This window comes from Pseudomonas sp. GM84 (assembly GCF_000282535.1).
GTDB lineage: Bacteria > Pseudomonadota > Gammaproteobacteria > Pseudomonadales > Pseudomonadaceae > Aquipseudomonas.
Window position 1 is genome coordinate 1 of record NZ_AKJC01000134.1, and the last position, 47,525, is coordinate 47,525.

At 62.8% G+C, this 47,525-nt stretch carries 48 protein-coding genes and 1 pseudogene; 23 read left to right on the top strand and 26 right to left on the bottom strand.

Annotated elements, in window-relative coordinates; genetic code table 11:
• Positions 1–34: 34 nt before the first annotated feature.
• Together PMI38_RS11805 and PMI38_RS11810 are read right to left on the bottom strand one after the other, a co-directional pair.
• A complete protein-coding gene (locus PMI38_RS11805) occupies positions 35–232 on the bottom strand; it encodes a YbdD/YjiX family protein (protein WP_008094130.1) in 198 nt (65 codons plus the stop codon).
• A gap of 13 nt (positions 233–245) precedes the next feature.
• Positions 246–2,312 (bottom strand): carbon starvation CstA family protein, encoded by a 2,067-nt coding sequence (locus PMI38_RS11810; RefSeq protein WP_008094132.1) that lies wholly within the window; start codon positions 2,310–2,312, stop codon positions 246–248.
• Positions 2,313–2,478: 166 nt separating this feature from the next.
• Here PMI38_RS11810 and PMI38_RS11815 point away from each other — a divergent pair, with 166 nt between their 5' ends.
• Entirely contained in the window at positions 2,479–2,841 is a 363-nt protein-coding gene (locus PMI38_RS11815; protein ID WP_008094133.1) for a PilZ domain-containing protein, read from the top strand.
• Between the two features lie 263 nt (positions 2,842–3,104).
• Positions 3,105–4,622 carry a nucleobase:cation symporter-2 family protein gene (locus PMI38_RS11820; RefSeq protein WP_008094135.1) on the top strand — a complete coding sequence of 506 codons (1,518 nt, stop codon included), beginning with the start codon at positions 3,105–3,107 and terminating at the stop codon, positions 4,620–4,622.
• 180 nt (positions 4,623–4,802) lie between these two features.
• Here PMI38_RS11820 and radA read toward each other — a convergent pair whose 3' ends face one another.
• A complete protein-coding gene (gene radA, locus PMI38_RS11825; protein ID WP_008094137.1) occupies positions 4,803–6,170 on the bottom strand; it encodes a DNA repair protein RadA in 1,368 nt (455 codons plus the stop codon).
• Between the two features lie 177 nt (positions 6,171–6,347).
• Between radA and mscL the strand changes: the two genes are divergently transcribed.
• Positions 6,348–6,767: a large-conductance mechanosensitive channel protein MscL gene (gene mscL, locus PMI38_RS11830; RefSeq protein ID WP_008094139.1), complete on the top strand. Its 420-nt coding sequence runs from the start codon at positions 6,348–6,350 to the stop codon at positions 6,765–6,767.
• Between the two features lie 33 nt (positions 6,768–6,800).
• On the opposite strand, the gene PMI38_RS11835 is transcribed toward mscL, so the two are convergent.
• Complete coding sequence (locus PMI38_RS11835) at positions 6,801–7,577, bottom strand: ferredoxin--NADP reductase (protein ID WP_008094142.1); 777 nt, start codon at positions 7,575–7,577, stop codon at positions 6,801–6,803.
• Positions 7,578–7,784: 207 nt separating this feature from the next.
• Here PMI38_RS11835 and PMI38_RS11840 point away from each other — a divergent pair, with 207 nt between their 5' ends.
• Both PMI38_RS11840 and PMI38_RS11845 read left to right on the top strand, forming a co-directional pair.
• Positions 7,785–8,492 carry an autoinducer binding domain-containing protein gene (locus PMI38_RS11840; protein WP_008094144.1) on the top strand — a complete coding sequence of 236 codons (708 nt, stop codon included), beginning with the start codon at positions 7,785–7,787 and terminating at the stop codon, positions 8,490–8,492.
• Positions 8,493–8,589: 97 nt separating this feature from the next.
• Positions 8,590–9,714: a methyltransferase gene (locus PMI38_RS11845; protein WP_008094146.1), complete on the top strand. Its 1,125-nt coding sequence runs from the start codon at positions 8,590–8,592 to the stop codon at positions 9,712–9,714.
• A gap of 116 nt (positions 9,715–9,830) precedes the next feature.
• Here PMI38_RS11845 and PMI38_RS11850 read toward each other — a convergent pair whose 3' ends face one another.
• The 3 genes from PMI38_RS11850 to PMI38_RS11860 are packed head-to-tail and all read right to left on the bottom strand — an operon-like array spanning position 9,831 to position 12,444.
• A complete protein-coding gene (locus PMI38_RS11850) occupies positions 9,831–9,986 on the bottom strand; it encodes a DUF2474 domain-containing protein (protein ID WP_008094148.1) in 156 nt (51 codons plus the stop codon).
• A gap of 10 nt (positions 9,987–9,996) precedes the next feature.
• Positions 9,997–11,004 (bottom strand): cytochrome d ubiquinol oxidase subunit II, encoded by a 1,008-nt coding sequence (cydB, locus tag PMI38_RS11855; protein ID WP_008094149.1) that lies wholly within the window; start codon positions 11,002–11,004, stop codon positions 9,997–9,999.
• A gap of 3 nt (positions 11,005–11,007) precedes the next feature.
• On the bottom strand, positions 11,008–12,444 hold the full coding sequence (locus tag PMI38_RS11860) for a cytochrome ubiquinol oxidase subunit I (protein ID WP_008094151.1): 1,437 nt from the start codon (positions 12,442–12,444) through the stop codon (positions 11,008–11,010).
• Between the two features lie 343 nt (positions 12,445–12,787).
• Here PMI38_RS11860 and PMI38_RS11865 point away from each other — a divergent pair, with 343 nt between their 5' ends.
• The 5 genes from PMI38_RS11865 (at position 12,788) to PMI38_RS11885 (ending at position 18,152) form a co-directional block, all read left to right on the top strand.
• The gene (locus tag PMI38_RS11865) at positions 12,788–14,008 is read left to right on the top strand and encodes an MFS transporter (RefSeq protein ID WP_008094154.1); all 1,221 of its coding nucleotides are present in this window, start codon (positions 12,788–12,790) and stop codon (positions 14,006–14,008) included.
• Positions 14,009–14,292: 284 nt separating this feature from the next.
• Positions 14,293–15,588, top strand: coding sequence for an NCS2 family permease (locus PMI38_RS11870; protein WP_008094156.1), 1,296 nt, complete (start codon positions 14,293–14,295; stop codon positions 15,586–15,588).
• Entirely contained in the window at positions 15,585–16,670 is a 1,086-nt protein-coding gene (trmA, locus tag PMI38_RS11875; protein WP_008094158.1) for a tRNA (uridine(54)-C5)-methyltransferase TrmA, read from the top strand. Before PMI38_RS11870 ends, trmA begins: the two co-directional genes overlap by 4 nt.
• 53 nt (positions 16,671–16,723) lie before the next feature.
• Positions 16,724–17,623: a LysR family transcriptional regulator gene (locus PMI38_RS11880; protein ID WP_008094160.1), complete on the top strand. Its 900-nt coding sequence runs from the start codon at positions 16,724–16,726 to the stop codon at positions 17,621–17,623.
• A 103-nt stretch (positions 17,624–17,726) separates the two neighbouring features.
• A complete protein-coding gene (locus PMI38_RS11885) occupies positions 17,727–18,152 on the top strand; it encodes a cupin domain-containing protein (protein ID WP_008094161.1) in 426 nt (141 codons plus the stop codon).
• A gap of 137 nt (positions 18,153–18,289) precedes the next feature.
• Here the strand turns inward: PMI38_RS11885 and pcaG are convergent, their stop codons facing one another.
• Both pcaG and pcaH read right to left on the bottom strand, forming a co-directional pair.
• Positions 18,290–18,895, bottom strand: a complete 606-nt coding sequence (gene pcaG, locus PMI38_RS11890) for a protocatechuate 3,4-dioxygenase subunit alpha (RefSeq protein WP_008094162.1) — start codon at positions 18,893–18,895, stop codon at positions 18,290–18,292.
• Positions 18,896–18,905: 10 nt separating this feature from the next.
• Positions 18,906–19,625: a protocatechuate 3,4-dioxygenase subunit beta gene (pcaH, locus tag PMI38_RS11895; RefSeq protein WP_008094164.1), complete on the bottom strand. Its 720-nt coding sequence runs from the start codon at positions 19,623–19,625 to the stop codon at positions 18,906–18,908.
• Between the two features lie 187 nt (positions 19,626–19,812).
• On the opposite strand from pcaH, the gene ypfJ reads away from it, so the two are divergent.
• The 3 genes and pseudogenes from ypfJ (at position 19,813) to PMI38_RS27900 (ending at position 22,878) form a co-directional block, all read left to right on the top strand.
• Complete coding sequence (ypfJ, locus tag PMI38_RS11900; protein WP_008094166.1) at positions 19,813–20,703, top strand: KPN_02809 family neutral zinc metallopeptidase; 891 nt, start codon at positions 19,813–19,815, stop codon at positions 20,701–20,703.
• A gap of 390 nt (positions 20,704–21,093) precedes the next feature.
• Positions 21,094–22,023 (top strand): annotated as a pseudogene (locus PMI38_RS27895) (methyl-accepting chemotaxis protein); the annotation flags it as partial.
• Complete coding sequence (locus tag PMI38_RS27900) at positions 22,015–22,878, top strand: methyl-accepting chemotaxis protein (RefSeq protein WP_443216390.1); 864 nt, start codon at positions 22,015–22,017, stop codon at positions 22,876–22,878. The pseudogene PMI38_RS27895 and the gene PMI38_RS27900, both read left to right, overlap by 9 nt.
• 121 nt (positions 22,879–22,999) lie before the next feature.
• Here PMI38_RS27900 and ggt read toward each other — a convergent pair whose 3' ends face one another.
• The 3 genes from ggt to PMI38_RS11920 form a co-directional block, all read right to left on the bottom strand.
• Positions 23,000–24,667, bottom strand: a complete 1,668-nt coding sequence (ggt, locus tag PMI38_RS11910; protein ID WP_008094170.1) for a gamma-glutamyltransferase — start codon at positions 24,665–24,667, stop codon at positions 23,000–23,002.
• A 117-nt stretch (positions 24,668–24,784) separates the two neighbouring features.
• Positions 24,785–25,681 (bottom strand): LysR family transcriptional regulator, encoded by an 897-nt coding sequence (locus tag PMI38_RS11915; RefSeq protein WP_008094172.1) that lies wholly within the window; start codon positions 25,679–25,681, stop codon positions 24,785–24,787.
• A gap of 60 nt (positions 25,682–25,741) precedes the next feature.
• A complete protein-coding gene (locus PMI38_RS11920) occupies positions 25,742–26,332 on the bottom strand; it encodes an NAD(P)H-dependent oxidoreductase (RefSeq protein WP_008094175.1) in 591 nt (196 codons plus the stop codon).
• 159 nt (positions 26,333–26,491) lie between these two features.
• Here PMI38_RS11920 and PMI38_RS11925 point away from each other — a divergent pair, with 159 nt between their 5' ends.
• On the top strand, positions 26,492–26,806 hold the full coding sequence (locus tag PMI38_RS11925; protein WP_008094177.1) for a putative quinol monooxygenase: 315 nt from the start codon (positions 26,492–26,494) through the stop codon (positions 26,804–26,806).
• Here PMI38_RS11925 and PMI38_RS11930 read toward each other — a convergent pair.
• Positions 26,796–27,560 (bottom strand): sulfite exporter TauE/SafE family protein, encoded by a 765-nt coding sequence (locus PMI38_RS11930; protein WP_043273486.1) that lies wholly within the window; start codon positions 27,558–27,560, stop codon positions 26,796–26,798. The two genes, PMI38_RS11925 and PMI38_RS11930, sit on opposite strands and share 11 nt — an antisense overlap.
• Before the next feature lie 78 nt (positions 27,561–27,638).
• Here PMI38_RS11930 and PMI38_RS11935 point away from each other — a divergent pair, with 78 nt between their 5' ends.
• Positions 27,639–28,523, top strand: a complete 885-nt coding sequence (locus tag PMI38_RS11935; protein WP_008094181.1) for a LysR family transcriptional regulator — start codon at positions 27,639–27,641, stop codon at positions 28,521–28,523.
• A gap of 21 nt (positions 28,524–28,544) precedes the next feature.
• On the opposite strand, the gene PMI38_RS26585 is transcribed toward PMI38_RS11935, so the two are convergent.
• From PMI38_RS26585 to PMI38_RS11955, 5 genes are all read right to left on the bottom strand, one after another.
• Complete coding sequence (locus tag PMI38_RS26585; protein ID WP_081502531.1) at positions 28,545–29,000, bottom strand: SMI1/KNR4 family protein; 456 nt, start codon at positions 28,998–29,000, stop codon at positions 28,545–28,547.
• Between the two features lie 68 nt (positions 29,001–29,068).
• The gene (locus tag PMI38_RS11940) at positions 29,069–29,536 is read right to left on the bottom strand and encodes a YrhA family protein (RefSeq protein WP_050548588.1); all 468 of its coding nucleotides are present in this window, start codon (positions 29,534–29,536) and stop codon (positions 29,069–29,071) included.
• On the bottom strand, positions 29,533–30,759 hold the full coding sequence (locus PMI38_RS11945; RefSeq protein WP_008094183.1) for a PAAR domain-containing protein: 1,227 nt from the start codon (positions 30,757–30,759) through the stop codon (positions 29,533–29,535). The genes PMI38_RS11940 and PMI38_RS11945 overlap by 4 nt, the downstream gene beginning before the upstream one ends.
• Positions 30,756–31,346, bottom strand: a complete 591-nt coding sequence (locus PMI38_RS11950; protein ID WP_008094186.1) for a DcrB-related protein — start codon at positions 31,344–31,346, stop codon at positions 30,756–30,758. Before PMI38_RS11950 ends, PMI38_RS11945 begins: the two co-directional genes overlap by 4 nt.
• 19 nt (positions 31,347–31,365) lie before the next feature.
• Positions 31,366–33,204, bottom strand: coding sequence for a type VI secretion system Vgr family protein (locus tag PMI38_RS11955; RefSeq protein WP_008094188.1), 1,839 nt, complete (start codon positions 33,202–33,204; stop codon positions 31,366–31,368).
• 510 nt (positions 33,205–33,714) lie between these two features.
• Here PMI38_RS11955 and PMI38_RS11960 point away from each other — a divergent pair.
• Genes PMI38_RS11960 through PMI38_RS11985 form a run of 6 tightly spaced genes read left to right on the top strand, consistent with a single transcriptional unit; the run spans position 33,715 to position 39,459 of the window.
• Entirely contained in the window at positions 33,715–34,320 is a 606-nt protein-coding gene (locus PMI38_RS11960; RefSeq protein WP_008094191.1) for a CDP-alcohol phosphatidyltransferase family protein, read from the top strand.
• A gap of 30 nt (positions 34,321–34,350) precedes the next feature.
• Positions 34,351–36,108 carry a bifunctional alpha/beta hydrolase/class I SAM-dependent methyltransferase gene (locus PMI38_RS11965; protein WP_008094192.1) on the top strand — a complete coding sequence of 586 codons (1,758 nt, stop codon included), beginning with the start codon at positions 34,351–34,353 and terminating at the stop codon, positions 36,106–36,108.
• A complete protein-coding gene (locus PMI38_RS11970) occupies positions 36,105–37,463 on the top strand; it encodes a phosphatase PAP2/dual specificity phosphatase family protein (RefSeq protein WP_008094194.1) in 1,359 nt (452 codons plus the stop codon). Before PMI38_RS11965 ends, PMI38_RS11970 begins: the two co-directional genes overlap by 4 nt.
• Positions 37,460–37,891, top strand: a complete 432-nt coding sequence (locus tag PMI38_RS11975; protein ID WP_008094196.1) for a hypothetical protein — start codon at positions 37,460–37,462, stop codon at positions 37,889–37,891. Before PMI38_RS11970 ends, PMI38_RS11975 begins: the two co-directional genes overlap by 4 nt.
• A gap of 10 nt (positions 37,892–37,901) precedes the next feature.
• Positions 37,902–38,525, top strand: a complete 624-nt coding sequence (locus PMI38_RS11980) for a lysophospholipid acyltransferase family protein (RefSeq protein ID WP_008094198.1) — start codon at positions 37,902–37,904, stop codon at positions 38,523–38,525.
• Position 38,526: 1 nt separating this feature from the next.
• Positions 38,527–39,459 carry a phosphatidate cytidylyltransferase gene (locus PMI38_RS11985; protein WP_008094200.1) on the top strand — a complete coding sequence of 311 codons (933 nt, stop codon included), beginning with the start codon at positions 38,527–38,529 and terminating at the stop codon, positions 39,457–39,459.
• Positions 39,460–39,496: 37 nt separating this feature from the next.
• Here the strand turns inward: PMI38_RS11985 and PMI38_RS26590 are convergent, their stop codons facing one another.
• Together PMI38_RS26590 and PMI38_RS26595 are read right to left on the bottom strand one after the other, a co-directional pair.
• Positions 39,497–39,904, bottom strand: a complete 408-nt coding sequence (locus PMI38_RS26590; RefSeq protein WP_008094202.1) for a type II toxin-antitoxin system HicB family antitoxin — start codon at positions 39,902–39,904, stop codon at positions 39,497–39,499.
• Positions 39,905–39,945: 41 nt separating this feature from the next.
• Positions 39,946–40,128, bottom strand: a complete 183-nt coding sequence (locus tag PMI38_RS26595) for a type II toxin-antitoxin system HicA family toxin (RefSeq protein ID WP_008094204.1) — start codon at positions 40,126–40,128, stop codon at positions 39,946–39,948.
• Between the two features lie 356 nt (positions 40,129–40,484).
• On the opposite strand from PMI38_RS26595, the gene PMI38_RS11995 reads away from it, so the two are divergent.
• Positions 40,485–40,829, top strand: coding sequence for a cupin domain-containing protein (locus PMI38_RS11995; protein ID WP_008094206.1), 345 nt, complete (start codon positions 40,485–40,487; stop codon positions 40,827–40,829).
• 198 nt (positions 40,830–41,027) lie between these two features.
• Here the strand turns inward: PMI38_RS11995 and mmsB are convergent, their stop codons facing one another.
• Together mmsB and PMI38_RS12005 are read right to left on the bottom strand one after the other, a co-directional pair.
• Entirely contained in the window at positions 41,028–41,915 is an 888-nt protein-coding gene (gene mmsB, locus PMI38_RS12000; protein ID WP_008094207.1) for a 3-hydroxyisobutyrate dehydrogenase, read from the bottom strand.
• Between the two features lie 10 nt (positions 41,916–41,925).
• Positions 41,926–43,452: a CoA-acylating methylmalonate-semialdehyde dehydrogenase gene (locus PMI38_RS12005; protein WP_008094208.1), complete on the bottom strand. Its 1,527-nt coding sequence runs from the start codon at positions 43,450–43,452 to the stop codon at positions 41,926–41,928.
• Positions 43,453–43,584: 132 nt separating this feature from the next.
• Between PMI38_RS12005 and PMI38_RS12010 the strand changes: the two genes are divergently transcribed.
• Positions 43,585–44,535 (top strand): LysR family transcriptional regulator, encoded by a 951-nt coding sequence (locus tag PMI38_RS12010; protein ID WP_008094210.1) that lies wholly within the window; start codon positions 43,585–43,587, stop codon positions 44,533–44,535.
• A gap of 197 nt (positions 44,536–44,732) precedes the next feature.
• Here the strand turns inward: PMI38_RS12010 and PMI38_RS12015 are convergent, their stop codons facing one another.
• The 4 genes from PMI38_RS12015 to PMI38_RS12030 form a co-directional block, all read right to left on the bottom strand.
• Positions 44,733–45,224: an OmpA family protein gene (locus PMI38_RS12015; protein WP_008094212.1), complete on the bottom strand. Its 492-nt coding sequence runs from the start codon at positions 45,222–45,224 to the stop codon at positions 44,733–44,735.
• 3 nt (positions 45,225–45,227) lie between these two features.
• Positions 45,228–46,499, bottom strand: coding sequence for a diguanylate cyclase domain-containing protein (locus PMI38_RS12020; RefSeq protein ID WP_008094214.1), 1,272 nt, complete (start codon positions 46,497–46,499; stop codon positions 45,228–45,230).
• Positions 46,496–47,062 carry a YfiR family protein gene (locus PMI38_RS12025; RefSeq protein WP_008094216.1) on the bottom strand — a complete coding sequence of 189 codons (567 nt, stop codon included), beginning with the start codon at positions 47,060–47,062 and terminating at the stop codon, positions 46,496–46,498. The genes PMI38_RS12020 and PMI38_RS12025 overlap by 4 nt, the downstream gene beginning before the upstream one ends.
• A 171-nt stretch (positions 47,063–47,233) precedes the next feature.
• Positions 47,234–47,525 (bottom strand): ATP-binding domain-containing protein (locus tag PMI38_RS12030; protein WP_008094218.1); only part of this gene is annotated, 292 nt, incomplete at its 5' end.

Here is a 47,525-nt window from a genome sequence, read left to right on the forward strand (position 1 = left end):
GGCGATGAGGCCGGGACAGGCTGAAACTACAGGCTCAACAACACTTCGGCCCGGACTTGCCACCGTAACGCGCTTCCTGGCGTTCGCGGAAGAACGCCTCGTAGCTCATCACCGGCTTGTCCGGGTGCTTGGTCTGCATGTGCTCGACATAGTTGTCGTAGTCGGGCATGCCGACCATCAGGCGGGCTGCCTGCCCCAGGTACTTACCCAGTCGACCCAGGTCGTTGAACATCGCAGCAGTCCTCTCAAGCGTCAGGCAGGGCCTGGAACGGGGTTTCCTTGTCGGTACGCTCTTTGCGGCCGAGGGCGGCGTAGCCAACCTTGACGGCGAAGAACAGCACGCTGAACACCACAATCAGGAACAGCACGGTCAGGCCGGCGTTGGTGTAGGCGTTGAAGATCACATGCTGCATCTGCCCGATGTCCTTGGCCGGGGCCAATACCTGGCCGGCGTCCAGCGCGGTGCTGTACTTCTTGGCCAGGGCCAGGAAGCCAACGGCCGGGTTCGGGTCGAACAGCTTGATCAGGCCCGCAGTGGTGGTGCAGATCAGCAGCCACACAGCCGGCAGCAAGGTGACCCAGACGTAGCGCTGGCGCTTCATCTTGATCAGCACCACGGTGCCGAGCATCAGGGCGATACCCGCCAGCATCTGGTTGGAGATGCCGAACAGCGGCCACAGGGTGTTGATGCCGCCCAGCGGGTCGATCACGCCCTGGTACAGCAGGTAGCCCCACAGGGCCACGCAGCCGGCAGTGCCGATCAGGTTGGCGGTCCACGACTCGGTGCGCTTCAGGGCTGGCACGAAGCTGCCCAGCAGGTCCTGCAGCATGAAGCGGCCGGCACGGGTACCGGCGTCCACCGCGGTAAGGATGAACAGGGCTTCGAACAGGATCGCGAAGTGGTACCAGAAGGCCATGGTGTTTTCACCCGGCAGCACCTGGTGGAGGATCTGCGCGATACCCACCGCCAAGGTCGGCGCACCGCCGGCACGGGCCAGGATGGTGTGTTCGCCGATGTCGCGGGCGACCGCCTCCAGTTGCTCAGGGGTGATCAGGAAGCCCCAGCTGCTGACCGTTTGCGCCACCGAAGCGACGTCGGCCCCGACCACGGCGGCCGGGCTGTTCATGGCGAAGTACACGCCCGGCTCGATCACCGATGCGGCGACCATGGCCATGATGGCGACGAACGATTCCATCAGCATGCCGCCGTAGCCGATGTAACGGGCGTTGGTTTCGTTGTCCAGCAGCTTCGGCGTGGTCCCCGAGGAGATCAGCGCGTGGAAGCCGGACACCGCACCGCAGGCGATGGTGATGAACAGGAACGGGAACAGGGTGCCTTTCCATACCGGGCCGGTGCCGTCGGTGAACTGGGTCAGCGCCGGCATTTTCAGCTCGGGCATGGTCACCAGGATGCCGACAGCCAGGGCAATGATGGTACCGATCTTGAGGAAGGTCGACAGGTAGTCACGCGGCGCCAGCACCAGCCAGACCGGCAGTACGGCAGCAACGAAGCCGTAGCCCACCAGCATCCAGGTGATCTGCACGCCGGTGAAGGTGAAGGCCGGGCCCCAGACCGGATCCGCGGCGATCTGGCCCCCCAGCCAGATCGACGCCAGCAGCAGCACCACGCCGACCACCGAGATCTCGCCGATGCGGCCCGGGCGGATGTAGCGCATGTAGATGCCCATGAACATCGCGATCGGGATGGTCGCCATCACCGTGAACATGCCCCACGGGCTCTCTGCCAAGGCCTTGACCACGATCAGCGCCAGCACCGCGAGGATGATGATCATGATCAGGAAGCAGCCAAACAGGGCGATGGTCCCCGGGATGCGGCCCATCTCCTCGCGCACCATGTCGCCCAGCGAGCGGCCGTTGCGGCGGGTGGACAGGAACAGGACCATGAAGTCCTGTACCGCACCGGCCAGCACCACGCCGGCGATCAGCCACAGCGTGCCGGGCAGATAGCCCATTTGCGCGGCAAGTACCGGGCCGACCAGCGGGCCGGCGCCGGCGATGGCGGCGAAGTGGTGACCGAAAAGAATGTGTTTGTTGGTCGGGACGTAGTCCAGGCCGTCGTTGTTGAGCACCGCGGGGGTGGCTCGGCGTGGGTCCAGTTGCATCACCTTGGTGGCGATGAACAGGCTGTAGTAGCGATAGGCGACCAGGTAGATGGCAACCGACGCGACCACGATCCACAAGGCATTGATCGCCTCGCCGCGACGCAGGGCAACCACACCCAGCGCGCAGGCCCCTATGACTGCCAGCGCCAACCACGGAATGTGGCGTAGCAGGCTATTATTGTTGTTCATGGTTTAGTTCCAGCTGGTGGATTGGAAAAGACCGCCCATCGAGTCTAGGGCGAGTCATCGCGCATTGCCACACTTGCTTGGGTCTAGAGCCTCTGCGTCCAGATTGCGGTACCTGATGCACATAACCACTAACTATAGTCAGGATGTGTCACCCGAGGACCCGCCCATGAGCGATCACGACGAACGCAGGCGCTTCCAGCGCATCGATTTCGACGCCCCCACCGAACTGCGCCAGGGCGATCGCCGCTGGCCGGTAAAATTGCTCGACCTGTCGCTGAAAGGCCTGCTGATCGAGTGCCCCAGGCCCTGGGATGCCGACCTGACCCAGGATTTCGATGCAATCATCCACCTCGACCGCGACGTTCGCGTGCAGATGCAGGTGGAATTGCGCCATGAAGAGCCCACGCGGCTGGGCTTCGTCTGCCTCTACATCGACATCGATTCGATGTGTCATCTGCACCGTCTTGTGGAATTGAACGTGGCCGACAGCACCGAAATGATGCGGGAACTGCGCGAACTCATCGAATAATGGAATCTCTTAGCTAGCTAATAGCTTTCCCACCTTGTGTTTCTTGTCTACCCAGACAGCTTTAAGCCTGGGTAGCCGCACTTTGTACACACCCCTCTAGCACAGCATTTAAAGACTTGGTACGCGATCTGCATTGCCTCTCGGGACGCACTACCAGGTCGCCTGTACGCGCTCCGATCAAAATATTGTATACAATTCTTGTGGCAATCATTTGTAGGAAGTGTCTACAGTAGCGGCACAACAATAAACAGCGAGCCTGCTCAATGACTACGTCCCCTAGCACGTCTCCCGCCAAGCGCCCCGAGGATGAAAACCTCGGGCTTGGCGCCAACCTGGCTTATGGTCTGCAACACGTACTGACCATGTATGGCGGGATCGTCGCGGTACCCCTGATCCTCGGGCAGGCTGCAGGCCTGAACGGTGCCGAAATCGGCATGCTGATCGCCGCCTCGCTGTTTGCCGGTGGCCTGGCCACGCTGTTGCAGACGCTGGGTCTGCCGTGGTTCGGTTGCCAGTTGCCGTTGGTACAAGGTGTGTCGTTCGCAGGGGTTGCGACCATGGGTGCGATTCTCAGCAGCGAGGGCGGTGGTGGCCTGCCTGGCGTGCTGGGCGCAGTGATGGCCGCCTCGCTGATCGGCTTCTTGATCACCCCGGTGTTCTCGCGCATCACCAAGTTCTTCCCGCCGCTGGTGACCGGCATCGTCATCACCACCATCGGCCTGACCCTGATGCCCGTGGCCGCACGCTGGGTGATGGGCGGCAACAGCGCCTCGCCAGAGTTCGGCAGCATGGCCAACATCGGCCTGGCGGGGTTGACCTTCGCCATCGTGCTGCTGCTGAGCAAACTGGGCAGCGCAACCATCTCGCGGCTGTCGATTCTGCTGGCCATGGTGATCGGCACGCTGATCGCCTGGGCACTGGGCATGACCGACTTCAGCAAGGTCGCCGAAGGCCCGATGTTCGCCTTCCCCACGCCGTTCCACTTCGGCATGCCGACCTTCCACATCGCGGCGATCCTGTCGATGTGCATCGTGATCATGGTGACGTTGGTGGAAACCTCGGCCGACATTCTCGCCGTGGGTGAGATCATCGAAACCAAGGTCGACTCCAAGCGCCTGGGCAATGGCCTGCGCGCCGACATGGCGTCGAGCATCCTGGCGCCGATCTTCGGCTCCTTCACCCAGAGCGCCTTCGCCCAGAACGTCGGCCTGGTGGCCGTGACCGGGGTCAAGAGCCGCTATGTGGTGGCCACCGGTGGTGTGATCCTGGTGGTGCTCGGCCTGCTGCCGGTGATGGGCCGGGTGATTGCCGCGGTCCCCACCCCGGTACTGGGCGGCGCAGGCATCGTGCTGTTCGGCACCGTGGCGGCCAGTGGCATCCGCACCCTGTCAAAGGTCAACTACAAGAACAACGTCAACCTGATCATCGTCGCCGCCTCGCTGGGCTTCGGCATGATCCCGATTGCCGCGCCGACCTTCTACCACCACTTCCCGAACTGGTTCGAGACCATTTTCCACTCCGGCATCAGCTCGGCGGCGATCATGGCCATCCTGCTGAACCTGATCTTCAACCACTTCACCGCCGGCAACTCGGACCAGCAGTCGGTGTTCGCCGCAGGCTACGAGCGCACCATCCAGTACTCGGACATTTCGTCGCTGCGTGATGGCGACTATTTCAAGGATGGCAAGCTGTTCGATGCCGAGGGCAACGAGGTGCCAGTGATGGAGATGGACGAGCAAGGGAACGCGACGCCCAGGCGCAGTGCGGTCGCCGAGCATTGACCGCTGACTGAGCGGTTACGCGGGGGAGCCGATGCGCATCGTCGGCTCCCCTTTTTGTTTGTCTGCACTGGCCTCTTCGCGGGACAAGCCCGCTCCCACAGGAACTTCACATCTTCCAGGGCCTGTGGTGTCCCTGTGGGAGCGGGCTTGTCCCGCGAAGAGGCCGGTACTGACAACGGATTACTCGAACAAGGCATCCAACGCCTGTTCCAGCCGGGTCACGGCAATCACCTGCAACCCCGCCGGCGGCTCCTTCGGCGCATTGCCCTTGGGCACGATGGCCCGCTTGAAGCCATGCTTGGCCGCTTCCTTCAACCGCTCCTGCCCGCTCGGCACCGGTCGCACCTCACCCGAAAGACCGATCTCACCGAACACCAGCAGCCCATGGGCCAACGGCCGGTTGCGCAAGCTGGACATCACTGCCGCCAGCAAGGCCAGGTCGGACGCGGTCTCCAGCACCTTCACCCCGCCTACCACGTTGAGAAACACATCCTGGTCGTGGGTGGGAATGCCGCCATGCCGGTGCAGCACGGCCAGCAGCATGGCCAGGCGGTTCTGGTCCAGGCCCAGGGTGACCCGCCGGGGGTTGGCCAGGTGGCTGTCATCTACCAGCGCCTGCACTTCCACCAGCATCGGCCGGGTGCCTTCCCAGGTGGCCATGACCACGCTACCGGGCACTTCTTCCTGGGCACGATTGAGGAAGATCGCCGAAGGGTTGGAAACCTCCTTCAGCCCGCGGTCGGTCATGCCGAACACGCCCAGTTCGTTGACCGCGCCAAAGCGGTTCTTCACCGCCCGCAACAGGCGCAGACGGCCATCGGACTCGCCTTCGAAATACAGCACGGTGTCGACCATGTGCTCCAGCACTCGCGGGCCGGCCAGGGAGCCTTCCTTGGTGACGTGGCCAACCAGGAAGATCGCCGTGCCGCTCTGCTTGGCATAACGCACCAGCAACGCCGTGCTCTCGCGCACCTGGGCCACGCCACCGGGCGCCGACTGCAGCTGCTCGGTGAAGATGGTCTGGATCGAGTCGATGACCATGACCCGCGGCTTCTCCAGCCGCGCCGTGGCGATGATGGTTTCGATACAGGTTTCGGTCATCACCTTGAGCTGATCCTGCGGCAGACCCAGGCGCCGTGAACGCATGGCCACCTGCTGCTGCGACTCTTCACCGGTGACATACAAGGCCGGCATGCCCACAGCGATGTTGCACAGGGTCTGCAGCAGGATGGTCGACTTGCCGATGCCGGGATCGCCACCGATCAGCACCACCGAGCCATCGACCAGGCCCCCGCCGAGCACGCGGTCCAGCTCGGTACTGCTGGTGGTGAAACGGGGAATTTCCTCGACGCTGACCTCGGCCAAGGTCTTGATCTGCGCCTGCTGCCCGGTCCACCCGGCACGCCCGCTGGGCGCGGCGGCACCGGCGCTTTCGATCATGGTTTCGACCAGGGTGTTCCAGGCCCCGCATTCGCCGCACTGGCCGGCCCATTTGGGGAAGGTCGCGCCGCATTCGGTGCAGCCATACAAGCGCTTGGCTTTGGCCATGGGCAGGTTCTCCTGGAAAAAACCGCCATGATAGCCGACACAGACGTGTCTCGAACGCGCCGGAAGGCGACAAAACTATTCGTTCTAAGCGCAGTCACTACCCCTGAAGATCACGCATGAAGCGTTTTAGTGGCTTACACTGCGATAACCTCACCATTTGTTACAAAGGAATCGAACATGGGCATGATCAGTGAGTTCAAGGCCTTCGCGGTCAAAGGAAACGTCGTCGACATGGCGGTCGGTATCATCATCGGCGCGGCCTTCGGCAAGATTGTCTCCTCCTTCGTCGGTGACGTGGTCATGCCACCCCTGGGGCTGCTGATCGGTGGCGTGGACTTCAGTGACCTGGCCATTACCCTGAAGGCAGCCGAAGGCGATGCGCCCGCCGTGGTGGTGGCCTATGGCAAGTTCATCCAGACGATCATCGACTTCCTGATCGTGGCATTCGCCATCTTCATGGGGGTGAAAGCGATCAACAAGCTCAAGCGTGAGGAAGCCGTGGCGCCTAGCGTGCCACCTGCGCCGACCCCGCAGGAAACACTGCTGACCGAGATTCGCGACCTGCTCAAGTCGCAGAACCAGAACCGGTTGCCCTGACGTGACGGGGGGCGCCTCGCGCGCCCCCCGGTATCACCAGTAGTTTTCGACCGCCACCTGCCCTGGGCGCTTGCTCAGGCTCAGTTGCAAGTCGCGCGCCTTGAGCACCTTGCGCGTGTCGTCGATCATCTCGGGGTTACCGCAGAGCATGATCCGCGAATGCTCGGGCGACAGCTCCAGCCCCGCCGCTTTCTCCAGCTCGCCATTCTCGATCAGGGTGGTGATCCGCGCGCTCAAGGCGCCGGGGTGAGCTTCACGCGTCACCACCGGAATGAACTGCAGCTTGCCGGCAAACTCGGCCAGGTAGTCGCGCTGCTCCAGCCCGGCGATGTCATCCACATACGCAAGCTCCTTCGCCTCGCGCACCGAATACACCAGCTTGATGTTGTCGAAGCGCTCCCAGGCCTCGAAGTCCTGCAGGATCGACATGAACGGCGCGATGCCGGTGCCGGTCGCCAACAGCCACAGGTCACGCCCGCCGACGAAGCGATCGAGGGTCAGGAAGCCGAACGCCTGGCGGTCGATCAGCAACGTGTCGCCCTCGCCCAGGCGGCTCAGTTCGCTGGTGAACTCACCGCCCGGCACGACGATGGAGAAGAAGTCGAGAAACTCGTCATGGGGTGCGCTGACCATCGAGTACGCGCGCCAGACCACACTGCCATCCGCCTTGGTCACACCCAGCCGAGCGAACTGACCGGAACGAAAACGGAAGCCTGGGTCGCGCGTGACCCGCAGGCTGAACAGGTTGGGCGTCAACGGCTGGACGTCGAGCAGGGTCTGGCGGGTGAACTTGTCGGCGCTGGCGGTCATGTGGGGCTCCAAGAAATGCATGCGCCAAGTGTCGCGCAAAGCGGCCAGGATAAAAACCGCTGGAGTGTAAGGTCACAGAAAGTCGAACGTACGGTTTTCACAAAAACCGTGCGCTCTATAACAAAAAAACCCAACGCAATAGTCGGGCATTTCCTACAATTGGCCGGTGTACAAAAAGTTTGGATCCCACCAGCGAGGATGTGACAGATGCTTCTCTGGAATCACGAGCATCTCCATCAGTTGATGAGTGAAAGTGCGCCACAGAGAATGTTCGACCTGGCAGTGCAGCTTGCACAGGGCCTGGACATGACATTCCTGGGCCTCAAGCTGCGCCTGCAACTCGCCGCTCAATCGCCCAAGGTGTTTCTCTACAGCAACTATCCACAGGAATGGATCGAGCGCTACCAGCACGATGAATTCTACAAACTGGATTCGGCGGCGAATTGTAGCCATACCTCGACCATGCCTGTGCTGTGGACCGACGACCTGTACCGTGAAGCCCCACAATTTCGTGAGCTAGCCTGCGAGCACGGCTTGCGTCACGGCTGGACCCAATCGCTGCACGACCTGCAGCACAATGAAAGCCAGATCAGCATTGCCAGACCGCTGGGTGAGGTCAGCACAGCCGAACTCTATGACAAGGCCGGCAAGGTGCAGTGGTTGTGCCACACCTTGCACGCGGTCATCAGCGAACATCATCTGAGCAAGTTATGCTCTCCGGTACCAAAGATGACCGAGCGCGAACTGGAAGTGCTGAAATGGTCCGCAGCGGGAAAGACCGCCGCCGATGTCGCCTGCATCCTGTCCCTGTCGCAAAGCACGGTGAACTTCCATATCCGTAGCGTCATCGCCAAGACCAATGCCTCCAACAAGGCGGGCGCCATCGCCATCGCCGCCCTTCGCGGGCTGATCTGACAGCCATTTCTGCGACCTGGCGCAAAGCCCTGTAGAATCGCGTACCCAAACCCGTGGCGATCCGCCGACGGGCAGATCCGTACCCGAGCCAGACGCCATGCCCCTGTTGACCACCCCCTACGCCGAACTCGACCTGATCCGCCAGCCGGACCAGGCCAACGACCCTCTGCAGGCTTTCGATGCCGCCGACGAGTACCTGCTCGAGCAGTTGCATGCACAAGCGCCGGGGGCGGCGTGCCGGGTGCTGGTGCTCAACGACAGCTTTGGCGCCCTGGCCGCCAGCCTTGAGGGCCACTTGCAGGTGGTCAGCAGTGGCGACTCGCACCTGGCCCGCATGGCCCTGGAGAAGAACCTGGCGCGCAACGGCAAGGCGTTCGACAGCGTGCCGTTCGTACCGGCCAGCGAACACTGGCAAGGCCCCTTCGATCGGGTTCTGGTTCGCGTGCCCAAGACCCTGGCCCTGCTCGAAGAGCAGCTGATCCGCCTGCAAGGGCACCTGGCGCCCGGTGCGCAGGTGATTGCCGGGGCCATGATCAAGCACCTGCCACGGGCCGCAGGCGATCTGCTGGAGAAGTACATCGGCCCGGTCCAGGCCTCGCTGGCGCTGAAAAAGGCACGCCTGCTGACCGCCACGCTGGCCGAACGCCCGGCCGCCGTTTCGCCCTACCCGAGCCGCTACCGCCTCGACTCGCCGGCCCTGGAACTGGTCAACCACGCCAACGTGTTCTGCCGTGATGGCCTGGACATCGGCACCCGCGCCTTCCTCCCGCACCTGCCGCGAGACCTGGGCAATGCCCGCGTCGCGGACCTGGGTTGCGGCAACGGCGTGCTGGCCATCGCCAGTGCCCTGCTCAATCCGCAGGCCCACTACACCCTGGTGGACGAGTCGTACATGGCCGTGCAATCGGCGCAGGAAAACTGGCAGGCCGCGCTGGGTCAGCGGGAGGTGACGGTGCTGGCGGGCGATGGCCTGGCGGGGGTGGAGAAGCAGTCGCTGGACGTGGTGCTGTGCAACCCGCCGTTCCACCAGCAGCAGGTGGTCGGCGACTTCCTCGCCTGGCGCATGTTCCAGCAGGCGCGCGAGGCGCTGGTGGTGGGCGGTGCACTGTATATCGTCGGTAACCGTCACCTGGGCTACCACAGCAAGCTGGCGCGGCTGTTCCGCGGGGTGGAGCAGGTGGCGGCGACGCCGAAGTTCGTGATTCTCAAAGCCCGCAAGTAGTATTCGAGGGCCCTATCGCCGGCAAGCCGGCTCCCACAGGTACCCCACAAGGTTCAAGCATTGTGAGTTACCTGTGGGAGCCGGCTTGCCGGCGATAGGGCCACTGCAGAACAGCGTTAGTGAGTAGTGAGCCCGGCCGCGCCCATGAACAGCCGCATCACATAGGCCGCCACACCCAGGGCCGCCACGCTCATCGCCCAGATCAGCAGCAGCCAACCCAGTCGCTGCCACAGCGGTTTCTTCTCATCCAGGCCATGTTTGCCAGTCATCATGTGCCCTCCTCTAGTGATAGCCGTCTTCGTGGGTGACCTTGCCGCGGAACACGTAGTAGCTCCAGAAGGTATACCCGAGAATGAACGGCAGGATGAACAAGGTGCCCACCAGCATGAAGCCCTGGCTCTGCGGCGGTGCGGCCGCATCCCAGATCGAGATCGACGGTGGAATGATGTTCGGCCAGAGGCTGATGCCCAGACCACTGTAGCCAAGGAAGATCAGCACCAGGGTCAGCAGGAACGGCGTGTAATGGGCATTGCGCGCCACCGCCTTGAGCAGGCCGTAGAAGGTCACCAGCACCAGGATCGGCACCGGCATGAACCAGATCAGGTTAGGCATGCTGAACCAGCGATCGGCGATCTGCGGGTAGGCGATGGGCGTCCACAGGCTGACGATGCCGATCACCACCAGCAGCACCAGGGCCAATGGCTTGGCCAGGTCATGCATCTGCTGCTGCAGCGGCCCTTCGGTCTTCATGATCAGCCAGGTGCAGCCCAACAGGGTGTACGCCACGATCAGCCCCAGCCCGCTGAACAGGCTGAATGGCGTCAGCCAGTCGAGCGTGCCACCGGCGAAGTGGCGGTCCACCACCTTGAAGCCCTCGATGAACGCGCCCAGGGCAACGCCCTGGAAGAAAGTCGCGATCAGCGAGCCCCAGATGAACGCCTTGTTCCAGATATGGCGCTTGTGGGCCTTGGCCTTGAACCGGAACTCGAACGCCACGCCGCGGAAGATCAGGCCGATCAGCATGAGGATCAACGGCAGGTACAACGCTTCGAGCACCACCGAGTAGGCCATCGGGAAGGCGCCGAACAGGCCGGCACCCCCGAGGATCAGCCAGGTTTCGTTGCCGTCCCACACGGGGGCGACGGTGTTCATCATTACATCGCGGTCCTGCTCACCCTTGACGAAGGGGAACAGCATGCCGATGCCTAGGTCGAAGCCATCCATCACGACGTACATCATGACGCCGAAGATGATGATCACGGCCCAGATCAGCGGAAGGTCGATACCCATGACTCAGTTCTCCTTGCTCAGGCTGGGGGCCTTGGACTCGTGGCCATCATCGGCGGCGGACAATGGCCGTGCCGGTGTGCGTTTCTGGCCGGGGCCACCTGGCGTGTGCTCATCGCCCTCACCGGTTTTCGGCCCTTTGCGCACCAGGCGCATCATGTAGCCAAGGCCGGTCCCGAACAGGGCGAAGTACACCACCACGAACGCCACCAGGGTGAAGCCGAGCTGGACGTAGCTATGGTTGGAAACCCCCTCTGAAGTGCGCATCAGGCCGTACACCACCCAGGGCTGGCGGCCCACTTCGGTGGTGAACCAGCCGGCCAGAATGGCCACCAGGCCCGATGGCCCCATCCACAGGGTCAGGTACAGGAACGGACGCGAGCTGTACAAGGTGCCGCGCTTGCGCAGCCACAGGCTCCAGAGGCCGACGAAGATCATCAGCATGCCCAGCCCGACCATGACCCTGAACGACCAGAACACGATGGTCGAGTTGGGCCGGTCCTCAGGCGGGAATTCCTTCATCGCCGGCACCTGCTGGTCCAGGCTGTGGGTAAGGATCAGGCTGCCAAGCGCCGGAATCTCCAGCTTGAAGTGCGTGGTTTCGGCCTTCATGTCGGGGATGCCGAACAGGATCAGCGGGGTTGGCTCGCCGGGCACGTTCTCCCAGTGGCCTTCGATCGCGGCAATCTTCACCGGCTGGTGCTTGAGCGTGTTGAGGCCGTGGAAGTCACCGATCACGGCCTGGACCGGGGCGACGATCAGGGCCATCCACATGGCCATCGACAGCATCTTGCGAATCGCCGGGTTGTCACGCCCGCGCAGCAGGTGCCAGGCGGCCGACGCACCGACGAAGAAGGCCGTGGCGACGAACGCGGCAGTGGCCATGTGCATCAGGCGGTAGGGGAACGACGGGTTGAAGATCACCGCCAGCCAGTCCACCGGGACCACGCGGCCGTCGATGATTTCGTGGCCCTGCGGGGTCTGCATCCAGCTGTTGGAGGCCAGGATCCAGAAGGTCGACACCAGCGTACCCAGCGCCACCATCACTGTCGCGAAGAAGTGCAGGCCGCGGCCTACGCGATTCCAGCCGAACAGCATGACGCCGAGGAAACCGGCTTCGAGGAAGAAGGCAGTCAGTACTTCATAGGTGAGCAACGGCCCGGTGACGGCGCCGGCGAAGTCGGAGAAGCGACTCCAGTTGGTGCCGAACTGATAGGCCATGACCAGGCCTGAGACCACGCCCATGCCGAAGTTGACGGCGAAGATCTTCGACCAGAAGTGATAGAGGTCACGGTAGACCTGGTTGTGGCTCCTCAGCCAAAGGCCTTCGAGGACTGCCAGGTAGCTCGCCAAGCCAATGGTGATGGCTGGGAACAAGATGTGAAAGGACACGGTAAATGCAAACTGGATTCGGGCGAGATCTAGGGCCTCTAAACCGAACATAGTGCTTCCTCTTCAGATAATCCGGCGTCCGGGCGTATCGCCCTGGCGCCTACTGCCCCCACGTGTATCGAGTGCGGCGCGTTGGAATTGTTCTGTGCAATCGCAGGGAATCGGGCCCGAAGGCCAATCGTTAGATTTGGAACGATTGATCCAGATCAACGATTGCTAGGAAGCATAGTCCCGAATGGCCCGCCGGGACGTGTGGTTGATTGCCGCGTGACCCGTTGCCCCACCCCCTGTTACAGCGCCTGAAAAAGTGCCGATCCCGGCAAACAGTAACGGTTTGTTACAAACAGATGATACGCTGCCGAGCCCTCTACTGCGCCGATGCCACAGGTTTGCGATGTCCGACTCCACACCGCAGTTGTTACGCCAGCACCGCCCGTTCATGGCCTTCTGGCTGGCCCGTGTGTTCACCGCCAGCGGCTTCCAGATGCTCACCGTGGCGATTGGCTGGCACCTCTACCAACTGACCGGCAATGTGCTGGATCTGGGTTTGGTCGGCCTGGTCGAATTCGCCCCGCGGGTGCTGTTCATGCTGCACACCGGGCATGTCGCCGACCGCTATGACCGGCGCAAGGTAGCGGCCCTGTGCCAGACCCTGCAGGGGCTGATCGCGCTGGTGCTGGCGGTGGGCAGCGCCACCGACAACGTCAGCCGCGAGCTGATCTTCGGCCTGGCCTTCCTGCTCGGCGCGACCCGTTCGTTCGAGATGCCGGCGACCCAGGCACTGCTGCCCAATGTGGTGCCGCCGGGGCTGTTTCCACGGGCGGTGGCGGCGTCGGCTTCGGCGACCCAGGCAGCCACCATCGTCGCCCCGGCGGTGGGCGGTTTCCTGTATGCCTTCGGCAGTATCTGGGTGTATGGCCCGACCGTGGCGCTGTACGCCATTGCCTGCGTGCTGATGCTGAGCCTGGACTCGCGCCAGCAAGTGCCCCAGCGTGGCCGCGCCAGCCTGGAGTCGCTGCTGGCCGGGATCCGCTTCATCCGCAGCCGGCCGGACATCCTCGGGGCGATTTCCCTCGACCTGTTCGCCGTGCTGCTGGGGGGCGCCACGGCGCTGCTGCCGGTGTTCGCCAAGGACATCCTGCTCACCGGCCCCTGGGGCCTGGGCCTGTTGCGCTCGGCACCGGCGGTGGGAGCATTGCTGATGTCGTTGTGGCTGGCGCGCTTCCCGGTTGAACGCAAGGTAGGCCGTACCATGTTCACCGCGGTCGGGGTGTTCGGCGTGGCGACCATCGGGTTTGGGCTGTCGACTTCGTTCTGGTTCTCGCTGGCGGTACTGGTGGTGCTGGGCGCGGCGGACATGATCAGCATGGTGATCCGCGGTGCCTTCGTGCAGTTGGAGACACCGGATGAGATGCGGGGGCGGGTCAGTGCGGTGAATGGGTTGTTCATCGGGGCTTCGAACCAGCTCGGCGAGTTCGAATCCGGGGTCACGGCGCACTGGTTCGGGACGGTGCCGGCGGTGGTGCTGGGGGGTGTGGGCACGCTGGTGGTGACGGGGGTGTGGATAAAACTGTTCCCGAGCCTGGCCAGGCGGGACCGGTTGCACAGTGGCTGATGCGGGGTTTCCGCTGGCCTCTTCGCGGGACAAGCCCGCTCCCACAGGTACAACACTGTTCTTGAAAACTGCGCTGTACCTGTGGGAGCGGGCTTGTCCCGCGAAAGGGCCTGTATTGATTCACGCAATGCCGCCTCCCCAACGGCCATAGGCCCCCGCCATCCATGCTGGTATGATGCGCGGCTTTTTTCCTCCCCACACAAAACCACGGCAACCGGTACGGTCTGTGCTTTGCTGATGGGGTCGATACATTCACGGCGCCGGGGGCGCCTTGGGGAGCGGGCATGCTGGAAAGGCTGTTTCAACTAAGAGCACACAACACCAATGTGCGCACCGAGATTCTTGCGGGCGTCACCACCTTCCTGGCCATGGCCTACATCCTGTTCGTCAACCCGAGCATCCTCGGCGAGACCGGCATGGACAAAGGAGCGATCTTCGTCGCCACCTGCCTGGCTGCGGCCATCGGCTCGACGACCATGGGCCTGATCGCCAACTACCCGATCGCCCTGGCGCCGGGCATGGGCCTGAACGCCTTCTTCACCTACACGGTGGTCCTGCACATGGGCCACACCTGGCAGGTGGCGCTGGGCGCGGTGTTCCTGTCGGCTGTGATGTTCTTCCTGCTGTCGATCTTCCGCATCCGCGAATGGATCGTGAACAGCATCCCGCTGCCCTTGCGCTCGGCCATCGCGGCCGGTATCGGCCTGTTCCTGGCGCTGATCGCCCTGCATAACGCGGGTATCGTCGTCGATAACCCGGCCACTCTGGTGGGCCTGGGCGACCTCAAGCAACCGGCACCGATCCTCGCCACCCTGGGCTTCTTCCTGATCGTCGGCCTCGAGTCGCTGAAAGTGCGCGGTGCGGTGCTGATCGGCATCCTCGCCGTCACCGTCGCCTCGATCGCGATGGGCGTGACGCCGTTCGGCGGCATCGTCTCCATGCCGCCATCGCTGGCCCCGACCTTCCTCCAGCTGGACATCGCCGGTGCCCTGGACGTGGGCCTGGTGAGCGTGATCTTCGCCTTCCTGTTCGTCGACCTGTTCGACAACTCCGGCACCCTGATCGGCGTGGCCAAGCGCGCCGGCCTGATGGGCAAGGACGGTCACATGCCGAAAATGGGCCGTGCCCTGATCGCCGACAGCACCGCGGCCATGGCCGGCTCGCTGCTGGGCACTTCGACCACCACCAGCTACATCGAGTCGGCCGCAGGCGTGAGCGCCGGTGGCCGCACCGGCCTGACCGCCATCGTGGTCGCCGCGTTGTTCCTGCTGGCGCTGTTCTTCGCCCCGCTGGCCGGTAGCGTGCCGGCCTTCGCCACCGCCCCGGCGCTGCTGTTCGTCGCGGTGCTGATGGCCTCGGGCCTGGCCGAAATAAACTGGGACGACGTCACCGAAGCCGCGCCTGTGGTGGTGACGGCCCTGGCCATGCCGCTGACCTATTCGATCGCCAACGGCATCGCCTTCGGCTTCATTTCCTGGACCGCCGTCAAGCTGATCTCCGGCCGCCACCGCGACCTGAACCCGGCACTGGTGATCCTTTCCATCCTGTTCGTGATCAAGCTGGGCTGGTTCAACGCATGAGTGCCGTCTTCGACCCAAGCACCTACGACGCGCAATTGCAGGGCAAAGTCGCCCGCCTGCGCGAGCTGCTGGCCCCCTTCGGTGCGCCGGAGCCGGCTGTTTTCGACTCGCCGCGCGAGCACTATCGCCTGCGCGCCGAGTTCCGCCTGTGGCGTGAAGACGGCCAGCGCCACTACGCGATGTTTGCCCCTGGCGAGAAACACAAGGCGATCCTGATCGACGATTTCCCGATCGCCAGCGAGCGCATCAACCAACTGATGCCGCGCCTGAAGGCGGCCTGGCAGGCCAGCGAGGAACTGAGCAACCGTCTGTTCCAGGTGGAGTTCCTCACCACCCTGGCGGGCGATGCGATGGTCACGATGTGCTACCACCGCCCGCTGGACGAAGCCTGGGAAGTGGCCGCGCGGCAGCTGGCCGAAGAGCTGGGCGTCAGCCTCATCGGCCGTTCCAAGGGCAAGCGCCTGGTCATCGGCCGCGACTACGCCGTGGAGAAACTCGACGTGGCCGGCCGGGTGTTCAGCTATCGCCAACCGGAAGGCGCGTTCACCCAGCCCAACGGCGCGGTGAACCAGAAGATGCTGACCTGGGCGTTCGAGGCCATCGGCGATCGCGATGACGACCTGCTGGAGCTGTACTGCGGCAACGGCAACTTCACCTTGCCGCTGGCCACCCGCGTGCGCCAGGTGCTGGCCACCGAAATCAGCAAGACCTCGGTCAATGCCGCCCTGAGCAACCTCGACGAGAACGCGGTGGACAACGTGCGCCTGGTGCGCCTGTCGGCCGAAGAGCTGACCCAGGCGCTGAACGAGGTTCGCCCGTTCCGCCGGCTGGAAGGCATCGACCTGAAAAGCTACGCATTCGGCACGGTATTCGTCGACCCGCCGCGTGCCGGCATGGACCCGGACACCTGCGAACTGACCCGTCGCTTCGAGCGTATCCTGTATATCTCGTGCAACCCCGAGACCCTGGCGCAGAACATCGCCCAGCTGCAAGATACCCACCGAATCGAACGCTGCGCGCTGTTCGACCAGTTCCCGTATACCCATCACATGGAAAGCGGGGTGCTGCTGGTTCGGCGCTGATCCGTGTTGCCGTGGGGCCTCGCTGGCCCCATTGCACGCGGCCAGGAGAATTGATGGACCCGTTCAGTGCCATGCAAACCTTCCGCCGGGTCGTCGACCTCGGCAGCTTCAGCGCCGCCGCCAGCCAGGCGGGCGTGTCGCACACCGTACTGTCCCGCCAGGTGAAGCACCTGGAACGCCACCTCGGCACACAACTGCTCACCCGCACTACCCGCCGCCTGCACCTCACCGAAGCCGGTGCGCTGTTCTATCGCCATTGCGTGCAGATCCTCGAACAGATGCAGGCCATGACCCTGGAACTGTCCGAGCACCAGCAACAGCCCAGCGGCACCCTGCGCCTGGGCGTGGCCACGGCCTTTGGCGAGCTGGAACTGGGACGCTGGTTGCCAGACTTCATCGAGCGCCATCCGCTGCTGCAGATCGAACTCAACTGCAGCGATCGCTTTGTCGACCTGCTGGAAGAGGAAATCGATGTCTGCCTACGGGTCACCGACCACCTGCCGGACTCCAGCCTGGTGGCGCGCCGGCTGGCGAGCAGCGAGGTGCTGCTGGTGGCAGCCCCGCGCTATGTCGAGCGCCACGGCATGCCCACTACGCCCGAGGAACTGGCCAACCATCCCCTGCTCGGCTACAGCCAGCTGCTGCACCCGCAGCGTCTGCAACTGACGGGTGCCGATGGCGAACAGCGCGGCATCCTCATGCCTCGACGCCTGAGCGCAAATTCGCCGATGGCCCTGCGGGCTGCTGCCATCGGTGGGCTGGGCATTGCCAGCTTTGACCGGTTCATCGTGCACGATGCCCTGCAGGACGGGCGGCTGGTGCCGGTGCTGGAAAACTGGAAGCTGCCAGCGCGCAGCCTGTATGCGGTTTATCCACAGAGCCGCTATCTGGCGCCCAAGGTGCGGGCGTTGCTGGAGTACGTGCAGGGGTACTACGCGCAACCCAGGTGGTGACTTGTGCTAAATACGCACAAGTCATGGCTTACTTGGCACGTATTTGTGCGCTGCTTGTTTGATTAGTCTTCGTTGCACAGTCATTCAACGAAGGAGCTCCACCATGAAAGCAGTCATCGCGGGCTTGATGCTCAGCACCCTGGCCATCGGCATCCAGGCGGCGGAAAAAACCATTGCGGTCACGGACAGTGCGGCATTGAAGTGGCAGGACGTGCCCAATACCCAAGGCGCCGTCAGCTACGCCAATGTCGAAGGCGATATCTTCGGCAAGGGGCCTTACTCGGCCTACGTGAAGTTCAGGAAGGGCACTGACAACGGGCTGCACCAGCATAGCCAGACATTGCCGACGGTGGTTCTGGGTGGGACCTTCTATGCGGTGATCGATGGCAAGCGCACCGAATTTCCGGCGGGCTCTTACTACAAGCTGCCAGCCGACCTGGTGCATGAAAGCGGTTGTACAGCGGCAGCTGATTGTCTGTTGTTCCAGTATCAGGCCGATGCTTTCGACCTGAAACCTGTGAAAGGCTGAGATCCTGGGGCTGCCTTGCAGCCCAATCGCTGGCAAGCCAGCTCCTACAGACACACCACAGTGCTCAAGGCCGGCTAGGCCCCCTGTGGGAGCCGGCTTGCCGGCGATTGGGCCGCAAAGCGGCCCCAGGCTCCCCATCAAAAGTCGAAGAACACCGTCTCCCCTTCCCCCTGAATCCGGATATCGAACCGATACGCCGTCTTCCCATCCACTTCGCAACGCTTGGCGATCAGCGTCTCACGCCGTTGCGGCTGCTCGATCAGGTTAAGCACCGGGCACTTGGCATTGGCCTCTGCCTCGTCATCGAAATACAACCGCGTATGCAGGTGAATGTTGATACCCCGGGCAAACAGGCTGAGGTTGATGTGCGGCGCCATCGGCACACCCGCGGCATTCTTCACCACACCCGGCTTGACCGTATGCACGGTCCATTCGCCGGCATCAAACGTCGTGGCGGTGCGGCCGAAGCTGTTGAAGGCGTTCTCCAGGTTGTAGGCATCCTGGTACTGGCCATCGGCATCGGCCTGCCAGATTTCCAGGAACGAATCGCGCACCAGGTGGCCGTTGCCGTCATACACCTGGCCGATCAGCAGAATGTGCTCGCCCGGTGCGTCCGGCTTGGCCAGACGGTTCCAGATTTCCTGGTCGCGGGTCGGGTTGCCGGCGGCCTCCAGGGCCAGGCCGATGTGCACGTAGGGGCCGGCAGTCTGCGAGGGGGTTTCCGGCAGCAGTTCGATTGGCATGGCGGGGTCCTCAGCAGTTCTCGAAGTGGGTCTTGCGCTGGCCGCGCAGCACGATGTCGAAGCGGTACGCCAGGCAGTCCATGGGGTTGGCATTGCTCATGTCGAGCTTGGCGATCAGTTGCTGCACCGCTTCGGGGTTGGCGATCGACTTGACGATCGGGCACATCGGAATCAGCGGGTCACCTTCGAAGTACAGCTGGGTGATCAGTTTGGTGGCGATCGACGGGCCGCTGATGGCGAAGTGGATATGCGCCGGGCGCCAGTCGTTCGGGCCGTTGCGCCATGGGTATGGACCGGGCTTGATGGTGCGGAAGCTGTAGTAGCCGTCGCGGTCGGTCAGGCAACGGCCGACACCGCCGAAGTTCGGGTCCAGCGGCGCCAGGTAGCGGTCGTTCTTGTGACGGTAGCGGCCACCGGCATTGGCCTGCCACATTTCCACCAGGGTGTTGGGCACCGGCTTGCCGTACTGGTCGACCACCCGGCCGGCGACGATGATGCGCTCACCGATCGGCAGGCCACCGTTGTTGAAGTTCAGCAGCAGGTCATGGTCATGGGCACCGAAGCCCAGGTGGGTAAAGTCCGGCCCGGTGGTTTCGCTGATCGACTGCGGGATGCTGACCAGCGCCTGGCGCGGCGAGCGGGCAATCGAGGTCTTGTAGTCAGGCGTCAGGGCCTTGGGGTGCCAGTTGCGATCACGGATCACGAAGCGGCTGGTGTCCTGGGCGGGCATGCCGATTTCCTCTCTTGGAATTATCAGAGCGCCTGGGCTTGGCAGGCGGACTTGCAGTTTCGGTTAGGTCGTGTGGGATGAATATTGAATTCAAGCGCGTCAGGCATAACCAAATGGTTATGAATTAGTACCTTTGCCGAGGGTGAACTAATCTTTTACTTCCTGTTTCAAGCTCTGGAGAGCCCTCATGGAATGGCGAAAAGGCCGACGCAGCGACAATGTGGTCGATGCCCGCGGTGAAGGTGGCGGCGGTGGCGGCGGCATGCGCTTTGGCGGCGGCAAGGGGCTGGGGCTTGGGGCGATCCTGCTGATCGTCGGCATCGGCTGGCTCACCGGCCAGGACCCCCTGCAGATCCTCGGCCAGCTCACCGGTCAGATGCAGCAGCAACAGCAGGCTCCGGCTGGCGTGGAGAACAAGGCACCGGCGGCCAACGACGAGCAGGCGCAGTTCGTCGCCTCGATCCTGGGCGACACCGAAGACACCTGGAAGGCCCTGTTCTCCCAGGCCGGCAAGCAATACCGCGACCCCAAGCTGGTGCTGTTCAGTGGCCAGGTGAATTCCGCCTGCGGCTTCGCTTCGGCAGCCGTGGGCCCGTTCTATTGCCCGGCGGACCAACGGGTGTACCTGGACATGTCGTTCTTCCGTGAGATGGAAACCCGCTTCGCCGCCGCCGGCGATTTCGCCCAGGCCTACGTGATCGCCCACGAGATCGGCCACCACGTGCAGACCCTGCTCGGCGTGTCGGCCAAGGTCGACGCCGCGCGTCGCAATGGCCAGCGCATGGAAGGCGACAACGGCTTGCTGGTGCGCCAGGAATTGCAGGCCGACTGCCTGGCCGGGGTCTGGGCCTTCCAGGCACAGCAGCGCCTGAACTGGCTGGAGCCGGGTGATGTCGAGGAGGCACTGAATGCCGCCAATGCCATTGGCGATGACCGCCTGCAGCAACAGGGCCGGGGGCGTGTGGTACCCGACTCGTTCACCCATGGCACTTCGCAGCAACGCGTGCGCTGGTTCAAGGCAGGGTTTGCCCAGGGTGAGGTGAACAGCTGCGATACCTTCAGTGCGCGCAGCCTTTGATATTGCCGGGGCCGCGCTGCGGCCCATTCGCGGGGCAAGCCCGCTCCCACAGGGATATCTGCACAGTCATGAGGTCAGTGGCTCACCTGTGGGAGCGGGCTTGTCCCGCGAAAAGGCCAGTGAGCAAATCTCCTGAAAAAGCGTTTCAGCTTCCCTCCCCCTTGCCGATAACCCCTGCACGATTGAGCGGGCATCCAGAACAACAACGCCTCGCGATCGAAGATCAAGTGAGCGAAATTTTTCTGGAGAGCGTGCATGAACAGCTGGTTCGCCAATATCAGCGTCAACCTCAAACTCGGCCTGGGCTTCGGCCTGGTGCTGGTCCTCACCGGCCTGCTGGCCCTGACCGGGTGGACCAGCCTGGGCAGCCTCATCGACCGTAGCAACTGGATGGGTGATATCGCCCAGCTCAACAAAGACCTGACCGACCTGCGAATAGCGCGCCTGCAATACATGATCGCCAACGGCGACGAGGCTACCGCTGCCAATACCCAGGCCAAGCTCGATGCCTTCAGCAAGCAGCAGGCGTACCTGGCCAGCACTTTCAAGAGCCCGGACAACGTCAAGCTGCTCAAGGAGCTGGGGCAGACCATCAGCGAGTACAAGGTATCGCTGAACAAGATGCGTGCCGGTTACCAGAGCTCGCAAGCCGCCCGCGACGCGATGAACCTGTCCGCCAGCAAGGCCGACGACGCCATGGATGCCCTGAGCCAGAACGTCATGTCGCGTGCCGAGGCCGACAGCGTGCGCCTGGCGCAGTACCAGCTGATCAGCAAGGCGCGCCAGCAACTGCTGCAGGTGCGCATCGACGTGCGCGGCTACATCGCCGACAACAGCGCGGCCAACGAACAGGCGGCGCTGCGTCAGCTGGAAGCGGCGCTGGTGGAAATCGACGAGCTCAAGCGCCAGTTGCCGGCCGAGGCCACGCGAGTGCAGCAGTTCGAACAGTCGGTACTGGCCTACCGTGACGCCGTGCGCCAGTTCCGCGATGCGGTTGCCGAAATCACTACGGCCCGTGCGGAAATGACCGTGCAAGGCGCCGATATCGTCAAGCGCAGCGATGCGCTGTACAAGATCCAGATTGAGCGCCGCGACGCCGAGAGTATCCAGGCCCGCAGCCTGCAGACCATCGCCACGCTGCTGGCCTTGCTGGCCGGTGTCCTGGCAGCCGTTCTGATCACCCGGCAGATTACCGGCCCGCTGCGCGACACCTTGAAGGCGGTGGAGCGGATCGCCGGCGGCGACCTCACCCACGATCTGCGGGTTACCCGCCGCGACGAAATCGGCGTGCTGCAGCAAGGCATCGCGCGCATGGGCACGACCCTGCGCGATCTGATCAGCGGCATCCGCGATGGTGTCACCCAGATCGCCAGCGCCGCCGAGGAGCTGTCAGCGGTGACCGAGCAGACCAGTGCCGGCGCCAACAGCCAGAAGGTCGAGACCGACCAGGTCGCTACCGCGATGCACGAAATGGCCGCCACCGTTCAGGAAGTGGCGCGCAACGCCGAGCAGGCTTCGCACGCCGCCACCGGTGCCGATGACGAGGCCCGCGCGGGCGATCGCGTGGTCGGTGAAGCGATCAATCAGATCGAACGCCTGGCCGAGGAAGTGCACCGTTCCACCGAAGCGATGAACCTGCTGCAGCAGGAAAGCCAGAAGATCGGCAGCGTCATGGATGTGATCAAGTCGGTGGCCGAACAGACCAACCTGCTGGCGCTCAACGCCGCGATCGAAGCGGCCCGCGCCGGCGAGGCCGGCCGGGGCTTTGCCGTGGTGGCCGACGAAGTGCGCGGCCTGGCCCAGCGCACCCAGAAGTCCACCGAGGAAATCGAGGAACTGGTCGCCAGCCTGCAGCACGGCACCCAGCAAGTGGCCAATGCCATGCACGGCAGCCGCACCTTGACCGACAGCAGTGTGGAACTGGCGCGCAAGGCTGGGGCTTCGCTGGAGAGCATCACCGGTACGGTGTCGAGCATCCAGTCGATGAACCAGCAGATCGCGGCGGCGGCCGAGCAGCAGAGCGCGGTGGCTGAAGAGATCAGCCGGAGCATTTTGAATGTGCGGGATGTATCGGAGCAGACGGCAGCGGCCAGTGATGAGACGGCGGCGTCGAGCGTAGAGCTGGCGCGTTTGGGTGGGCAGTTGCAGATGTTGGTGAGTCAGTTCCGCGTCTGACCTCCCGATAGCATTCGCGGGGCAAGCCCGCTCCCACAGAGTTGATGCAGTTTCTGAAATCTGCACCCTGCCTGTGGGAGCGGGCTTGTCCCGCGAATGCGCCAGACCAGCCGATGCAGACCTATTTGACGATCATCCCCACCCCACGCCCACGCGGATCAGAAGCGGTCTCCAACTGCGCCCCATTGACCCGGATCGCCTGGATATCGCCCATCTCCCAGCCCTGGTCCTCCAGCACATAGCCCATCTTCTTCAATTCATCGGCCACCGGCCCGGTCAACGGCGCATAGCTGTCGAAGTAGAGGGTGTCCTTGGGCAGCAACTGATGGTGCACACGCTGCGCCGCCACCGCCTTCTCCAACGGCATGCCGTAGTCATACAGGTTGTTCATCACCTGGAAGATCGAGGTGAAGATCCGCGAACCGCCCGGCGTGCCGATCACCAGTTCGACCTTGCCGTCGCGGGTCATCAGGCTCGGGCTCATCGACGACAGCATGCGCTTGCCCGGGGCAATGGCGTTGGCATCACCGCCGACCACGCCAAAGGCGTTGGCCGCACCCGGCTTGGCGCTGAAATCGTCCATCTCGTCATTGAGCAGGAAGCCAGCGCCTTTGACCACCACGCCACTGCCGTAGTCGAGGTTGAGGGTGTAGGTGTTGCTGACGGCGTTGCCCTGCTTGTCGACGATCGAGAAGTGGGTGGTCTGGTGCGGCTCCAGACCCGGTTTGACATCGTCGGTCGCAGAAATCGCCTTGGGGTTGACCTGGGCGGCGCGCTTGGCCAGGTAGTCCTTGGCGATCAGCTGATCGACCGGCACCTGGGTGAACGCCGGGTCGCCCAGGTAGTCGGCACGGTCGGCGAACACCCGCTTCTCGATCTCGGAAAGCAGGTGAATGTACTGCGCCGAATTATGTGCCACGCCCTTGAAGTCCGCCGCGCGGTCTTCCTTGATACCCAGCAGCTGGGCCAGGGCAACGCCACCCGAGCTCGGCGGTGGTGCCGTGTACACCACGTTGCCGCGCCAGCTCAGAGCCATCGGTTCGCGCCAGACGGCTTTATAGTCCTTGAGGTCTTCCTTGGTGATCAGGCCCTTGTCGGCCTGCATCTGCGCCACCAGCAGGTCGGCGGTCTTGCCCTGGTAGAACTCGCTGACGCCCTTGTCGGCGATGCGTTCGAGGGTCTGCGCCATCTCCGGCTGCTTGAACAGCTCGCCCACCTTCATGTTGCCGAAATAGTCATTGAAGTTGGTGGCGGTCTTGAACAGGCCCTGAGCATCGTTGCGGTACTGGTACTGCTTTTCGGCGATCTTGAAGCCGTTTTTCGCGTAGCCGATGGCTGGGGTGAGCAGCTCGCTCCAGGGCAGCTTGCCGAACTTCTGGTGCGCTTCCCACAGGCCCATCACGGTGCCAGGCACGCCGGCGGCACGCACGCCGACCAGGCTCAGGTTCTCGATGACCTCGCCTTTTTCGTCCAGGTACATGTTGCGGCTGGCGGCCTTGGGCGCGACTTCGCGGTAGTCGAGGAAGTAGGGTTTGCCGTCGACGAACAGCGTCATGAAACCGCCACCGCCAATGTTGCCGGCCTCCGGGTAGGTCACCGCCAGGGTGAAGGCCGTGGCCACGGCGGCATCCACCGCGTTGCCGCCCTTCTTCAGGATATCGGCGGCCACCTGTGCGCCATATTGATCGGGTGCGGCCACCGCGCCGCCCTCCAGGGTCAAGGCATAGGCCGACGAACAGCTCAGGACCGCGGCTCCGAGCGCCAGGGACTGGAACAGGACAATACGCATGACACTTCCTTGGTGTTGTTTTTGTTGATCAGTCAGTAAGGCCGAAGCCTGTCGACTGTGCAATAACACGTAGGAAGTTTCGCCGCCCTTGGGCAGGATCTGTCGCGTTCAGGCAACTCAGCAGGCGTACATGGCCAGCTTGCGCTGAATGAAGTCCAGGAAGCACTGGATGCGCAGGGCCAGTTGCGTGTTGCGGTAGTAGACGGCATGGATCGGCTGGCGGTAGCCGTTGTTGGCTTCGCTCAGCACCACCTGCAGGCGCCCGGCGCGGATGTCTTCGTGGGTCATGAAGTGCGACAGGCTGACGATGCCCTCCCCGGCCAGGGCCAGCTGGCGCAAGGTTTCGCCACTGGAGGCCAGCAGCGCCGGGCGGATCGGCCAGCGATCGCCCTGGGCATGGCGAAGTGGCCACTGGTTGAGTGACTCGGGTTGGCTGAAGCCGAGCAGGCAATGCTTGTCCAGGTCTTCCACGCGCTCGGGGGTGCCGTGCCGCTCAAGGTAGGCCGGGCTGGCCAGCACCTGCACCGGGCTGCAGCCCAGCGAGCGGGCATGCAGGCTGGAATCGGCCAGGTCGCCGATGCGAATGGCCACGTCGGTGCTCTGTTCCAGCAGGTCGATGATCAGGTCGTCGGTGTTGAGCTCCAGCTCGATGCCGGGGTACTGACGACGGAATTCGCCGATCCACGGCAGGATGGCATGCAGCATGAACGGAGCGGCCGCATTGATGCGCAGACGCCCGGAGGCGGTCTGGCGGTTCATCGACAGGCGCTCCTCCATTTCGTCCATCTGCTCCAGCACCAGGCGCGAGCGCTCGAGGAAGAAGCGCCCCTCTTCGGTCAAGTCCATGCGCCGCGTGGTGCGGTTGACCAGGGTGGTGCCGAGCTTGGCCTCCAGGCGCGACAAGGTGCGGCTGACTGCCGACGGTGTCTGGCCGATCTGTTCTGCTGCAGCGGAAATCGAGCCGCAATCGATCACGGCTACGAATACCTGGAGTTCTTCGGATCGGGTTTTCACGTATGCGCCTGTGTCTGCTCTTCGCGGTGATTGATAGCCGCTTGCCAGCTGCAAGTCCAGTTAAACTGCCTTGCCGAACACTTGGTCCAGATGCGCTTCATAGGCCGCCAACGCCGCCGGCACGTCCGGACGCTTCATCACATCCACTGCGATGAAGGTCGGCAGACCAGTCATGCCGAGGAACTGATTGGCCTTGTGGAACGGGAAGTACACCGCGTCCACGCCCTTGCCTTCGAAGAAGTCGCTGGGGTCGTCGAAAGCCTGCTGGGGTGCGTTCCAGGTCAGCGACAGCATGTACTGCTTGCCTTGCAACAGGCCGCCACTGCCGTACTTCTGCGAGGCATCCGAACGGGTGCGGCCGTCGTTGGCGTAGAGGCTGCCGTGGCCGGCGGTGAACACCTCGTCGATGTACTGCTTCACGGTCCAGGGCGCGCCCATCCACCAACCTGGCATCTGGTAGATGATCACATCGGCCCAGAGGAATTTCTCGACCTCGGCCTGCACGTCGTAGCCACCGTCGATGAAGGTCTGCTGTACATCGAAACCGGCACGGTCCAGGTGAGCCAGTGCGGCGTCGTGCAGGGTCTGGTTGAGGCGGCCGTCGGAGTGAGCGAACTGTTTACCGCCGTTGAGCAGAAGAATCTTTTTCATGCTGACCTCAAGTCAAGAATCGAATGACCGGCAGATTAGGGATTCGCAGGCACGGGAAACAGCGAGGACGGGGCAAAATACAATTGACCTGAAGTCACGAATGGACAATCAATTCTTGCCGTAGAATCGATTCATCTTTCCACCCGCGAGTAGTTATCCATGAGTGAGCAATACGCCTTCGTCCTCAAGGCCAAGACCCGTCCGGAAATGGCCGAAGCCTTCGAAACCTTGTTCCGCGCGTATGTCGAGCCGAGCCGCCAGGAACCGGGCTGCATCGAGTACCACATGTTGCGCGACAAGGCAGACCCGAGCCTGTTCGTGTTCTTCGAGGTATGGGCCAGCAAGGCGGCCCTGGATGTGCACTCGTCACTGCCACACATGGCCGAGTTCTTCGAAAAACGCATGGACTACCTGGAGCGCGATTTCGATATCCAGCTGATCGAGATGCTCAGCGCCTCTTCCGCTAGCCGCTGATCAGCAAGTGGCCGCCCAGCACGGCCAGGCCGATGAAGAAGCAGCGCTTGAACAGCGCCGCACTGATGCGCTGGCGCAGCCACTGGCCGCCCAGCATGCCCAATAGCGCGGGCGCCAGCATCAGCAGTGAGGCCCCCAGCGCCTGGCCACCCAGGGCATCCTGCCCGGCCAGGCCTAGCGCCAGTGCCAGGGTCGAGACGGTGAACGACAGGCCCAGTGCCTGGATCATCTCGTCGCGACTCAGGCCCAGGCTCTGCAGGTAAGGCACTGCCGGCATCACGAATACGCCGGTGGCCGCCGTGACCACGCCGGTCACCAATCCGCACAGCGGCCCCAGCCACCCTTCCCTTTCCCGCGCCACTCGCAGTACCGGGCCGATCAGCCCGTACAGCGCGTAGATGACCAGCGCAGCCCCCAATGCGTGCACCGCCCACGGCCCACTGTCGATGCCGAGCCAGGCACTGCCAAGCAGCGTACCGACGAAGATCATCGCCAGCATCGGCCCGAGCCTGCGCATGAGCCCCAGCAGGTGACCGCCAGCGGCGAGTTGCCAGAGGTTGGTGAGCGTCGACGGAACGATGAGCAGCGCGGCAGCCTGCGTCGGCGACATAGCCAGGCCCAGCAAGCCCATGGCGATGGTCGGCAGCCCGAGGCCGATCACGCCCTTGACCGCACCGGCCAGCAGGAAGGTGGCAATGACCAGCAGCGACACTGCCGGGCCGATGTTCTGATAGAAAGCGATCAAGGTATCCATGGCCGCCATGATGGCGTGCGGCAGACGGGCTGAAAATCTGCCATATACTCAGCCAGACTCTTGCCAGGACAGAGGCAGATGCATTTCGACCTGATCGACCTCACGCTTTTCCAGCACACCGTGGAGTGCGGCAACATCACTGCCGGGGCACGCCGCAGCCATCTGTCGCTGCCGGCGGCCAGCGCACGCATCCGGGCCATGGAAGCCTCGCTCGGAACGGCGCTGCTCGAACGCAATCGACGGGGTGTTCAGCCGACGCCGGCCGGCCAGGCACTGCTGCAACACACGCGACTGATCGGCCAGCAGGTCGAGCGCTTGCAGTTCGACCTGGCCCAGTACGCCAAGGGGCAGCAAGGCCAGGTGCGCCTGCTGTGCAACACTGCGGCGCTGACCGAATACCTGCCGGAGCTGCTGGCGAGCTATCTGGCTGACAACCCCGGAGTCAGTGTCGATGTGCAGGAGCTGCCGAGCCTGCGGATCGTGCAGTCGATCACCCAGGGCATGGCCGATCTCGGCATCATCTCCACGGCGGCGCCCAGTGCACACCTGCAGACCCTGCCATTTCGCGATGATCCGCTGGTACTGGTCACGCCCCTGAACCATCCCCTTGCTTTGGAGCCTGCTCCGAGTTTCATCGACTGCCTTGCCCATGGTCATGTCGGGCTGGGGGCGAACAGTGCGTTGGCGTTGTATCTGGAAGAACAGGCGCTGCGCGAAGGACGGCGCATGCAGGTGCGGGTGCGGGCCGAAGGGTTTGACGGGGTGATCCGCATGGTGGCGGGTGGGGCGGGTGTCGGGGTGGTGCCGATGGCATCGGTGAGGCGTTGGCAGGGGGTGTTGCCGATGCACTGGGTGGCGCTGCGCGAGCACTGGGCGAATCGGCGGCTGCTGCTGTGTGCGCGGGACTTTTTGGGGTTGCCTGGGTATGCGGCGGGGTTGGTCGAGCGGTTGGTGCAGGGCTGATTGCAAGGGAGATGGTGTCAATCATTCCCCGCCCCGCTCCAACGCTTCCTGCTGAAGCAGATACAAGAAGAAATCCTCATAGGTATTCCATGTATCGACAAAATTTGAAAAACCGGCAGCACCTAAGCTGCCGACATCTAATGCATCACACCAAAGAACCGCAGGAGCGTGTAGAACATTGAGCACAATAAGGCTACCAGCGGGTTCGGCGAGTGCGACATACTCATTACTTAAACCAATGGCGCGACGCAATCTTAGCGTTTCATTAACAACATTGAACTCATCATCGCCACTTCCAATAGAGAAATGGCTAATACCGCCCAAAAGACCGCCACTGTAAAACTTTGAAATACTCTTAAAATCTTCGGGCAAACCTATGATCAGATTTTCCTCGATATCTAGGATCGATGCAGGCGAACAAGGCTCGACCATATAAAACGACACATATTTTTCTTTTGCCTCCCAATATCTAGACATCGTTGACCGCCCTGAAAATTGTCACTCCGTGTGGCTCAAGTTTTGACCCACAACGAAATGCCTAAACTTCAAGAACGCTGACCAATCAGATCCACCATAAACGCCAAAATCCCATCAAATGAATTAAACTCCTCATTCACATTATCGAATGCTTGCCTGTCCCGAACTTGATATTTGCCTCGCTTAAGATCCAGCACATATTCATCCTGATCACTACATGCGAAAACAAGGAAGTCCTTCATAAAATCTATATCGCGACTCAAATAATTCATTTCTACAAAGTTGGGACATAAGGTATCGGCGCCAGGCATCACACGTGAGCGACTCGAGTAGATAAATACTCCACACGCAACCAATCCATCAAACATTTGCAAAAATTCCAAATATTCATATGGCAAGCTTACCGACAACTCAATTGACACAGCATTTGTTAACACCACAATATCAGCCGGCGAAGCGGGTGGACCTAAGTACATATCAGAATCATCCAGTATACCGCGCAACCTTATAATCTTCGCCTCAATCGCAGCATTCATAGTGAATCTCCAAAACCAGGATAAATCTTAACATCAATCATTGGCCACTCGACCATCCTACTTTCACCCTCCTTCATCCCTCCAGTCATCGTTTTTTGTGCGTTGGTAAGCACCATGTGGTAAGGCTCAAGTTTTATGAGCACCAAATTATCGAAATCGTTTGTCCCACCATCGTCTAGCGGCTTTACATGATGCACCTGCCATTCCTTGCCAGGAAGTTTTCCACTTTGAACCTTGAGAATATCAGCACTATTGAATCCAGCTCGCTTTAGGCTATTTAGACCTTTAGCCGTACCAGATAAATCCTTTAAAAATCTTGCCCTCTCAACACTATCGAACGCCCGCCTTAACGCCATCCGCTCAGCACTTGATCTTTTCACATAAAGAAATTTTTCTACTCTAACATTCGACAACTCATACAATTTGCCCCTCAGTAATCCCACAAACCCTTTCGACCTTCTAACGTGCGGCTTGATATTCCCGAAGTTGGCACCCAATCCACCGTTCGGCTGCAGTCTATAACGCGCCGCCAGACCACCAAAAATAAACGCCCCGCCAAAAGCCATAAGCTTTTGCTCATCGGAGCCTTCGCCGTAACGCTCTCCCCCTACTTGATATCCCGCACCGCCTCCCAGCACTCCGCCGAAAAGCCCCCAAAGCGCCATTGCAGGTCCAACGAGGGCAATCGCACTGGCAAGCCCGACTCCCAGTACTGCCCCGTCAAGCCAACCAGCCACTTCCGGGCTGATTTCATCGGTAGTCTCCGTCTCACCACCAATGAAGACGTTGGCCGACCCGGCACTTATCCTGGCATCGCAAACAGTACGATCTCCCACTCTGGCAGCGGGCAGGCCATTGATGTAAACGGAGCAGCTACCTTGGGCCAGCGTCCTCGAGACACCGGAATGATCCGTGCACACGGCATAGTCGGCATGCGCCCTCGCCGCCGGTTGGCCATTGATGTGAACGTTGCCTGAGCCGGACGTTATGAAACCCGTTTCCCGCTGCGCGAATGACAAGCTACCAAGCAGTTGCCCAATGCCTGCCCCTGTCGCTGCACCCGCCCCGACCATTGCTACCAGCGCCGCAGCCCCCAAGCCGCCGGTGCCAATAACGGCTATCCCGAACAAGACGGCACCGGCCCCAATCGCCAAGCCTGCCAACAAGCCGCTCAATGCACTGGAATGCTCAATCGGATCGGCGAAACGTGCTGCACCACTCATGCTGGCGCAGCCTCGTACACCTCCTCATTGCCACCAGGCGGGCTGCGCACTTCAAAGCTGCTGATGACCTGAGTGAATGCTTCACGCTCAGTCTCCGTCATGCCCTTGGGGTTGTTGCTGGTTGCCGTGATCTGCATCAGAAGACGCTGCCCATGTTCGTCCTGATGCAGAAACATCACCTGTATCTGATGAATCGGCTGACCTTGCTGGCGCCAACGGAACTCCACTTGGCGTGCCTCCAGGCCCGCCACCTGGGTGGGGGTAACAGGTTCGATCCACTGCAGATGGGACAGCGTTTTATCCACTTCCCCGAGCAATTTTTGCGCAAGCGTTTCCAGTGATGCGTCCCGCGCAGCCAATGACCTGCCAATCACCAATGAAAACGGGCTAGGGGTGAACTCGGTGAGGGTGAATACATGAAACGTTTTGTCTTTCAGACTCTCTGGCCGCACGAAGCTCAGCTCATTCGCCAGATAACGCTCCGGCGGTGGCGGCTTCATCGCCTCTCGTGCGAGTTGCTCACGTTCGAGGCGTTCTTTCTCCTCACGCTTTTCAGAAATCCTGTCGTAGATACTTTTGCGATACATAAAGACTGTTCCCTGTCCTTCACTCGGATTTATTGAGATTGATGATCGTGCTGCCATTCACATCCACCACCACGCCGCACAACTTGATGGTCCCGTCCTGATTCATCACCAACTTGCTTTGCCCCACTTCAAGCGTGATGGATTGCGCAGCCGTCAATTTGATATGCCCTTGATCGACGGTGACGTAGTACGACCCTTCCTCCACCGCAATGCTGGTTTCCAGCCGGATGGTTTCCGCATGCTTGCCGGTCACGTTGATCGTGCGGTTACCGCCAACGTTGAGCCTGTCATCCGCCTCGACTTCGATATCCATGTCGCGTTCGGCATGCAGGCTGACCTGCTCCGCGCCGGCCTTGTCTTCGAAGCGCAAGAAGTTGGCGGTGCGACCGGTGCCATTGATCGATCGGGTCAATACCCCGCTCTGGGTCTTGTTCGCCGGCAGCGGCCATGGCGGCGGGTTGCCGTTGTTGTAGACGCTGCCGATGATCAAGGGGCGGTCGGGGTTACCCTCAAGGAACACCACCACCACTTCGTCTCCCACCCGCGGGATCTGGATGCTGCCAAAGCCACCGCTGGCGCCGGTCTGTGCCACCCGCACCCAGCTGGAACTGCCCTCGTTGAAATCACCTTGGCGATCCCAGTGAAATTGCACCTTCACCCGCCCCAGCTCATCGGTGAAGATTTCCTCGCCGGGCGGGCCTACGACGATGGCAGTCTGTGGGCCGTTGATAACGGGTCGGGCAGTGTTCGCCTGCGGGCGGAACGGGATCTTCTTGCGCACGCACGTAAAGGTGTTGAAGTAGCTGGCCTGCTGGCCGGTGAGGTAGTTGTTGTGGCCTTCACACGTCACGCTCAACAACAGGAACTCACGCGCCTCCACCAAGCGGCCAGCGTGGGCCGGGTGCTGCAGCAACTCGAAGCTGTAACCCGGGCGCATGGCGCGGCAGTTGCTCGCGCCTTCGAACCATTTGGCGCGCACTTCCAGCGCCTCGATGCGTGTTCGCAACAAGGCTTCGCCTTCGTTGTAGGTCCCGTGGGTGTATTGGCCGGGGTCGTACACTTCCAGACATTGCACATCGCCTTGCTCGTTCACGCTGTCCATCGCCACCGGCAGCAGGTTGTGCGGCTTGCGATAGTCGAAGGTCTGCAGGGCAAGCTTGCCGGCCGACAGCTGGCGATGGCCGCTCCAGCGCGTGATGGCATCGGCGATTTCGGTCACCGAATTTCTGTGGAAACGGATCTGCGGTTGTTCGGGTAGTGGGTCTGACAAGCGGGAATAGTCGCTGATCACCAGTATGTGGTTCTCGGCACTGTGCTCGAAGTAGTAGAACATTCCAGCCTGCTCAAGCAGGCGATGAATAAAGCTGAAATCGCTCTCGCGGTATTGAGTGAGGTAGCTGTGACGCTTCTGCGAGCGGTGCAGGTAGAAACGGTAACGGGCGTATTCCGGATACAGCGCAAAGACCTCGCGCAGTACCTCCTCCACCGTGCAGTCCTGGAAGATTCGCGTATCGATGCGATGCTCAAGCAGTGAAAGCCAAGGGTTCAGGGTCGCCCTGTAGCGCTCCAGGGCGCCATCGCTGCCCAGGCTGGCAAAGCGGGTGAGGTAGCCGTTGATGAAGCGCGGGTCGGCATCGGCGAGTTCGATCTCCAGGCTGACCTGTTGGCCGATCATCGATTTCAACGGCATCTGCACCGAGTTGCAGAACAGCAGCAGCTCATATTCGAAGGCTTGCGATAGGCCTTCAACGCCGTTGAAGCGCTCCAGCAGCAGTCCCGACTCGGGATTCGACTTGTGGTGGAACTTGAACAGTCGACGGTGCTGAGGGCTCAGCCGTTCGACCAGGTCCATGATCATTACGCTCTCCTTTGCACGTTCATGTTCGAAAGGCGGTGGAGGCTAGGGGAGTGGAAGGACCGATGGCAATGAACGGGGTGTTTAGGGGGATGGCGGGGGTTGGGAATGATCTGACAGCGGAATTTACGGTTTCCTACTATGGTCGCCGGGAGTGGATTTTTTTGGGGGGCCGTGTAGGGGAAGCAGCGGCGCAACGGTGCGGGTTTCGGACAAGGGGGTGGTCCTGCACGGATCGCGGATGAACCCGCTGCTACCGAACAAAAACCGCATTAACGGGTTACAAACTTTGTGGGCGTGAGCTATGGAATGGGGGGAGCCAGGGCTTGTCGTGACATTTTTGGCGTCTATGCGATCGAGCGCCGCCCGCGCGGCGCATCGCGAGCAAGCTCGCTCCTACATTTGTTGCAACGTGCCTATGTCTGATAGGCCATGGTTGCCTGCCTTGTTTGCACGACGCGATTTCTTGGCGGGCGCCTGAATATACCCGACAGCGATGAAAAGGAGTTTGCAGTGCCATCGATCTACCAGCTCAAACCGCGCTTTCAGTCCCTCTTGCGCCCTGCAGTGCAACGCCTGCACGACCGGGGCGTGACCGCCAACCAGGTGACCGTCAGCGCCGCCGTGGTCTCGCTGCTGGTCGGGCTGCTGCTGGCCTGGTTCAGCCACATTGCCTGGCTGTTCATCCTCATTCCGGTCTGGATGCTGTTGCGCATGGCCTTCAACGCCATCGACGGCATGCTCGCCCGTGAGTTCGGCCAGCAATCACGGCTCGGCGCCTACCTCAATGAACTCTGCGACGTGATCGCGGACGCGGCGCTGTACTTGCCGTTCGCCCTGCTTGCCGGGGTCTGGCCAATGCTGGTGATCGTGGTGGTGCTCAGCGCCACCTTCAGCGAATACGCCGGGGTGATGGGCCCGCTGGCCGGTGCCTCGCGGCGCTACGACGGGCCGATGGGCAAGAGCGACCGGGCGCTGGCCTTTGGCGTGCTGGGCACCGGGGTCGCCCTGGGCCTGCTCGACGGGGCCTGGGTCAATGGCCTGTTGCTGGTCATCCTCGCACTCTCGCTCTATACCCTCTACAACCGGGTTCGCCAGGGGCTGGCCGAAGCTCGCTGAACCCTCCGCCGCCGGACAAGGACTTTCGCCATGCGCCAAGCGCAATCGCTGCATTTCACCACCCACGACGGTGTCGAGCTGCACTACCGTCACTGGCCCGCCACCCGCAACGAATACCAACCGCGCCGCGCCGTAGTGATGTTTCACCGCGGCCACGAACACGGTGGGCGCATGGCCCACCTGGCCGACGAACTGGACATGCCGGGCTACGACTTCTTCGCCTGGGATGCACGTGGCTACGGCAAGTCGCCAGGGGCTCGGGGTGATAGCCCGGGGTTCGCCACCAGCGTGCGCGATGTGCAGACCTTCATCGAGCATATCCAGGCCAGCCACGGCGTTGCCGAACAAGACCTGGTGGTACTGGCGCAAAGCGTCGGCGCAGTGCTGATCGCTACCTGGGCCCACGACTACGCGCCCAGGGTGCGCTGCCTGGTGCTCGCCTCGCCGGCGTTCAAGGTCAAGCTCTACGTGCCCTTCGCCCGCCCCGGCCTGAAGCTGATGAAGGCCGTGCGCGGCAATTTCTTCGTCAACAGCTACGTCAGGCCGCAACTGCTCACCCACGACCCTGAACGGGTCATGTCCTACGTGGCCGACCCGCTGATCAGCCGGCCGATTTCCGTGACCATGCTGCTGGGCCTGTACGACGCCGCCGACCGTGTGGTGGCCGATGCCCAGGCCATCCAGGTGCCGACGCAGATGCTGGTATCCGGGGCGGACCTGGTGGTCGAGCGCAAGCCGCAGGAGCGCTTCTTCGAGCGCCTGGGCAGCGCACGCAAGGAGATGCACATTCTGCCGGGCTTCTTCCACGACACCCTCGGCGAGCGTGACCGTGCCCACGCCCTCAGGCGTATCGAGCGGTTCGTCGAGCACTGCTTCGCCAGCCCCGCGCCGGTGCCGTCGTTGCTCGATACCGACAAGGCCGGCGCCAGCTGCGCCGAAGCCGAAAGCCTGGCCGCGCCGTTGCCGCGCAACTCGCCCCGCGATCTCTACTGGCGCGCCACCCGGGCCGGCCTGCGCCTGGGCAAGGGGATGGCCGAAGGCTTGAAGCTGGGCTTCGACACCGGCTTCGACTCCGGCAGCACGCTCGACTACGTCTACCGCAACCAGCCCACCGGCAAAGGCAAGCTGGGCCGGATGATCGACCAGAACTACCTGAACGCCATCGGCTGGCGCGGCATTCGCCAGCGCAAGCTGCACATCGAGGAACTGCTGCGCCAGGCCATCGCACGGCTGCGTGAACAGCAACGGCCCGTGCATATCGTCGACATCGCCGCAGGCCATGGCCGCTACATCCTCGAAGCCCTGCAGGAGCTGGAACAACTGCCCGACTCGATCCTGCTGCGCGACTACAGCGAACTGAACGTGCAGCAAGGCAGCGCGCTGATTGCCGAAAAAGGCTTGGCCGACATCGCCCGTTTCGTCCAGGGCGACGCCTTCGACCGCGCCAGCCTGGCCGCGCTGGACCCGCGCCCGACCCTGGCGGTGGTGTCCGGTCTTTACGAGCTGTTCCCCAGCAACCTGTTGGTGGGCAATTCGCTGGCGGGCCTGGCCGATGCGGTCGAGGCGGGCGGCTACCTGGTCTACACCGGCCAACCCTGGCACCCGCAGCTGGAGATGATCGCCCGCGCCCTGACCAGCCATCGCGGCGGCGAGGCGTGGGTGATGCGCCGGCGCAGCCAGGCGGAAATGGACCAGTTGGTCGAAGCGGCGGGCTTTCGCAAGCTGGCCCAGCGGGTCGATGAGTGGGGCATTTTCACGGTCAGCCTGGCCCAGCGGGTGCGTGAATGACAACTGCCCGTGAACCGGGCTTGATCCGCCGGGGGGTGCTGTGGCTGTTGCTGCTGGGGCCGTTGTTCTTCCTCAGCTACGGCCTGGCGAACAGCTACACGGCGGGTCGCAGCGATATCGGCAGCCTGGTGTTCGCCTGGGAAAGCCACATGCCGCTGTGGCCCTGGACGATCATCCCGTACTGGTCGATCGACCTGCTCTACGGCTTGTCCTTCCTGCTGCCCCGCACACGGCAGGAAATGGATCGGCACGCCCTGACGCTCCTCACCGCGCAGGTGCTCTGCGTGAGCGGCTTCCTGCTCTGGCCCTTGCGCTTCACGTTCGAGCGGCCCGAGCTGGGCGGCCTGTTCGGCTGGCTGTTCGATGTGCTGATGGGCTTCGACAAGCCCTACAACCAGGCGCCCTCGCTGCATATCGCGCTGCTGGTGATCATCTGGACGCTGTTTGCCCGGCATGTACAGCGCCAGCCCTGGCGTTGGCTGATGCATGGCTGGATGGCGTTGATCGGGGTCTCGGTGCTGACGACCTGGCAGCACCACTTCATCGATGTCCCGACCGGCGCATTGGCGGGGTTCGTCTGCGTGTGGCTGTGGGGCAACCGCTGGCGGGAAGCCGGCATTGCGCGCGTCGCCAAGCGCTGGTGGGTGGCGCTGTGTTATGCCGTCGGTTCGTCATTGCTGACGACCGTGGCCTTCATCGCGGGAGGGGCGGGTCTTTGGCTGTTGTGGCCTGCTACTTCCTTGCTGTTGGTGGCGCTGAACTATGCCGTTATGGGTAGCGGTGGGTTTCAGAAGAATGCGCACGGGCGCTTGTCGAGTGCATCCAGCTGGCTGCTGGCGCCTTACCTGGTCGGTGCATGGATCAACTCGCGGCTGTGGACCTGGCGTCATCCGCAGGCCGATGAAGTGTGTGACGGTGTATTCCTTGGGCGCATTCCATGGCGCAATGAGGCTGCCCCGTTTGCCGCCATCGTCGACCTCTGCGCGGAACTCCCCTGCCCTGTCAGCAAACAAGTCCCCACAGAACTTGTGGGCGCCGGCTTGCCGGCGATAGCGTCCGAACAGCCAAAGCAGTTCTACAGCGCAGCCCCCACGCTGGACTTGATCCCCCCCGACAGCCACCTGCTGCAGCAAGCCGCCGAAGCCATCGAACGCCTGCGCCGGCAAGGCCCCCTGCTGGTCTGCTGCGCTCTCGGCTATTCACGCAGCGCCTGCGCGGTAGCCGCCTGGCTGCTGCTGACCGGGCGCTGCAAGGATCTCGACGACGCCGAAAGGCTGATCCGCCAGGCACGCCCCGGTATCGTCCTGCGCCCCGCCCATCGCCACGTGTTGCAACAGCTCGGAGCACAGCCATGAACCTGCACCTGGTCGCCAGCCTGCTCGCCCGCGGCGCGCAACTGGAGCGCTTGTCGGATGGCGTGACCCTGCTGGCGTTGGCCTACGGATTGGCACCGCTGCTCGGCGCACAACTTCATCCGCTGACAACGCTCCTGTGCGCGATGTTGCTGATGCTCGGCCTGATGCACAAATACTGGGCCATCCGTGTCGCCCTCGACGCCGACCTGTTCGCCCGCCTCGGCGCCAGCAGCGACCTGCCCGCCGACACCCGGCACCTGGACCGCGCCCTGTTCGACCTGCACCTCAAACCACAGCGTGAAGACAGCCGCGACTGGCCTGCCCGCAGCCAGGCAGCCTTGTCCCTGTTGCGGCGCCAGGCCATGTGCCTGGCCCTGCAACTGGTGCTGGCCTTGACTACCCTGCTGACTGTGCCCTTCATCGGATGACGACCGCACCATGCTCGCCGCCCTGACCGCCTTCCTCATCACCTCCGCCGCCCGCCTGATCACCGGCGCCCGGGCCTTGTGGCTCGGCTGCACCCCGCAGCCGGTACAGCGCCTGTATTACGCCAACCACAGCAGCCATGGTGATTTCGTACTGCTCTGGGCCTCATTGCCCGACCCCTTGCGCAGGCGCACGCGTCCAGTGGCAGGCGCCGACTACTGGGCCAGACCCGGTATTCGCGATTTTCTGATTCGCCGGGTATTCAACGGGGTGCTGATCGACCGACAGCGCAGCGAAGGCCAGGGCAACCCGCTGCAACCGGTGCTCGATGCCGTGGCCCAGGGTGATTCCCTGATCTTCTTCCCCGAAGGCACCCGCAACCTCGGCGACGAACCGCTGATGCCGTTCAGAAGCGGCCTTTACCACCTGGCCACAGCCAACCCCGAGGTCGAGCTGGTGCCGGTGTGGATCGCCAACCTCAACCGGGTCATGCCCAAGGGCCGTGCCCTGCCCCTGCCGTTGCTGTGCACGCTGAGCTTCGGCGAACCCATCCACCTGCTGGCCGATGAAGGCAAGCAGGCCTTTCTCGAGCGAGCCAGCCAGGCCTTGCTGAACCTGGCACCGAAGGACGCCTGACATGGACGACAACACCCTTTCCCTGTTCGCCGGCATCGGCGCCCTGTTGCTGATCGCCAGCATCATCGGCCGCCTGCTCAAGAGGCGCGCCGGCCCGGCGCCGCACGCGGTGATCGACAACCTCAACGCCCGCATCAACGCCTGGTGGGTGATGGTGCTGGTGATCGGCATCGCCTTCCTGTTCGGCAAGTACGGGGTGATCGTGCTGTTCTACGGGGTGTCGTTCTACGCCCTGCGCGAGTTCATGACCCTCACCCCGACCCGGCGCAGCGATTACCCGGCGCTGGTGGCCGCGTTCTATGTCGCCCTGCCGGTGCAGTACCTGCTGATCGCCATGGACTGGTACGGCCTGTTCAGCATCTTCATCCCGGTCTACCTGTTTCTGCTGCTGCCGATCCTTGCCAGCTTCGGCGGCGATACCACACGCTTTCTCGAACGTGCCTCGAAAGTGCAGTGGGGGCTGATGATCGCGGTGTACTGCCTGTCGTCGGTGCCGGCCCTGCTGACCCTGGATATCCCGGGCTTCGAGGGCCGCAACCTGCTGCTGATCGCCTGGCTGATCCTCGTGGTGCAGATCAGCGATGTGCTGCAGTACGTGTGCGGCAAGCTGTTCGGCAAGCGCAAGGTGGCCCCCAACCTGTCGCCATCGAAGACCGTCGAAGGCCTGGCCGGCGGCGTGGCGCTGGCAACCCTGGTCGGGGCGCTGCTGTGCTGGATCACCCCGTTCAACTTCTGGCAGGCGGCCCTGATGGCGCTGGCCGTGAATGCCATGGGCTTTTTCGGCGGCCTGGTGATGTCGGCGATCAAGCGCGACCGCGGGGTGAAGGACTGGGGCCACATGATCGAAGGCCACGGCGGCATGCTCGATCGCATGGACTCGGTGTGCTTCGCGGCACCGGTGTTCTTTCACTTCGTGCGTTACTGGTGGGCTTGATCAGTGATGCTGCTTGAGTTGGCCTTTTCCCCTTGGCTCAGTGCGCGATAGCCAACTCTCGCAATGCTGCCGAGGCCAAAAACCCTGACCGCGATGCATACCGATGGTCGCGCTTAACTTTCTCATCGATGCGCTGCAGCAGATTTTCCGGCAGTGTCGCGTTGAATCGCACGGCCTTCCCCAGGTACGGCGTCACATCGAAATCCACGACGGCCCAGACTCCGCCGGCATAATCGGGATTCGCTACGTGAACGTCGATTTCCTGCGCTTGCGGCAGGGCCTCGTTATCAGCGACCAACCCTTCAAAATGCAGTGCCAGGGCTTCCTGAACATTTTCCAGCGCCTGGGCGACACTCTCCCCTGCGGAAAAGCAGCCTGGGACATCGGGAACAGTCACTCCGTAATCCGAATCGGTGTCTTTGTGCAATACGACCGGAAATTTCATTGCGCGTCTCCACTGATACTTGAGCGGGTGAAACCAATCGGCTACTTCAACCCGGCTTGTTTCAGGATGCTGTGAACAGTGCCCTTGGGCAGATCACTTTTGGGATGGGGAACTGTCACTCTTCCCTTTTTCACGGGATGCCTGAATTGATGATGGCTGCCCTTCACCTCAACTTCGTACCAACCATCTGCCTCAATGAGCTGAATCACTTCACGACTGCGCATTCATTTTTCCTTCGGCAGTCGATGTGTATGGTACACACCAAACGGACCAAAACAAAGCGCAGTACACACTATGCACACCTTGGGCGACCAGCGGATGCGCCAGCCGCTGCGAGTAGGCCTCTTCCTGTTGCTGGGTGAGAAACAAGACCAATACGCCTGCATCTCGCCATCCAGGGTCAACTGAGCGCCGACAGTGTGCGTCCCGCTCTGGGGGCATGGAGCTGGCCCCTGTGACGGTCGAGGTCAACGCGCTGGCATAGCGCGGTCAGACAGCTGGACGTCGAGCCCAGGCAACTGCGGCCAGGCCAATGGCCCTATGGTGACGCGTCATCCAGCCAGTCACCAGGAGTTGTGCCATGTCCGATTTCATCACCGTCCTGCGCGAAACCTGTCCGACGCCCGTCGTGGACGCCACCAAGTGGAAGCGCATCGGCGGCGATCCGCACACCGTCAACCTCAATGCCTACCTGTCGGCCGACGGCAGCAAGATCATGGGCACCTGGATCTGCACCCCGGGCAAGTTCGAGGTCAACTACGAGAAATGGGAGTTCTGCCACTTCCTCGAGGGCTACTGCATCATCACCCCGGAAGGTGAAGCGCCGAAGCATTTGAAGGCGGGTGATGTGTTCGTGATCGAACCGGGGATGAAAGGGACCTGGGAAGTGGTAGAGACCGTGCGCAAGTATTTCGTTTTTGCCTGATCCGGGATTTTTGCTGGCATCACTGGCCCTATCGCCGGCAAGCCGGCTCCCACAATAAGGCTGTGCAGTACCTGTGGGAGCCGGCTTGCCGGCGATAGGGCCACTACAGGCAAAAAAAATCGCGAGGCAGACGCCCTTCCCTCTGGTGCGCAGTTACAGAGGGAAAGCCGCCCGACCCGCGATGAAGTCCCTCGCTCGTCAGTCCTTCTTGCGGTACCCCTCGACGATTGCCGAGAAGTCCTTGCCGCCTTCACCACGCAGGCTCATGGCCTGGTAAAGCTGCTGGGCCACAGCGCCCAGGATCACCGGTTGATGGGCCTGGCGCGCCGCTTCGGTGGCCAGCCCCAGATCTTTCAGCATCAGCTCGGCACCAAAACCACCGGTATATCCCCGCGATGCCGGCGCCGTCTCGATGATGCCCGGCCACGGGTTGTAGGTGTCGGAACTCCAGCAACGCCCGGTCGAGCTGTTGATGATGCCGGCGAGCACCTTGGTGTCGATGCCCAGCGCATTGCCCAGGGCCATCGCTTCGGACACGCCGATCATCGAGATACCCAGCAGCAGGTTGTTGCAGATCTTGGCGATCTGCCCGGTACCGACCTCACCGCAGTGCACGATGTTGCGGCCCATCTGCTCCAGCACCGGCTTGAGCGTGGCGAACAGCTCGGCGCTGGCACCGACCATGAAGGTCAGGGTGCCCGCCGCCGCGCCGCCGGTGCCTCCGGATACCGGTGCATCGCCCATGTCCACGCCCTTGGCCGCCGCAGCCTTGGACACTTCACGGGCGGTCTGCGGGTCGATGGTGCTGCAATCCACGGTCGGCGTGCCGGGGCGCACGCCCGCCAGCACACCGTCGTCGTTGAGGTAGACACTGCGCACGTGGGCCGCTGCCGGCAGCATGGTAATCACCAGCTCGCTGCTGGCGGCCGCTTCCTTGGGCGAGGCGCTGACCTGCCCACCCAGTTCGGCGAGTTCGGCCAGCACGGTCTTGTTCAGGTCGAACAGGTTCAACTGGTGCCCGGCCTTGATCAGGTTGCGGGCCATGGGCGCGCCCATGTTGCCCAGGCCGATGAATGCGATACGCATGGCGAACTCCTTAGCGCAGGCTGATGGTGGTGTTCACACCGTCATTGACGCTGTCGTCATCGAACCAGCGGGCGGTGACGGTCTTGGTCTGAGTGTAGAACTGCACCACTTGCTTGCCGTACGGGCCAAGATCACCGAGCTTGGAGCCGCGCGAGCCGGTGAAGCTGAAGAACGGCACCGGTACCGGAATCGGAATGTTGATGCCGACCTGGCCGATGTCGATCTCGCTCTGGAACTTGCGCGCCGCCGCGCCGCTCTGGGTGAACAGGCCCGTGCCATTGCCGAACGGGTTGGCGTTGACCAGGGCGATGGCTTCGTCGAGGGTGTCGACTTCCAGGGTCACCAGCACCGGGCCGAAGATTTCCTGGGTGTACACCTGCATGTCGGTCTTGACCCCGGAGAACAGGGTCGGGCCGACGAAGTTGCCCTGCTCGTAGCCTGGCACCTTCACACCACGGCCATCGAGTTCGAGCTTGGCGCCTTCCTGGATCCCGCTTTCGATCAGGCCCAGCACACGCTCCTTGGCCCGCTTGGAGACCACTGGGCCGACATCGGTGCCCGGCTCGCTACCGGCATTGACCTTGAGCTTGCTCGCCGCATCCTTGATGTCCGGCAGCCATTCACGCGCCTTGCCCACCAGTACCGCCACCGAGGTGGCCATGCAGCGCTGGCCGGCCGCGCCGAAGGCGGCACCGACCAGGGCATTGACAGTCTGAGTGCGGTTGGCATCGGGCAGTACCACGGCGTGGTTCTTCGCGCCCATCATCGATTGCACACGCTTGCCGTGCTGGCTGCCCAGGTTGTACACGTGGGTGCCGACTTCGGTAGAGCCGACGAACGAAATCGCCTTGATGTCCTTGTGGGTGCAGATCGCGTCCACCACCTGCTTGCCACCGTGCACCACGTTGAGCACACCCGCCGGCACGCCGGCTTCCAGCGCCAGCTCGACCAGCATCATGGTCGACAGCGGGTCCTGCTCGGAGGGTTTGAGGACGAAGGTATTACCGCAGACGATCGCCATCGGGAACATCCACAGCGGGATCATTGCGGGGAAGTTGAACGGGGTGATGCCGGCGCACACGCCGATCGGCTGGCGCAGGGTGTAGGTATCGACGCCGCCGGCAACGTTCTCGGCGAACTCGCCCATCTGCAGCGTGCCGATGGAGGCGGCGTGCTCGACCACTTCCAGGCCGCGGAAGATATCGCCCTCGGCATCGGCGAGGGTCTTGCCCTGCTCGGCGCTGAGGGTCTGGGCGATACGCTTGGTGTGTTCGCGGATCAGCGCCTGCAGCTTGAGCATGATGCGCATGCGGGCGCCGATCGGGGTGTCGCGCCAGCTGGCGAAGGCACGCTGGCCAGCGGCCACGGCGGCATCCACTTCTTCGACGGTTGCGAACGGCACCCGCGCCAGCACCTCTTGGGTGGCCGGGTTGACGATGTCGCGCCACTCGGTGGTCTTCGATTCGACCCACTGGCCATCGATCAGCAGCTTGACCTGCTCGACCTTGGTCTTGTCGGGGGATTGTGGTGCGTTCATCTGCGTTCTCCTTGGAATTTTTGTCGGGACGAGATCGCCAACGCCGTGCAAACGCGAGGTGGCGTCGTGGGGCTTTTTTCGAGTATAGATGTGCAAACATCCAACAAGAACGCACAAAAAAACCGGATCAACATGCAAAAAGACCTGACCTCCCTCAGTGCGCTGAACTGGGACGACCTGAAGTTCTTCCTCGAAGTGGCGCGTACCCGCAAGGCCAGCAGCGCCGCCAAACGCCTTAGCGTCGACTACACCACGGTGTCTCGGCGCATCAGTTCGCTGGAGGGTGCGCTGGGCACGCTGCTGTTCGAGAAATCACGCACCAATGGCTTCGTGCTGACCGCCGAAGGGCAGCGCCTGCTGGGCTATGCCGAATCGATCGAAAGCACGCTGCACATGGCTTGCGAGCAGGTGTCAGGGTCTGGCGTGGCATTGTCAGGGCATGTACGCATGGGCTGCACCGAGGGCTTCGGCAGCTTCTTCGTCACCCCGCAGCTGAGCCATTTCGTCGACGCCTACCCGGCGATTTCGGTGGATATCCTGCCGCTGCCGCACTTCATCAGCCTGTCCAAGCGCGAGGCGGATATCGTCATCGCCCTGGAGCGGCCGGAGCATGGGCCTTATGTGTGCTGCAAGCTGTGCGACTACCGGCTGCGCCTGTATGCGACCCAGGATTACCTGGACAGCCGTGCGCCAATTGGTCAGGTGAGCGACCTGGTGGGGCATCCGTTCATCAGCTATGTGGATGATCTGGCGTTCAGTTCGGAGCTGCTGTACCTGGCCAACCTGATCCCCAATGCCAGTGCGCACCTGCGCAGCACCAGTGTGATCGCGCAGTACACGGCGGCCTTGCAGGGGCGTGGGTTGGCGATCCTGCCGTGTTTCCTGGCGGCGCAGGATTCGCGGCTGGTGACGGTGTTGCCGGAAGAGATCGAGGTGACGCGGCAGTTCTGGATGTATTGCCGGGAGGATTTGCGGAAGTTGAAGCGGATTACCTTGTTGTGGGATTACATCCGCGGGGTGACCGAGGCGAATGCGCCGTTGTTGATGGGGGAAACTCGGGAGATGCGGTTTGCTCAGGATTGAGGGGGGCTGCTTCGCAGCCCATCGCCGGCAAGCCGGCTCCCACAAAGCTGGCACTAGACACTGTGGGAGCGGGCTTGACCCGCGAACACGGGCGAAGCCCGTGCCAGGCTGCGATGGTGTCTGAGCTGGCCCCTTCGCGGGACAAGCCCGCTCCCACTGGTTGTGTTCTGTGCCCTGGGCCGCAGCTAGCCTGCCTGTCAGTAAGACGCCACCACGATCGACACCCGGCGGTTTTCGGTGCGCCCGGCACTGGTCCGGTTATTCGCCACTGGCTGGGTACTGCCCAACCCACGGGTGTGAATGTTCTGCGCCGGCATGCCGACGTCGATCAGTGCCTTGGCCACACTGCCCGCGCGCCGCTCGGATAGCTGCTGGTTGTACGCCGCCTTGCCCGTGGCATCGGCATGGCCATCGACCCGCACGCCCTCGATACCTACCCCCAGCAACGCCTTGCCGATACGCTCGACAATGGCCTGGCTCTGGCCATTGAGGCTGTCCAGGTCGCTGCCGAACAACACCTTGCCCGACAGGTCGAACGCCCAGCCCTCTTCGGTCGGCGCAAAGCCTTCGCGCTTGAGCACGGCGATCTGCTCGGCCGTGAGCCCTTTGGGCGGCGGGCTCTGGCAGCCGGTCAGCGCCAGCAAGGCCAGCAACAGTGCAATGAAGGGAAAACGCAAACGATGGATCACGGTTCAGCTCCTGTTCTTGAACTCGGCGGCGGACCGTTCCGTCTGCGCCGCTTGCCACTGGCCACGGCGCTTGCGCTTGGCCTGGTACATCGCCGCGTCCGCGGCATTAAGGAGGCTGGCGGGGTCGCTGCCATCCTCCGGGTAATAGGCGATGCCAACACTCATTGAGGTAGTAAGCGTGCCGCCCTCGTCGAGCTGCATCGGCAGTTGCATGCTGGCGATGATCTTCTCGGCAATGCGCTCGGCGTCCTCGCGGGACTGCAGCGGGGTCAGCAATACCGCGAACTCATCGCCGCCCAGGCGGGCCACCAGGTCATGCTCGCGCAGCTGCGCCCGCACACGGTCGGCGACGTTGATCAGCACTTCGTCACCCACGGCGTGACCAAGGCTGTCATTGATCTGCTTGAAGTGATCGCTGTCGAGGAACAACAGCGCCAAGTGGTCCTGCTGCCGGGCCGCATTGCGCAGGCAGCGGCTGAGGCGGCCTTCGAAGAAGGCCCGGTTGGGCAGGCCGGTGAGGCTGTCATGGCTGGCCTGGTGCGCCAGCGCGGCATTCTCGTTCTGCAGGTGGCCGTGCCAGACCTCCAGTTCGTCGAGCAAGGCGTTGAAGTCGTTGCCCAGCTCATTGAGTTCGGCGATCGGCGCTTCCGGCACGCGGCGGTCGAAACTGCGCTCGCGCCGCGCGGCATGGGCGACGCTGGCGAGGCTGCGCAATGGGCGGACAATATCGCCCAGCATGCGCCGTGACAGGTACAGGGCGACGAAGGCACTGAGCAGCGTGCAGAACAGAATGCCGCCAAGGCCACCGAGCAGGAACAGCAACAGGCTGCGCCCCTGGCCGATCAATTCGATGTGCCCGACCTTCTGCTGCTTGTGCAAGATCGGCAGGTTGACCGGTTGGTCCAGCAGCGCGGTCGCTACCTGGGCTTCCAGGCGGGCCAGCATGCCATCGTCGCTGCGCTGCCAGTGCGCCAGCACCTCGCCGTCACTGTTGAACACCTTGGCGTCCGCCACCTCCTCGGTGCCGGCGATCAGCGCCAGCGCTTCATTGGCGGCGGCACTGTCGTCGAATACCACGGCGGCTTCGACGGTGTAGTTGATGGAGCGGGCGATCAAGTGCACGTTGTGGTTGGCGTAGACACGCAGGGCCAGCACGCCCAGCAGGGTCAGCGAGATGCCCGCCAGGCCCACGGCCAGCAAGGCCACGGCAAGGTGCCCACGGCCGAGCACAGAGCGCAGTGTCGGGCGCACGCCTGGCTTTTTCCCCGGCTTCATGGCTGCACCGCCCGGCGCCGCGACAATTGCAGCACGCTGGGGTGGATACGCACGCCGGAGCGCGCCACCGAATCGAGATTGACCTCGAAAGCCACTTGCTCGTCGCCGACCCGCAGGCAGAACAGGCTGCCGACCGTGCACGGGTCGTCGGCTTCGCTGATGCTCACCACCGGGTGCCCACTGATGACCTCGAACAGGCGATCGCGCTGACCTGGGTCGAGTTTGCCGACATAAACGGCATCACAGGCCTGGGCGATCTGCCGGTCATCGGCCAGCAGGCGGCGAACCAGCAACGGCTGGCCGGCGTTCTGCACAGTGCTTTTGATCAAGTCGTCGGCGTATTCGGTGGGGCCGACCAGGCATAGGCGCAAGGGCATCGGCTCGGTTGGCCAGCGCGCGTAGCTGAGGATTCCCAAGACCACTTGGGTCACGGCCTTTGCCCGCTCTTGGGCCTGCTGGGAGGGGGGGGACGCCTGTGCATGGGCAGGGCCGGCCAATAGCAACAGGGCGGCCAGCACGAGAGAAAGCGCACCGCATGTCAACCGCTCCCTGGCCCGTGTCATGTGAGAATTCTCTCAAAACGCTATATGAACTCGGCGCAACGATAGCACAACGATGGCCTCCTGTAGGAGCGGAGCCTTGTGTCGGCTTTGATGGCCCTATCGCCGGCAAGCCGGCTCCCACAGTTACACCGCTGAACCCGACCTGTGGGAGCCGGCTTGCCGGCGAGGGGGTCAGACCTGCTCGAGCATGAGGCCGGAAATACGCCGGACCTTGCGTAACACGGCCTCTTCGAAAATGCCTTGGCGCGGTTCGATCAGGCTGAAGCAGTGCTTGGCGCGGGTGATGCCGGTATACACCAGCTCTTTGGTCAGCACCGGGTTGAGCGCATCCGGTAGCACCAGCGCGGTATGGCTGAACTCCGAGCCCTGCGACTTGTGCACGGTCATGGCGAACACCGTTTCCACTTCGTTGAGCCGGCTGGGCAGGACGAAGCGCACACCGCCGCTGCCGTCATTGCGCGGG

Coding starts and splice junctions, on each gene's coding strand:
- PMI38_RS12020 (WP_008094214.1), bottom strand. CDS start 46,499: ATGAAGCCGGGGAAAAAGCCAGGCGTGCGCCCGACACTGCGCTCTGTG.
- PMI38_RS27900 (WP_443216390.1), top strand. CDS start 22,015: ATGGGCACGACCCTGCGCGATCTGATCAGCGGCATCCGCGATGGTGTC.
- PMI38_RS11965 (WP_008094192.1), top strand. CDS start 34,351: ATGCGCCAAGCGCAATCGCTGCATTTCACCACCCACGACGGTGTCGAG.
- PMI38_RS11995 (WP_008094206.1), top strand. CDS start 40,485: ATGTCCGATTTCATCACCGTCCTGCGCGAAACCTGTCCGACGCCCGTC.
- PMI38_RS12025 (WP_008094216.1), bottom strand. CDS start 47,062: ATGACACGGGCCAGGGAGCGGTTGACATGCGGTGCGCTTTCTCTCGTG.
- ggt (WP_008094170.1), bottom strand. CDS start 24,667: ATGCGTATTGTCCTGTTCCAGTCCCTGGCGCTCGGAGCCGCGGTCCTG.
- PMI38_RS11860 (WP_008094151.1), bottom strand. CDS start 12,444: ATGTTCGGTTTAGAGGCCCTAGATCTCGCCCGAATCCAGTTTGCATTT.
- PMI38_RS11955 (WP_008094188.1), bottom strand. CDS start 33,204: ATGATCATGGACCTGGTCGAACGGCTGAGCCCTCAGCACCGTCGACTG.
- PMI38_RS11920 (WP_008094175.1), bottom strand. CDS start 26,332: ATGAAAAAGATTCTTCTGCTCAACGGCGGTAAACAGTTCGCTCACTCC.
- PMI38_RS11985 (WP_008094200.1), top strand. CDS start 38,527: ATGGACGACAACACCCTTTCCCTGTTCGCCGGCATCGGCGCCCTGTTG.
- PMI38_RS11880 (WP_008094160.1), top strand. CDS start 16,724: ATGGACCCGTTCAGTGCCATGCAAACCTTCCGCCGGGTCGTCGACCTC.
- PMI38_RS11820 (WP_008094135.1), top strand. CDS start 3,105: ATGACTACGTCCCCTAGCACGTCTCCCGCCAAGCGCCCCGAGGATGAA.
- PMI38_RS11940 (WP_050548588.1), bottom strand. CDS start 29,536: ATGAATGCTGCGATTGAGGCGAAGATTATAAGGTTGCGCGGTATACTG.
- PMI38_RS11935 (WP_008094181.1), top strand. CDS start 27,639: ATGCATTTCGACCTGATCGACCTCACGCTTTTCCAGCACACCGTGGAG.
- pcaG (WP_008094162.1), bottom strand. CDS start 18,895: ATGCCAATCGAACTGCTGCCGGAAACCCCCTCGCAGACTGCCGGCCCC.
- PMI38_RS11845 (WP_008094146.1), top strand. CDS start 8,590: ATGCCCCTGTTGACCACCCCCTACGCCGAACTCGACCTGATCCGCCAG.
- PMI38_RS11840 (WP_008094144.1), top strand. CDS start 7,785: ATGCTTCTCTGGAATCACGAGCATCTCCATCAGTTGATGAGTGAAAGT.
- PMI38_RS11945 (WP_008094183.1), bottom strand. CDS start 30,759: ATGAGTGGTGCAGCACGTTTCGCCGATCCGATTGAGCATTCCAGTGCA.
- radA (WP_008094137.1), bottom strand. CDS start 6,170: ATGGCCAAAGCCAAGCGCTTGTATGGCTGCACCGAATGCGGCGCGACC.
- PMI38_RS11835 (WP_008094142.1), bottom strand. CDS start 7,577: ATGACCGCCAGCGCCGACAAGTTCACCCGCCAGACCCTGCTCGACGTC.
- PMI38_RS11815 (WP_008094133.1), top strand. CDS start 2,479: ATGAGCGATCACGACGAACGCAGGCGCTTCCAGCGCATCGATTTCGAC.
- PMI38_RS11975 (WP_008094196.1), top strand. CDS start 37,460: ATGAACCTGCACCTGGTCGCCAGCCTGCTCGCCCGCGGCGCGCAACTG.
- pcaH (WP_008094164.1), bottom strand. CDS start 19,625: ATGCCCGCCCAGGACACCAGCCGCTTCGTGATCCGTGATCGCAACTGG.
- PMI38_RS11980 (WP_008094198.1), top strand. CDS start 37,902: ATGCTCGCCGCCCTGACCGCCTTCCTCATCACCTCCGCCGCCCGCCTG.
- PMI38_RS11930 (WP_043273486.1), bottom strand. CDS start 27,560: ATGGATACCTTGATCGCTTTCTATCAGAACATCGGCCCGGCAGTGTCG.
- PMI38_RS11925 (WP_008094177.1), top strand. CDS start 26,492: ATGAGTGAGCAATACGCCTTCGTCCTCAAGGCCAAGACCCGTCCGGAA.
- PMI38_RS11865 (WP_008094154.1), top strand. CDS start 12,788: ATGTCCGACTCCACACCGCAGTTGTTACGCCAGCACCGCCCGTTCATG.
- PMI38_RS26595 (WP_008094204.1), bottom strand. CDS start 40,128: ATGCGCAGTCGTGAAGTGATTCAGCTCATTGAGGCAGATGGTTGGTAC.
- PMI38_RS12005 (WP_008094208.1), bottom strand. CDS start 43,452: ATGAACGCACCACAATCCCCCGACAAGACCAAGGTCGAGCAGGTCAAG.
- mscL (WP_008094139.1), top strand. CDS start 6,348: ATGGGCATGATCAGTGAGTTCAAGGCCTTCGCGGTCAAAGGAAACGTC.
- PMI38_RS11810 (WP_008094132.1), bottom strand. CDS start 2,312: ATGAACAACAATAATAGCCTGCTACGCCACATTCCGTGGTTGGCGCTG.
- PMI38_RS11870 (WP_008094156.1), top strand. CDS start 14,293: ATGCTGGAAAGGCTGTTTCAACTAAGAGCACACAACACCAATGTGCGC.
- cydB (WP_008094149.1), bottom strand. CDS start 11,004: ATGGGTATCGACCTTCCGCTGATCTGGGCCGTGATCATCATCTTCGGC.
- PMI38_RS11850 (WP_008094148.1), bottom strand. CDS start 9,986: ATGATGACTGGCAAACATGGCCTGGATGAGAAGAAACCGCTGTGGCAG.
- PMI38_RS11885 (WP_008094161.1), top strand. CDS start 17,727: ATGAAAGCAGTCATCGCGGGCTTGATGCTCAGCACCCTGGCCATCGGC.
- PMI38_RS11950 (WP_008094186.1), bottom strand. CDS start 31,346: ATGTATCGCAAAAGTATCTACGACAGGATTTCTGAAAAGCGTGAGGAG.
- PMI38_RS12010 (WP_008094210.1), top strand. CDS start 43,585: ATGCAAAAAGACCTGACCTCCCTCAGTGCGCTGAACTGGGACGACCTG.
- PMI38_RS11970 (WP_008094194.1), top strand. CDS start 36,105: ATGACAACTGCCCGTGAACCGGGCTTGATCCGCCGGGGGGTGCTGTGG.
- PMI38_RS26585 (WP_081502531.1), bottom strand. CDS start 29,000: ATGTCTAGATATTGGGAGGCAAAAGAAAAATATGTGTCGTTTTATATG.
- mmsB (WP_008094207.1), bottom strand. CDS start 41,915: ATGCGTATCGCATTCATCGGCCTGGGCAACATGGGCGCGCCCATGGCC.
- PMI38_RS11805 (WP_008094130.1), bottom strand. CDS start 232: ATGTTCAACGACCTGGGTCGACTGGGTAAGTACCTGGGGCAGGCAGCC.
- PMI38_RS26590 (WP_008094202.1), bottom strand. CDS start 39,904: ATGAAATTTCCGGTCGTATTGCACAAAGACACCGATTCGGATTACGGA.
- trmA (WP_008094158.1), top strand. CDS start 15,585: ATGAGTGCCGTCTTCGACCCAAGCACCTACGACGCGCAATTGCAGGGC.
- ypfJ (WP_008094166.1), top strand. CDS start 19,813: ATGGAATGGCGAAAAGGCCGACGCAGCGACAATGTGGTCGATGCCCGC.